Source organism: Streptomyces sp. NPDC047002, from assembly GCF_040704505.1.
Classification (GTDB): Bacteria; Actinomycetota; Actinomycetes; order Streptomycetales; family Streptomycetaceae; genus Streptomyces.
This window is the reverse complement of the sequence record NZ_JBEYWC010000013.1, coordinates 114,580-171,575: the sequence shown is the minus strand read 5'-3', so window position 1 is coordinate 171,575 and position 56,996 is coordinate 114,580. Positions and strand designations below refer to the sequence as shown.

Sequence of the window (56,996 nt, the reverse complement as noted above, 5' to 3'; positions counted from 1 at the left end):
CAACAACACCCAGGGCATCACGTCGGACGACCTGTCCAAGGGCGGGTACGAGATCTACACGACCTTCGACAAGAAGAAGGTCAAGCAGCTCAGCGACGCCGTCGAGAAGGTCCGCAAGGAGAACATCGACCCGAAGAAGCGGCCGGGGCAGGACAAGTACGTCCAGTTCGGCGGCGCGTCCGTGGACCCGCAGAGCGGGAAGATCGTCGCGATCTACGGCGGTGAGGACGCGACCCAGCACTTCACCGACAACGCCGACTTCACCGGTGCCCAGGTCGGTTCGACCTTCAAGCCGTTCGTCCTGGCCGCGGCGATGGAGCACGGCAGGCGCGACCCCACGCTCGGCCCCGACCAGCCCGACTCCGAGCGCACCCCGGTCAACCCGGACAAGAGCCGCTACCCGGGCAAGAACCTGCTCAAGATCAAGGACTACACGGGTCAGGTCTGGGCCGACAAGGACGGCAAGGAGTGGCTCCAGGCGAACGACGAGGGCTACAGCCAGCCCTCGATCAGCCTGCGCGAGGCCATGCGCGAGTCGGTGAACTCGGCGTTCGTCCAGCTCGGCATGGACGTCGGCATCCCCACCATCCGTGACGAGGCCGTCAAGGCGGGCCTCTCCCCCGACCAGCTGAGCAAGTCGGACGTGCCGTCGTTCTCCATCGGCATCTCCGACCCGAGCGCGATCCGCATGGCGGGCGCGTACGGGACCTTCGCCCAGCACGGCAAGCAGCGCGACCCGTACTCGGTGGAGAAGGTCCTCAAGAACGGCCGGCAGATCTACCGCCACCAGGACAAGCCCACCCAGGCCATGCCGGCGCAGGTCGCGGACAACGTGACCGACGTCCTGCGCACGGTCGTCGACAAGGGCACGGGCACGAACGCCCAGGTCACCGGGCGGGAGATCGCGGGCAAGACCGGTACGACCGACGAGAACAAGTCCGCCTGGTTCGTCGGCTACACCCCGCAGCTCTCGACCGCCATCGACATGTACCGGATGGACGACAACGCGAGCAGCAAGGACCGCAAGTTCCTGTCGATGTACGGCACCGGCGGCCAGAAGACCATCCACGGTGCCTCGTTCCCCTCGGCGATCTTCAAGGACTACATGACGGCCGCGCTCGACGGCGCGCCCGTTCTGAAGTTCCCGAAGCCGGAGCCGATCGGCGACGCGGTCTACGGCGGCGGCCTGCACTCCCCGCCGCCCTCGCCGTCGATCTCGCCCTCCGACACCCCGTCGTCGTCCCCGTCCGACTCGCCGAGCCCGACGGACTCCCAGCCGGCTCCCCCCTCGCCCTCCGACTCGTGCTCGTCGTTCTTCGGCTGCTCCGACGACGGCGGCCAGAACGGCGGGGCCGACGGTGGCACGGACGGCGGCGGCGACGGCGGCACGGGCGGCCAGTCGCCGCCCGCCTCGCCCCCGGGCGGTACCGACGGCGGCACGGGCAACGGCGGCACGGACGGCGGTACCGACGACGGCGGCGGCCTGTTCGGCGGGCCGGACTCCTAGCCCGCCCCGCACGGGGCAGGCCGTCCCACGGGGGCCGCCGCTCCGGTTCCGTACCCACGTACGGGCCGGATGCGGCGGCCCCCGCCGCGTTGCCAGGTCTGTACGGCAGGATGGGCGCCATGCCGAGCGCAGAAGACACCTCCGTGCCCCCCGGTACGTCCCTCGCGCCCCAGGAGCCGCCGGACGTCGCGCCGACCCGACGCGACCGGATCGCCGCGGCCGGCAGCGAGCTGATCGGCGGCCCGTTCGGCCGCTGGGCCGTGCCGGGGGGCGGCTGGTGGACCCCGGTGCGGGTCATCGCCCTGGTGGCGATCGGGATGTTCGCGCTCGGCATGGCCCAGAAGCTGCCCTGCTACGACTGGGCGTGGTTCCGCGGCGCGAGCTCGCAGTACACCCGCGCCTGCTACTCGGACATCCCGCACCTCTTCCAGGCACGCGGGTTCTCCGACGGCCTCGTGCCGTACTTCGACCGCCTCAACGGCGACATGGACTACCTGGAGTACCCCGTACTCACCGGCCTGTTCATGGAGGTCGCCTCCTGGATCACCTCGCTGTTCACCTCGGGCGACGGCGACCTGGTGGGGCGCGAGCAGGCGTACTGGATGGCCAACGCGGCGATGCTGCTGGTCTGCGCGGTGATCATCGCGGTGTGCACGGCCCGCACCCACCGGCGCCGCCCCTGGGACGCGCTGCTCGTGGCGCTCGCCCCCGCCTTCGCCCTGACCGCCACCATCAACTGGGACCTGCTCGCGGTCGCCCTGACCGCCGCGGCGATGCTGATGTGGACGCGGGGGCGCACGGTCGCGTTCGGCATCCTCATCGGCCTCGCCACCGCGGCCAAGCTCTACCCCGTGCTGATCCTCGGGCCGCTGCTCGTGCTGTGCTGGCGGGCCGGCAGGTTCCGCGCGTTCGGGACGGCGCTGCTCGGCGCGGCCGGCGCCTGGCTCGTGGTGAACCTGCCGGTGATGCTGCCGGCCCCCGAGGGGTGGAAGAAGTTCTACACGTTCAGCCAGTCGCGGCCGGTGGACTTCGGCTCGTTCTGGCTGATCATCAGCCAGCGCACCGGCGCGTTCAACGGCGACGTGCACCCGGTCAACACGTACTCGATCGTGCTGATGGTGCTGGCCTGCGCGGGCATCGCCGCGCTCGCGCTCGCGGCGCCGCGCAGGCCGCGCCTCGCGCAGCTCGCGTTCCTGGTCGTCGCCGCGTTCATCCTGACCAACAAGGTCTACTCGCCGCAGTACGTGCTGTGGCTCGTGCCGCTCGCCGCGCTCGCGCGGCCGCGCTGGCGCGACTTCCTCGTCTGGCAGGCGTGCGAGGTCATGTACTTCCTCGGCATCTGGATGTACCTCGCGTACACGACCAGCGGTGACGCCCACAAGGGACTGCCCGCGGCGGGCTACCAGCTGGCCATCGCGCTCCACCTGGCGGGCACGCTGTACCTGTGCGCCCTGGTCGTACGCGACGCGCTGCTCCCCGAGCGCGACCCCGTACGGGCCGACGGGTCCGACGACCCCTCGGGCGGCGTGCTCGACGGGGCGCCCGACGTGTTCGTCGTCGGCGAGGCGGCCCGCGGCCGGCGCACGGCCGCCGGGCCCGTCCCCCGGACCGGCGGCGCCGACGAGGCGGCCGTGCGGGACGCCGTCCCCGAGCGGTGAGGCCCTGAACCGCGGGCTCCGGGGCGCCGCCGGGCCTCGGGGCCCCGCGCGGCGGGAGTCCTGTCGAGCGGTCGCCTCAGCGGTCGACGATCCGGTCGAACTGCGTGGTCGTGTGCCGCAGGATCGCCACCAGCTCGTCCCCGACCTGCGGCTCCTCCGCCTCCGACGGCACGAACAGGATCGACACCTGCATGTGCGGCGGCTCGGCGAACCACCGCTGCTTGCCCGCCCAGACGAACGGCGACAGGTTGCGGTTCACCGTCGCGAGCCCGGCCCGCGCCACGCCCTTCGCCCGCGACGTCATGCTGTGCAGTGCCTTCGGGGCCTCCAGGCCGACGCCGTGCGACGTGCCGCCCGCGACGACGACGAGCCAGCCGTCCGAGGCGGCGCGCTGCTGCCGGTAGCCGAACCGGTCGCCCTTGACCACGGGCGTGACGTCGAGGACGGCGCCCCGGTACTCCGTCGCGTCGTGGTCGCCGAGCCACAGGTGGGTGCCGATGCGCGCCCTGAACCGGGTCTGCGGGAACTGCTGCCGGAGCCGCGCGAGCTCGTCGGCCTTGAGATGGCTCACGAACATCGTGTGCAGCGGCAGCCTGGCCGCCCTCAGGCGGTCCATCCAGGCGATGACCTCCTCCACGGCGTCCGAGCCGTCCGTGCGGTCGAGCGGCAGGTGGAGCGCGAAGCCCTCGAGCCGCACGTCCTCGATCGCCGCGTGCAGCTGGCCGAGTTCCTCCTCCTTGACGCCGTGGCGCTTCATGGAGCTCATGCACTCGATGACGACACGGGCGCCGACCAGCGCGTACACGCCGTCGACCGACGAGACGGAGCGGATCACCCGGTCCGGCAGCGGCACCGGCTCCTCACCGCGCCGGAACGGCGTGAGGACCAGCAGGTCGCCGCCGAACCAGTCCTTGATGCTGGCCGCCTCGTAGATCGTGCCGACGGCGAGCATGTCCGAGCCGAACCGGGTCGTCTCCTCGGCGAGCCGCTCGTGCCCGAAGCCGTACCCGTTGCCCTTGCAGACCGGGACGATGCCGGGGAACTGGTCGATGACCGACTTCTGGTGCGCCCGCCAGCGCGCGGTGTCGACGTAGAGGGAGAGCGCCATGCCGGTCCTGAACCTTTCTCGCGGCTGCCGTTGCCGTCAGCTGGTCTCGATGAAGCAGATGAAGCCATGGGGAGAGGGGCCGGTGCGGGGCCGTACGGAACGGCCCCGGCCCGGTCAGCGCCGCGACATATACATGTCGAGCGCCTTGTGGAGCAGCTTGTTCAGCGGGAAGTCCCACTCGCCGATGTACTCGACGGCCTCGCCGCCCGTGCCGACCTTGAACTGGATCAGGCCGAAGAGGTGATCGGTCTCGTCCAGGGAGTCGGAGATGCCCCGCAGGTCGTAGACGGTCGCGCCCATCGCGTAGGCGTCCCGCAGCATGCGCCACTGCATCGCGTTCGACGGGCGGACCTCGCGCTTGTGGTTCGCGGACGCGCCGTACGAGTACCAGACGTGGCCGCCCACGATCAGCATCGTCGCCGCGGCGACGTTCTCGCCCTCGTGCCGCGCGAAGTAGAGCCGCATGCGGTTGGGGTCCTCGGTGTTCAGGACCGTCCACATGCGCTCGAAGTACGACTGGGGGCGCGGCCTGAAGTGGTCGCGCTCCGCGGTGATCTCGTACAGCCGCTGCCACTCGGCCAGGTCGTTGTAGCCGCCCTGGACGACCTCGACGCCGGCCTTCTCGGCCTTCTTGATGTTGCGGCGCCACAGCTGGTTGAAGCCCTTGAGCACCTCGTCGAGCGAACGGTTCGCCAGCGGCACCTGGAAGACATAGCGCGGCTGCACGTCGCCGAAGCCGGCGCCGCCGTCCTCGCCCTGCTGCCAGCCCATCTTGCGCAGCCGGTCCGAGACCTCGAAGGCGCGCGGCTCGATCTCCGTGGCCTCGACGTCCCGCAGGCGCTTGACGTCGGGGTCCTGGATGCCGGACTTGATCGCGGCCGCGTCCCAGCGGCGGATGACGACCGGCGGGCCCATCTTCACGGAGAAGGCGCCCTGCTGCTTGAGGTGGGCGAGCATCGGCTGGAGCCACTCGTCCAGGTTGGGCGCGTGCCAGTTGATGACCGGGCCCTCGGGCAGGTACGCGAGGTACCGCTTGATCTTCGGCAGCTGCCGGTACAGCACGAGCCCCGCGCCGACCAGCTGGCCGGAGGCGTCGAACCAGCCGAGGTTCTCCGAGCGCCACTCCGTCTTCACGTCGGCCCATGCCGGGACCTGGCAGTGGCTGGCGGACGGCAGGCTCTGGATGTACGCCAGATGCTGCTCGCGGCTGATGGTCCGAAGGACCAGGCTCTTGCTCTGGGGCAGACTCATGCGGGGGCGCTCCTCGGCGGATGTGTCCCCAGCGGGTATGTGGGGCTCCGGGTCACGCGCCGAAGCCTACTGCGCCCGGGGCGCGCCCTCACTGGGCGCTGCCACGTCCGGTGGGAGCCGAGGGGTGCGTGCGCCGTCGCGCCGTGCGGTCCTTCCGTGCGGCGGACGGGTCAGGGGGCCGCGGTGCCTGCCGCGCACGGGGAGCGGGAGCGTTGCGCCGTACGGGCCGCGCGGCCACCGCGGCGCCGTGGGCCGGTCGCCGGGGGACGCGCGGGTCCCGCAGGTCAGGCGGCCGGAGCCCTCGCGCGTCTCAGGGCGGTGGGGCGCGTCGGACCGCCGAGGCCTCTCAGAGCACGAAGAGTCCGCCGTGGGCCATGCCGAGAAAGAAGCCGATCGCTGCGGCGCCGAGGCCGAGGATGGTGAGGAAGCGCTCGCGCGTGGTCACGGAGACGTACTGCGCGTACGCGCCGACGAGGATGCCGACCAGGCCGACCCACGAGGTCAGCAGGCTGAGGCTGTGGAACCAGCAGGTGACGAAGGCGACGAGGCCCAGGATCAGGGTCGCGGCCATCAGGCCGTCCTGGAGCGGGTGGGGCCGTCCGTCGCTGGCGAAGAGAGAGCCGCCGGACGCCTTCGGATGCGTGACCTGTGCCATGAGGGACCTCCTGGCTCACCTGCGGCGCACCGTCGCGCCGCGCGGACCCGATGTACTCAGAGTGTGCCCGGGAACGAGCGGATTTCAACCGGACGCCCCTCTCCGGGTAGCCTGTACGGTCTGCGGCGGTGTCTGCCCAGGTCTGCCCGAGCCGGTCCCCGGCCGATTGTCAGCGGCGGCCGATACCGTTGCGCACGCATCACGACCCTCCTGCCACGGAACGACCGTGGCCGCCGAGTCCAAAGGAGGTGGGTTCCACATGCGTCACTACGAGGTGATGGTCATCCTCGACCCCGATCTCGAGGAGCGAGCTGTCTCCCCGCTGATCGAGAGCTTCCTTTCCGTTGTCCGTGAGGCCAACGGAAAGGTCGAGAAGGTCGACACCTGGGGCCGTCGTCGTCTCTCCTACGAGATCAACAAGAAGCCCGAGGGCATCTACTCGGTCATCGACCTGCAGGCCGAGCCTGCGGTCGTCAAGGAGCTCGACCGGCAGATGAAGCTCAACGAGTCGGTCCTCCGGACCAAGGTCCTCCGCCCCGAGACCCACTGAGCCACGGCTCAGCAGGACGGGCCCGCTGATCCCGGCATCCGGCCGGGCCAGGCAGGTCCGCGGGAGCGAGCAGTACACGAGTAGCAGCAGCAGAGCCAAGCAAACCCGCGCCGAGAGGTTCATCCATGGCAGGCGAGACCGTCATCACGGTAGTCGGCAACCTTGTCGACGACCCCGAGCTGCGTTTCACGCCGTCGGGTGCCGCGGTCGCGAAGTTCCGCGTCGCGTCGACTCCCCGCATGTTCGACCGCCAGACCAATGAGTGGAAGGACGGCGAGAGCCTGTTCCTGACCTGCTCGGTGTGGCGGCAGGCCGCGGAGAACGTCGCCGAGTCGCTCCAGCGCGGCATGCGCGTCGTCGTGCAGGGCCGCCTCAAGCAGCGGTCGTACGAGGACCGCGAGGGAGTCAAGCGCACCGTCTTCGAGCTGGATGTCGAGGAAGTCGGCCCCAGCCTGAAGAACGCCACGGCCAAGGTCACCAAGACCACGGGCCGCGGCGGCCAGGGCGGTTACGGCGGTGGCGGCGGCCAGCAGGGCGGCGGTGGCGGCGGCTGGGGCGGTGGCTCCGGCGGTTCCGGCGGCGGTGCTCAGGCCGACGACCCCTGGGCGACCAGCGCCCCGGCCGGCGGCGGTCAGCAGCAGGGCGGCGGAGGCGGCGGCTGGGGCGGCAGCTCCGGTGGCTCCGGCGGCGGCTACTCGGACGAGCCCCCCTTCTAGGAGGCTCCCCCGCTGAGGGGCCTCCAAGGAGTGGGCTCGCACTCACACTTCTTGATCACACAGGAGAAACACCATGGCGAAGCCGCCTGTGCGCAAGCCTAAGAAGAAGGTCTGCGCATTCTGCAAGGACAAGACCCAGTACGTGGACTACAAGGACACGAACATGCTGCGGAAGTTCATCTCCGACCGCGGCAAGATCCGTGCCCGCCGGGTCACCGGCAACTGCACCCAGCACCAGCGCGATGTCGCCACGGCCGTCAAGAACAGCCGTGAGATGGCGCTGCTGCCCTACACGTCCACCGCGCGATAAGGGAAGGGTGACCGCATCATGAAGATCATCCTCACCCACGAGGTCAGTGGCCTCGGTGCCGCGGGCGACGTCGTCGATGTCAAGGACGGCTACGCCCGCAACTACCTCGTCCCCCGCGGGTTCGCGATCCGCTGGACCAAGGGCGGCGAGAAGGACGTGGCGCAGATCCGCCGCGCCCGCAAGATCCACGAGATCGCCACGATCGAGCAGGCCAACGAGATCAAGGCCCGCCTCGAAGGCGTGAAGGTGCGTCTGGCCGTCCGCTCCGGCGACGCCGGCCGCCTCTTCGGCTCCGTGACCCCTGCCGACCTCGCCTCGGCGATCAAGTCGGCCGGCGGTCCCGAGGTCGACAAGCGCCGCATCGAGCTCGGCGCGCCGATCAAGAGCCTGGGCTCGCACCAGGTCTCGGTCCGGCTGCACCCCGAGGTCGCCGCGAAGCTCGGTGTCGAGGTCGTCTCCGCCTGATCCGGCGGTGACACCCCGGCGCCCTGGCTGGTGTCGTACGGGAAAGGGCCGCGCCCCCTCGGGGGCGCGGCCCTTTCACCTGTCCGCTGCGGGGCGCCTGCGCGCTGCGGAGGCGGCTTCCTGCTGCGGGGCCCGCCTCCCGCTGTGCGCATGAGGCGATGTTTCACGTGAAACGGCGGGCTCGGGGCCGGGCGCGGTACCGGGATCCGCTCAGCGGGTGGCGCCGGTGACCAGCCAGCGTCCCGAGCGCATCCGCAGGGAGAGCGTCAGCAGGCGCACCAGCATCATCAGGCCCATCGCCCACCACAGGCCGGTGAGCCCTCCCCCGAGAGAGGGGACCGCCAGTGCCACGGGCGCGAAGACCGCCAGGGTCACCACCATGGCCCCTGCCAGGTACACGCCGTCCCCTGCGCCCATCAGCACCCCGTCCTGGATGAACACGATCCCGGCCACGGGCTGGACCAGGGCGACCACCAGGAGGGCGGGCAGCATCGCGTCGCGCACGGTCGGATCGCCGGTGAACAGCGGGATGAAGAGGGGGCGGGCCACCACGATGAGGGCGCCGATCGCCACGCCCGCGAGCAACCCCCAGAGGATCATCCTGCGGCACACCTGCCGGGCGCCCGCGGTGTCGTCCGCCCCGAGGTAGCGGCCGATGATGGCCTGACCCGCGATGGCGATGGCGTCCAGTGCGAAGGACGTGAGGCTCCACAGGGAGAGCACCACCTGGTGCGCGGCGATGTCCACGTCGCTGAGGCGGGCCGCCACCGCGGTGGCGATGAGGAGGACCGCCCGGAGCGAGAGGGTGCGGACCAGCAGGGGGAGGCCGGCGCGGGCGCTGGCGCGCACGCCCGCCGCGTCGGGCCTGAGGGAGGCGCCGTGCCTGCGGGCGCCGCGCACGACGACCACGACATAGACGGCGGCCATGGCCCACTGGGCGATCACCGTGCCCCAGGCGGAGCCGGCTATGCCGAGGCCCGCGCCGTAGACCAGGGAGGCGTTGAGCCCGGCGTTGGCGGCGAAACCGCCGACGGCGACATAGAGCGGGGTCCTGGTGTCCTGGAGGCCGCGCAGGACGCCGGTCGCGGCGAGCACCATCAGCATCGCGGGGATGCCGAGGCTGGAGATGCGGAGATAGGTGGTGGCGTAGGGGGCCGCGGTGTCGGAGGCACCGAAGACGGTGACCAGCCAGGGGGCGGCGGGCAGGGCGAAGGCGATCACGGCAGCGCCGAGCAGGATCGCGAGCCAGATGCCGTCCATGCCCTGCTGGATGGCTGCCTTCAGGTCCCCGGCGCCGACCCGCCGCGCGACAGCCGCCGTGGTGGCGTAGGCGAGGAAGACGAAGATGCTCACCGCAGTGGTCAGAAGGGCCGCTGCGATGCCGAGACCCGCCAGCTCCCGGGTGCCCAGGTGGCCCACGATCGCGCTGTCCACCATCACGAAGAGGGGCTCGGCGACGAGTGCGCCGAAGGCCGGGACGGCGAGGGCGACGATCTCCCGGTCGTGGCGCCGGCGGTCGGGGCGCAGGGGTGTCCCGGGCGTGGCGGGTGCCTGTGTCATGCGGCCAATCTAGTCTTCCACAGGTAAGAGGTGCAATGCCGTTGCAGCTCTTACGTCGGTTCGGCGCCCGCGCCCCTGGCGGCCGTCCGGGCGCCGATCTTGGTCCGTCTGGAGAAGTTTTTCTCCCCCACAGCCGGTGGATGGCAAAAGTGCAGCTCAGATGAGGTGTGTTCCAGGAAGCCCGTTCTTGTCCACAGAGCTGTCCCCCGCTTCGTGCACAGGAACCGCGCGGTTCTCCACAGCATTGGATCGGTCATCCACATGGCCTGTGGATAACCAGATTGGCTGACGGTGCCGACGGGCCTACCGTGGACCGGCGTCCGACGCGCCGAGACCGGAGCCTGCCCTCTCGTTTTGTCAGTGTCGTGCCGTAGAAAGAGTGGCACGGCGAGGTCCGCGGAGCGGATGTGAGGAGGTGGCCGGTGAGCATTCCCGAGCCATTGGACAACCCCTGGACCGACGCCGGGCCCGACGAGCGGCCCCCGATGTCGCGGCAGCGCCGGGGTGACGACCGCGGCGAGCGGCACGACAGGGGGGACGACCGGGGCTGGGACAGCGGCCCCGGGTTCGAGCGGGTGCCGCCGCAGGACCTCGACGCGGAGCAGTCCGTGCTCGGCGGCATGCTGCTGTCGAAGGACGCGATCGCCGACGTCGTGGAGATCCTCAAGGGGAACGACTTCTACCGGCCCGCGCACGAGACGGTCTACACGGCCATCCTCGACCTGTACGCGAAGGGCGAGCCCGCGGACCCGATCACGGTCGCGGCCGAGTTGGTCAAGCGCGGCGAGATCACCCGCGTCGGCGGGGCCTCGTATCTGCACACGCTGGTGCAGTCCGTGCCGACCGCGGCGAACGCCTCGTACTACGCGGAGATCGTCCACGAACGGGCGGTGCTGCGGCGCCTGGTGGAGGCCGGCACCAAGATCACGCAGATGGGGTACGCGGCGGACGGCGACGTCGACGAGATCGTGAACTCCGCGCAGGCCGAGATCTACGCCGTCACCGAGCAGCGGACCAGCGAGGACTACCTGCCGCTCGGCGACATCATGGAGGGTGCGCTCGACGAGATCGAGGCGATCGGCTCGCGCAGCGGCGAGATGACGGGTGTGCCCACCGGGTTCACCGACTTCGACTCGCTCACCAACGGCCTGCACCCCGGTCAGATGATCGTCATCGCCGCACGTCCCGCGATGGGCAAGTCGACGCTGGCCCTGGACTTCGCACGGGCCGCGTCCATCAAGAACAACCTGCCCAGCGTCATCTTCTCGCTGGAGATGGGGCGCAACGAGATCGCGATGCGCCTGCTGTCGGCCGAGGCGCGCGTCGCCCTGCACCACATGCGCTCGGGCACCATGACCGACGAGGACTGGACCAGGCTGGCCCGCCGAATGCCCGACGTGACGCAGGCGCCGCTGTACATCGACGACTCGCCGAACCTGTCGATGATGGAGATCCGCGCCAAGTGCCGCCGCCTGAAGCAGCGCAACGACCTGCGCCTAGTCGTCATCGACTACCTCCAGCTGATGCAGTCCGGCGGCTCGAAGCGGGTCGAGAGCCGCCAGCAGGAGGTCTCCGACATGAGCCGTAACCTCAAGCTCCTCGCGAAGGAGCTGGAGATCCCGGTCATCGCGCTCTCGCAGCTGAACCGAGGCCCCGAGCAGCGCACCGACAAGAAACCCATGGTCTCCGACCTGCGTGAGTCCGGTTCTATCGAGCAGGACGCGGACATGGTGATCCTCCTGCACCGCGAGGACGCCTACGAGAAGGAGTCGCCGCGCGCCGGCGAGGCCGACCTGATCGTCGCCAAGCACCGCAACGGCCCCACCGCCACCATCACCGTCGCCTTCCAGGGCCACTACTCCCGCTTCGTGGACATGGCCCAGACCTGACGGCGAGGTCCTCGACCGGGTGTCGGTCCGGTGGGTTTCGGGGTGGGCGGGGGGCGTGTCCGACATAGTGCGGGGCATGGATGGTTCCTCCTTTTCTGGGCGGTTCTCCGGTGGATCGGGTCTGCCGCCGGAAGGTGTGCTGGAGACGCCCCGGCTGGTGCTGCGTCAGGCGCGGACGGACGACGTCGACGTGTATACGCGGCTGTGGACCGACCCGGAGGTCAGGCGCTTCCTCGGCGGGCCGGTGGACGAGGGGCGGCTGCGGCTGCGGCAGCAGCGGTTCGCCGGCCGGCCACGGGTGTTCAGCGTCACGCGGGGGCGGGACGGCTCCGTCATCGGGACCGTGGCCCTGGAGAGGGCAGGTCGGCACGGCGGCCGCTGGGAGATGTCGTACTCCTTCCTGACCGAGTGCTGGGGGCGCGGGTACGGGAAGGAGGCCGTGGGCGCCGTCGTCGGCTGGGTGCTGGACGCGGCGCCCGCGCCCGACGCCTCGCTGATCGCCGTCACCCAGGAGGCGAACGTCCGCTCCCGTCGGCTGCTCGACACGGTCGGGCTGTGCGTCAGGGAGCGCTTCGTGGAGTCCGGCGCACCCCAGGTTCTGTACGGGGCCGGGTGTACGGGGCTCGCGGCGGGGCCGGGATGAGCCGGCCGCGCGGGGAAATGCCCTGGCCCGGCCGCGGGCGGCGGGGTAGATGTGGGGCATGACGCCACCTGCTGAGACCGGTGCCCCCGCGGACGGTCTGCTCCCCTCCACCCGCCGCTCGCTGCTGCACCGTGTCGCCGTCGGCCAGTCCCAGGGCCGGGCCCCCTCGCTCGTCGGCGCGGTGGCGCGGGACGGCCGTCTGCTCTGGTCGGGGGCGCGCGGGACCGTGGAGGGGAGCGCGCCCGACGCCCACACCCAGTACCGGATCGGCTCGATCACCAAGACGTTCACCGCGGTCCTCGTGCTGCGGCTGCGGGACGAGGGGCTGGTCGACCTCGCCGACCCGCTGGAGAAACACCTGCCCGGTACGTCCGTGGGGGAGATGACGCTCGCTCAGCTGCTCGCCCACAGCGCCGGACTGCGGGCTGAGCCGCCCGGCGACTGGTGGGAACGTACGCCGGGCACGCTGCGCCCCGGCCTCTCCGACCTGCTCGGCGACGGGGCGGCCCTGCACCCCGCGGGGCGGCGGCACCACTACTCCAACCCCGGCTTCGCGCTCCTCGGTGCCGTCGTGGAGCGGTTGCGCGGCGCGCCCTGGCGCGAGGTGCTGCACCGCGAGGTCCTCGCGCCGCTCTCCCTCGACCGCACCGGCTACGACCCGGTCGCCCCGTACGCCGGCGGCTGGGCGGTCCACCCCTGGGCCGACGCGGTGCTGCCCGAGCCGCTCCACGACCTCGGGGCGATGGCCCCCGCAGGTCAGCTCTGGTCGACGGCGGCGGACCTCTGCCGGTTCGGCGCGTTCCTCCTGCACGGCGACGACCGTGTGCTGAGCGCGGATTCCGTACGGGAGATGCGGACGCCGTCCGCACCGCCCGAGCCGGGCGACTGGGCGGGCGGCTACGGGCTGGGGACACAGCTCGCCCGGCACGGCCGGCGCACCCTGGTGGGCCACTCGGGCTCGCTCCCCGGCTTCGTCGCCTGCCTGTGGACGCACGAGGAGGAGGGGCTCGTCGCGGTCGCCCTGGCGAACGCCACCTCAGGCCCCGCGACGGTTGCGATCGCCGCGGACCTGGTGACGGCGGTGGCGGACGCCGAACCCAGGCTGCCGGAGCCCTGGCGGCCCATGGAGCGCTTCGACAGGGGGCTGCTGGAGCTCACCGGCCCCTGGTACTGGGGGACCAACGCGTTTGGGCTGAAGCTGGTGAAGGACGGCGGAGTGGAGCTGTACCCGCTCAAGGGCGCCGGGCGGGGGTCGCGCTTCGTTCCCGTCCCGGACGGCGCGGACGGGACGCACGCCGTGGACGGGACGGAGAGCTGGCGGGGGCTCGACGGCTACTACGCGGGGGAGACGCTGCGGGTGGTGCGGCGCCCCGACGGCTCGGTCAGCCATCTCGACCTGGGCACCTTCGCGCTCACCCGCGGGCCGTACGAGCCGGCCGACGCGGTCCCCGGCGGAGTGGACCCCGAGGGCTGGCGCTGACCCTCAGAGCGCCAGCTTGAACCCGACGTGCGAGGCGGTGAAGCCCAGCCGTTCGTAGAAGCGGTGGGCGTCCTTGCGGCTCGCGTCCGACGTCAGCTGGACCAACTGGCAGCCCTGGCGCCGGGACTCGTCGACGGCCCAGGTGATGAAGCGGGTCCCGAGGCCGCTGCCGCGCTCGTCTGCGTGCACCCGCACGCCCTCGATGATCGAGCGGGTCGCGCCCTGCCGGGAGAGTCCCGGCAGGATGGAGAGCTGGAGCGTGCCGACGACGCGGCCTCCGCGTACGGCCACCATCAGGTGCTGGTGGGGGTCGCCGGCAAGGCGCGCGAAGGCGGCCCTGTAGGGGGCGAGGTTCTCCGTGTCCTCGCGCCGGGCGCCGAGCTCGTCGTCGGCGAGCATCGCCACGATCGCGGAGAGGTCGCCCTCGGTGGCGGGCCGTATCGTCAGGTCGTCGTCGGTCATGGCGCCACCCTAGGCGGTGCGTTCCGGGGGCCGCGGCCGGCGGAGCGCACCCCGCCGCGGCGGAAGGCGCCTCCGGCCGGACGCGGGGGCGGCCCGTTTCAGCAGGTGGCCATCGACAGCGGGGCGAAGCGGCGGCCCGGGTCCCCGGGCAGCCCGGCGGTGTTGAGGACCATCACGGGGCTGCCGAGGACCGTGTCGAGGCCCTGCTCCTTCAACCAGCGGAGAAGGTCCTCGTGGCGCGCGTCGATGTCCGTACGCAGCGGCCGCCGCGTGGCGGCGCCGAGCGAGGCGATGAGGGCCTTCGCCGTGTCGGTGTCGCGGGCGACCAGGGGGCCGATCACATCGGCGGAGGCGGCGGCCCAGGCGGCCCCGTAGCCGATCACCTCGGAGCCGTCGAGGGCGATCCGCAGCTGCTCGGCGAAGGCCGGGAGCCGGGTGATCATCAGCGTGCGGTCGACCCCGAAGGCCGACTCGTCCAGCCGGATCAGGGCGGGCAGGTCGTCGGCGGTGGCCGTCCGTACGGTGATGCCCCCGGCGGGCCCGGACGGGGGCCCGGGCGCGTGCAGCCGTCCCGTCACGGTCAGGTTCTGGGCGACCGTGGTGAACCCCAGGCGTTCGTAGAGGGGCTGGCCGAAGCGGGTGGCGTAGAGGGCCAGCGGCGCGCCGTCCACCTCGCGGAGTATGTGCCGCATGAGCAGCCCGCCGAGGCCCTGGCGCTCGTGCCGGGCGGCGACCAGCAGCATGCCGACGGCGCAGAGCTCGCCGGGGTGCCCCGCCCCGGGGGTGCCGTACCGGGTGAGGACGACCACGCCGGCCAGTCCCGTACCGCTCGGGTCGTCGATGCCGTATCCGTTCCCCGCGGTGAGCAGAAGCCGCCACTTGTGCTCGTCGGGCGGCCACCCCCGGTCTGCCGTGATCGCGACGCAGGAGGCCAGATCGCGCAAGGTCAGAGGCCGGATCGAAGGCTCGGCGAGCGGTGTCGGCATGGGCCCAGGCTGACGGAGCCAGTGATCGTTCGTCCACCGCTTTAGGCAAAGTGGCGACAAATCCTGGGAGTCGTTTCACGTGAAACACGACACAGGACGCGCCGGGACCCGTGCGTACTACTGTCCCCGTATGGCGACCGCGCGCAGACTGCACCTCTTCGATGTCGACGGCACGCTGATCAGGGGATCCGCGGCGGCCGTGGAGATATCCCGGCAGCTCGGGGTGACCGCGGAGATCGCGGAGCTGGAGCGGGAGTTCGTCACGCTCGGGCTGCCGCCGGGAGAGTTCGCCGTACGGGCCAGGGAGCTGTGGGCTGAGCTGACGGAGGACCATGTGGCGGCTGCCTTCGCGCAGGCCCCGTGGCTGGCGGGGATCCGCGAGGTCTGGGCCGACATCCGCGCGCGGGGAGACTACTGCGCGGTGATCTCGCTCGGCCCCGACTTCTTCGTGCGGCGGCTGCTGGACTGGGGAGCGCACGCTGCGCACGCCTCGGTCTGGCCACCCGTGCCGTTCGCCGCGCCCGTCGAGCGCTCCGGCATCCTCAGCCCCGCCGCCAAGGTGCACACGGCGGAGCGGCTCTGCGCCGAGCTGGGGGTCGCCCTCGACCACTGCGTGGCGTACGGGGACTCGCTGTCGGACACCGAGCTGTTCCAGGCGGTGGGCAGCGCCGTCGCCGTCAACGGCGACCACCATGTCGCGGCCCTCGCCACGCACGCCTATGGCGGCGGCGACCTGCGGGAGGCGTACGCGCTTGTCGGCGTCTGACCTGCGGGCGCGGTCAGCCCAGGTCGGGCGAGTGCAGGGCCCGCACGCCCTCGATGTTGCCGTCGAGGTAGTGCCGCAGCGACAGCGGCACGAGATGGACCGCGGCGATGCCGACCCGGCTGAACGGGATCCTGACGACCTCGTACTCACCGCGCGGGGCCTCCACCTCGGGGCCGTGCCGCAGCGACAGGTCCATGGAGGCGAGGCGGCAGACGAAGAAGTGCTGAACCTTGACGCCGGAGACGTCCGACGCGCCCTCGGCGATGTGCTCCACGGTGTCCACGAAGCACGGCACCACGTCCGTGATCTTCGCACCCAGCTCCTCGTCGACCTCGCGGTGCAGTGCGTCGACCACTGACGCGTCCGTCTCCTCCACACCCCCGCCGGGCGTGACCCAGTACGGGTCGACCCCCGGCCTGGTGCGTTTGATGAGCACGAGGTCGTCGCCGTCGAGCAGGATGGCGCGTGCGGTGCGCTTGACCACGGGCCGTTCGGTCATGGCAAGAGGCTGGCCCGTGAGGCGGCCGGCGAAACGCGTGCCGCCCCGGCGGTCACAGGCCCAGGCCGCGCGGCGGCCCGACAGGACGGTGTCCGTTCTGTGACTGGACACTGACTCACGGTCAACTAGCCTTGTCCGAAGGTTCCGGGGCCCCGCCGCTTCCGGAACCCGGGGGCGGTCCGAGCCACGAGGGGGGAGGCTCGGACCGCCTGTCAGCGGGCCGCCCACGGGAGCCATGGGCGCCGACCGCGCCCGCGGCCCGGGCGCCGGGCTCAGCCCGTGGCGTCGTTTCCCGTGAAACCGAGTGCGTCCAGCGAGCGCAGCACGTCGGCCACCAGGTCCTCCGGGTCCTCCGCGCCCACCGAGAACCGCACGAACCCCTCGGGGACCGCGTCGCCGCCCCAGCGCCCGCGCCGCTCCGCCGTGGACCGCACCCCGCCGAAGCTGGTCGCGTCGTCCACCAGCCGCAGGCCGTCGAGGAAGCGCTCCGCGTGCTCGCGGTCGGGCAGCGTGAAGGACACCACCGACCCGTACCTGCGCATCTGGCGCGACGCGACGGCGTGCGAGGGGTCGTCCGGCAGGCCCGGGTAGCGCACGCCGCCGACCTCGGGGCGCTCGCGCAGCGCGTGGGCGAGCGTGAGGGCGGTGGCGCACTGCCGGTCGTGCCGCAGCTGGAGCGTGGCGAGGGAGCGGTGGGCCAGCCACGCCTCCATCGGGCCCGGGATGGCCCCGACGACCTTCCGCCAGCGGCGCACGGCGGCGGCGAGCGCCGGGTCCGCGGTGGAGACATGGCCGAGGAGCACATCGCCGTGGCCGGTCATGCCCTTGGTGTCGCTGGCGACGGAGAAGTCCGCGCCCAGGTCGAGCGGGCGCTGGCCGAGTGGGGTGGCGAGGGTGTTGTCGACGGCGACGAGCGCCCCGCCGCTGTGCGCCTCCCGCACCAGAGCGCGGATGTCGCAGACGTCGAGCCCCGGGTTCGACGGGGTCTCGATCCACAGGAGCTTCGCGCCCGCGAGGACCTTGCGCTGGGCGTCGCCGCCGGTCGGCGCTGTCCGCACCTCCACGCCGTACGCGGTGAGCTGTTCGTGCAGCAGCGGCAGCGCCTGGTAACCGTCGTCGGGGAAGACGACGGCGTCGCCCGCGCGCAGCTGCGAGAGGGCGACGGCGGAGATCGCGGCCATGCCCGAGGCGAAGACCACGGTCTGCGCCGGGTCCCCGGGGGACTCCAGCTCGCCGATGGCCCGCTCCAGGTGCGTCCATGTCGGGTTCTCGTCGCGGCCGTACGTGTACGGCCCCGTCGGGTCGCCCGGCAGGTGGTAGTGGGCGGCGAAGACCGGGCCCGGCAGGGTCGGCTCGTACTTCAGCGGCTCCGGAAGGCCGGCCCGCACGGCCCGCGTCCCCTCCCCCGCGGACGGCGCCGCGGCCTTCGGGCGCCCGCCGTCCGCGGCGGCCGCATCGTGGCCGGTCACGGCTTCGCCTCACAGTCGGCGATCTTCTTGACTGCTGAAATCTTCATGGTCTGATCGTGGCATGAAGGCATTCCGACTTGACGAGCTGGAGGCGGAGCGCGCCGCGAACGACGGCGCGTACCTCCAGTTCCTGCGTGCGCGGACCATGTCCCTGGGTCTCTATGCGCTCGACGCGGGCGAGCAGGACCGGCAGCAGCCGCACCGGCAGGACGAGGTGTACCTCGTCGTGAGCGGCCGCGCGTCGATCACGGTGGGGACGGAGACGACCCGGGTCGCCAGGGGCAGTGTCGTCTTCGTGCCGGCCGGGACCCCGCACAAGTTCCACCACATCACGGAGGACCTGCGGGTCATGGTGGTCTTCTCTCCGCCGGAGAGCTGAGGATCACCCCGAGCCGGGACTCAGGGTCGGATCAGGGGAGAGCGGGGGACGAGAGGCCCCCGTTGCGCCCCGCGGCCTTCTAGCATCGAAAGCGTCAACCGGACGCGGCGGCGGATGTCCGAGGCGCCGGGAGCGGAACCGGAGAGGTCCGGAGGAGTGAGGTAGAGGCGATGGCAAGGCAGGGGATTTTCGCGGGACTGCCCTGGTGGGTGAAGTGGGTCGCCATACCCTTGATCGTCCTCGTCGTGTTCGGCGGGCTGATCACCACCGTCGTGGGCTTCGTGATCGGACTGCTGTTCAAGGCGCTGATCCTGGTGGCCCTGGTCGGCGGACTCATCTTCCTCGTACGCAAGTTCATGTCATCGTCCTCGCGGGGAGACTGGTAGCCGCGGGGCCGCCGAGCGGCCAGGATGGCCGGTTAGCCCGCGCGGGGGAAAGCCGTACGGGAAACCATCCTTGGCCCTGGTGTGCCTTTAGAGTGACTGGTCTCTGCCGTACCCCTGTTGGTTTCCCGCGGGGCCGCGGCGGGTGCGCGGGGGCGGCCCCCGCGGGCGGGCTGCTGCCCGTCAGCACCCCTGGGGGGACGACCCATGGCCACAACACGATTTCCCGTCGTGAACGCCCCGGCTGCCGCGCGCGCCGGGGCGCCGACGCTGATCGGCTCCGTGCAGCGAGCCCTGCGCCTGCTGGAGGCGGTGGGCTCCCACCGTGGCGGCGCCTCGGCCAAACAGCTCGCCCGCGAGGCCGGGCTCCCCCTCGCCACCACGTACCACCTGCTGCGCACCCTCGCCCATGAGGGATACCTCCACCGGGAGAACGGCGTGTTCCGGCTGGGGGCCTCCGTGCCTCTCCTGGCCAGGGACGAGGCATTGCAGAATCGTCGCAGCAAGATCGTCGAGACGCTCCGGTCGCTCTGCGACCGCCTGGGCGCCCCGGTCTACTTCGCGGTCTACCGCGACGGCGAGATCGAACTCGTCTCGGTCGCCGACAGCCCGCAGACGCCGGCCGTCGAGGAATGGGTCGACTTCCGGACCACCGGCCACGCGCACGCGATCGGGCAGTGCCTGCTGAGCCAGCTCGACGCCGCCGCGCGCCGCGACCACCTGGACCGCCACCCCGTCTTCGCACTCACCGCGCACTCCGTGCGCAGCGAGGGGGCCCTGCTCACCCGCCTCGCGGCGCTCGACCGCACCGCCCGCGATCCGCTGCGGCCGGTGATCGAGCGTCAGGAGTACGTCCTCGGCACGGTCTGCGCCGCGCTGCCGATAACGGTCGGCGCCACCCCCGCCGCCATGGCCATTTCTGTGCCTCACGACAAGGAAGAACGGCTGCTGCCGACCGTCGAGCGGTTACGCAGAGAGATCAGCACGCTGCTGACCTCGGGAACCTTCTCTATCAGTATTTGAAAAATTACTCCTTGTAATCTGTTAGCGCTTCGAGGACGATTGCGTCAAGGGGGGCAAGGGGATCATTCCTAGCCGTATCTACTCCGGAGTGGTGCATGATGCGCGAATCGGTACAGGCCGAGGTCCAGATGAGCTTCCTCGTCTCCGAGGAGCTTGCCTTCCGGATTCCGGTGGAGCTCCATTACGAAACCGAGGATCCCTACGCGGTGCGCATGACGTTCCACCTGCCCGGGGACGCGCCCGTCACCTGGACCTTCGGCCGTGAGCTGCTGCTCGACGGAATCAACGTCCCGAGCGGGGACGGGGACGTGCACATCGCCCCGATCTCGCCCGAGGATCTCTCCGACGTTCACATCCGGCTCCAGGTCGGCGAGGACCACGCGCTGTTCCGAGTGAGCGCCGCGCCCCTCGTCGCCTTCCTGGACCGCACGGACAGACTCGTACCGCTCGGTCAGGAGCAGGCAGCCGAGGGGGCGCTGGAGAAGGAGCTCGGGCGGATCCTGGCCGAGGAGAACGCGGGCTGAGGCGCCGTCCGGGACGCGGTCGGCGCCGGACCACACGCCCGGGCGCCCGGCCTGCGCACCCCTCCGTGCCGGCCGGTGGTGCGCCGGTCAGTGCTTGCGGCGGTGGCCCGCGGGACGCTGGGGCGCCGGGAGGGCGCCGCTCTGCCGGGGCACGCCGCCCGGACCTGCCGCGGGCAGGGAAGGGTCCGAGCGGTCGGCGGCGACCACCAGCGCGGCCAGCACCGTGGTCACCGGCACGGACGCCACCAGGCCGATGGAGCCCACCAGCGTCCTGACGATCTCCTCCGCGACCAACTCGCTGTTGGCCACCGTTCCCATCCCCGAGTCCGCGATCGAGAACAGCAGCAGGAGCGGCAGCGCGGCGCCCGCGTACGCCAGGACCAGGGTGTTCACCACGGACGCGATATGGTCCCGGCCGATCCGGATGCCCGCCCGGTACAGGGCGCGCGCCCCCATCGACGGGTCGGCCTGGTGGAGTTCCCACACGGCGGACGTCTGGGTGACCGTCACATCGTCCAGAACCCCGAGCGATCCGATGATCACGCCCGCCAGCAGCAGGCCGCTCATGTCGATCCCCGGATACAGGCCGTGGATCAGCCCGGTGCTCTCGTCGGTGTTCCCCGTCAGGCTCGTCCAGCGGATGAACACCAGCCCCAGCGCGCCCGTGACCAGGAGCGAGACCAGCGTGCCCAGCACCGCGACGGAGGTCCTTGCGGTCAGCCCGTGGCACAGGTAGAGCGCGATCAGCATGATCGCTCCGGCCCCGATCACCGCCACCAGCAGCGGGTTCGCCCCCTGGAGTACGGCAGGCAGGACGAACAGCGTCAACACGCCGAAGGACACCGCGAGCGCCACCAGCGCCGTGACGCCCCGCATCCGGCCCACGACGACCACCGCCAGCGCGAAGATCCCGGCGAGCAGGTAGAGCGGGAACGTGCGGTCCACGTCCGTGACGGAGTACTGGAGGTCGTGCGGGGCCTTGGGCGCGTACGCCAGCACCACCCGTTGTTTCACGTGAAACTGCCGGGGCGCGTCCGGCTGGACCACCTCGTCGAACTGCCGGCCCTTGTCCTTGCCGGTCTCCACCACCACGGTCGCCTTCTTGCAGCCGCCGCCGGCCGACTGCCCGGAGGGCGCCGACGGCGCCGAACTCCCCGCTCCCGCACCGGCGGACGAGCGGTCGCCCGACGAGGGGAGCTGCGCGGCGTGCACGTCCGCGCAGTCCATCGCCGCGATCCGGGTCACCAGGCCCTGCTGGGTCTGCTGGTCGAAGCCCACCCCTGACCTGTGGTGGGCGGGCGCGCCGCCCGGCCACAGGACGGCGAGCCCCACCACGACCGCCGCGGCGAACGGGATCAGCACCGCGGCGATCACCGTGCGCAGATGCCGGGAGACCGGCGCGGCCGGGCCGTGGTGGTGGGTGTGTCCGCCGCCGGGCCCGGGGCCTTCGCCGCCGGGCCGCGCGGACGGGTGCTCGGGCGGCTGCTGAGGTCGGGTCACAGGGCAGATCATGCCAACAGCGGGCCGAGGCCCTCTGGTCTTCGCGCGGGACGAGGCGTTAGCGTGGTCGCGCATTTGCACACGCGGGAGCTCGGAGCACCGGGCTGAGAGGGCGCTGACGTGCGGTGACGTGGGGAGAACCCCCGCACCCCTGCGCTGCGCCGACCGCTGAACCTGTTACCGGGTAATGCCGGCGTAGGGAGTTTGGTCTCATGACCGTTCAGGAAACAGACACGTCTGCCATCGGCTGGCACAAGGGGTACCTCCAGGGCTCGCGCCCCGACCTCCGGGTGCCGGTGCGGCGGGTGCACCTCACCAACGGGCAGGACGTGACGCTGTACGACACGTCGGGTCCGTACACCGATTCCGGGATCGAGACGGACGTGCGGCGCGGTCTCGCGCCGCTCAGGGAGAACTGGATCATCGCGCGCGGCGACACCGAGGAGTACGCGGGGCGGCCCGTGCGCCCCGAGGACGACGGCCTCAAGCACACCGCGCCGCGCGGCGGGCTGCGCAACCTCGACGCGGTCTTCCCCGGCCGCCCGCGGCAGCCGCGGCGCGGCAGGCCGGGACACGCGATCACGCAGCTCGCGTACGCGCGGCGCGGCGACATCACCCCGGAGATGGAGTACGTGGCCCTCCGGGAGAACGTCTCACCCGAGACGGTCCGCGAGGAGATCGCGGCGGGCCGGGCGGTGCTGCCGGCCAACGTCAACCACCCGGAGACCGAGCCGATGATCATCGGTAAGAAGTTCCTGGTGAAGGTCAACGCGAACATCGGCAACTCGGCCGTCACCTCCTCCATCGAGGAGGAGGTGGACAAGATGACCTGGGCGACCCGGTGGGGCGCCGACACGGTCATGGACCTCTCGACCGGCCGCAACATTCACACCACCCGCGAGTGGGTGCTGCGCAACTCCCCCGTACCGATCGGCACCGTGCCGCTCTACCAGGCGCTGGAGAAGGTCGACGGCAGGGCGGAGGAGCTGAGCTGGGAGATCTACCGGGACACCGTCGTCGAACAGGCCGAGCAGGGCGTCGACTACATGACCGTCCACGCCGGTGTGCTGCTGCGGTACGTGCCGCTGACCGCCCGCCGCAAGACGGGCATCGTCTCGCGCGGCGGCTCGATCATGGCGGCCTGGTGCCTGGCGCACCACCGGGAGTCGTTCCTGTACGAGCACTTCGAGGAGCTGTGCGAGATCCTCGCCGCGTACGACGTGACGTACTCGCTGGGCGACGGGCTGCGGCCCGGCTCCATCGCGGACGCCAACGACGAGGCGCAGTTCGCCGAGTTGCGCACCCTCGGCGAGCTCAACACCATCGCCAAGCGGCACGGCGTGCAGACGATGATCGAGGGCCCGGGCCATGTGCCCATGCACAAGATCAAGGAGAACATCGACCTCCAGCAGGAGGTCTGCGAGGAGGCGCCGTTCTACACGCTCGGCCCGCTGACCACGGACGTCGCCCCCGCGTACGACCACATCACCTCGGGCATCGGCGCCGCGATGATCGCGTGGTGGGGCACGGCGATGCTCTGCTACGTCACGCCGAAGGAGCACCTGGGCCTGCCGGACCGCGACGACGTGAAGACCGGCGTCATCACGTACAAGATCGCGGCCCACGCGGCCGACCTGGCCAAGGGCCATCCGGGGGCGCAGGAGTGGGACGACGCACTGTCGGACGCGCGGTTCGAGTTCCGCTGGGAGGACCAGTTCAACCTGGCGATGGACCCGGACACGGCACGCGCGTTCCATGACGAGACGCTGCCCGCCGAACCGGCGAAGACGGCCCACTTCTGCTCGATGTGCGGGCCGAAGTTCTGCTCGATGAAGATCTCCCAGGACATCAGGCGCCAACACGGCGGCGAGCTGGGGGCGTCGGAGATCGAGGAGGGCATGGCGGAGAAGTCCCGCGAGTTCGCGGCCGCCGGCAACCGGGTCTACCTGCCGCTGGCCGACTGACCTGCCCTGTCCCGGCGCGCTCCCCGGCCCCGCGCGGGCCGGGGAGCGCGCCGCTCCCGCGCGGGGATGTCCCCGCTCACTGCGCCATGAGCTTCTCCGACTCCTCCCACAGCTCCCCGGCCGCCGTCGGGTCGACGGCGTACGCCGCGACACCGGGCGCGTCCATCCACGCGGGTGCGGCCTCGGGGTCGTGCACCGCGGCCTCCTGGCAGTTCTCGAAGGAGCGGCCGCCGACGCCCTCGACGAGCGGGGATCCTGCCAGCAGAGTTGGCCGTGATGCCGTCGGCCGCCCAGCGGCGGGACGCCTCGACCGCGAACAGCACGTTCGCCGTCTTCGACTGCCCGTACGCCACCCATGCGTCGTAAGGGCGGCGCCGGAAGTGCAGGTCGTCGACGACGGGCGAGCGCAGGTGCCCGCTCGAGCTGACGGAGACGATCCGGGCGCCGCCGTCGCCCCCCCCCGCGGCGGCGAGCGCACCGTGCAGGTGGCCAGGCGGAAGTGCCCCAGGTGGCTGGTGGCGAAAGCGGCTCGACCCGGGCGGTTTCCCTGCCAGTGGTCCTCGCGATGTCCGCGGCGGTGCGCCGGCCCGCCTTTGGATCCCGGACGGCGAGGGGCACCTCGGCGCCGGCCGCCGCCAGGGCGCGGGCCGTCTCCACGCCCATGGCGGAGGCACCGCCCGTGACGACGGCACGGCGGCCGGACAGGTCCACCCCGGCGAGGACGTCCGCGGCGGTCGCCTCGCGGGTGAAGGGGGTGGTCATGCGCAGCGAGGAAGTCCGCTCCCTGTGGGCGCGGCACGACGTGCGCCCGCGCACCAGCGGCACGGCCCTGCTGCACCATCCGCAGGTCGGCGACCTGCACCTGCGCTACGAGAAGCTCGCCGTGACCGGGGCCGAAGGGCAGCTGCTCGTGGTCTTCCACGCGGAGCCGGGAAGCCCCTCGGCCGACGCGCTGACCCTCCTGGCGCAGCTCGCCCGGGCTGAGCCGCGGGCACCCCTGCGCGTCCGCGTGGGGCACGCGCCTCGGCCCTTACTCCGGCTGGTGCTCGGGGCCTCCGTAGTCCGGGCTGCTGAAGTCGGGGCTGGCGTACCGGGGGCGGCTGCCGCCGGCCGTGCCGTCGCCGGGGCTGGAGAAGTCCGGCCTGCTGTAGCCGATCTTCGGCAGTTGGTGGTCCCGCGTCGGCGCTGACGGCCGCTCCCGGGCCGCGCGGTCCTGCGCTGAGCCGTACTGCGGCCCGCCGTCGCGGGTCTCGGCCTCCTCGGCCTGCCGCAGCGTCCGCCGGAGGTACGGCACGATCCCGCGCTCCAGCAGGGCCTCGCGCCACTCCTCCCGCGCCTGCGCCACCTCGTCGAGCGCGCCCGCGCCGGTGGAGCGGATCTGCGTCGAGCCGTTGCGCAGCGCCGTCACCAGCAGGCCGACGCCCGCCGCCAGCATGCCGAGCGCCATGACGGAGGCGAAGAACCAGCCGAAGGCGATCAGCGCGTCGGCCAGGGGCCTGGTGGCGCCGACCGCCCTGAGCAGGTAGCCGGCGAGCAGGAAGATGACCGCGGCGATCGCGGCGAGCACCGGGACGAGCACGGCGGCGATCGCGGCGACGCCCGCGCCCGTCGCCGCCGGATCGCCGAGCACGGACGTGCCGGGCAGGCGCGGCACCGGCGCGGAGGACGGCGGCGCGGGGACGGGGGAGGCCGCACGCGGGGCGCGCCGCTCGGCGCGCAGCTCCCGGTAGCGCTCGTACTCGGGCGCGGCGGCCTGCGCGATCAGCGACTGGGCATCCAGCGCCATCCCGCGCAGCTGGCGCGCCGTCAGGTGCCGTCCCACAGCGGCGAGATCGGGCCGGTCCCGCGCGGCGCGCAGCGCCTCGTCAAGGGTCCGCTCGAAGTCCGCGCGGTCCTCGCCCAACAGATGCGGAGCGCTGTTCATGGTGCATCCCCCGATGCTCCGTAGGGCCGGTCCACCCGGCTGAGAGCGGGCGGTGGGCAGAAACGGAGGAGAGTCTGCTACGGATACGCCGATGGTAGAGCGGTTCAGGCCCCCTGTGACAGGGACTTTCGCGAAATCGCCCGCCCGTCGGCCGATTCGGCGGCACCACCGACGCAGGACGGATGTCGCTCCTGCGCCCGGCCGCGGGCCGCCCGGCACCGCGGCGCGCCGGGCGCTCCTCTCCGTTCAGTCGTGCAGCGGGAGCTGGACGACCAGCAGCTTTCCGGCCATCGTGACGCCGCCGTCCATCGCGACGGCCAGCCCGTCCGCGTAGACGTGCGGGCCCTCCACTACGGGTCCCGAGCGCCCGCCCTCGTCGTCGGGGTCCTCGGTCCCGACCTCGCCGAGCAGGTAGGGGATGGGGCTGTGGCCGTGCACGATGCGGCTGCCGCCGTACGAGGAGAGCAGTTCGCGCACGGCGTCGGGGCCGTCGTCGCGGAAGGCGAACCGCCTGGTCAGCTTGCGGAAGAGGTCCCAGCACTCGTCGGCGTCGTTGCGGGTGAGGATCTGGTGGACGGTGTCGTTGACGTCGTCGATCGTCGTCCCGTAGTCCAGGTACGCCGTGGTGTCGGAGTGCATGAGCAGGTGCCCGTCCTCCTCGGCCACCGCGTCGAGGCGGGACATCCACTGGAGGTGGACGTCCTGGAGGCGCTCCATGTCGGACTGCTGCCCGCCGTTGAGCAGCCAGGCGGCGTGGAACGTCGCCGTGCCCGCACCGGAGTTGATGGGCGTGGGGCCGAACCGCTTGGCGCCGAGCAGCAGCAGCTCGTGGTTGCCCATGAGCGCCTTGCAGTAACCGCCGGCGGCCGCGGCTTCGGCGGACAGCCGCATCACCAGGTCGATCACGCCGACGCCGTCGGGGCCCCGGTCGGTGAAGTCGCCGAGGAACCACAGGCGTGCGGTGCCCGCCGACCAGTGGCCCTCGCCGTCCACGAGCCCCTGCTCGGCGAGCGCGGCGAGCAGCTCGTCCAGATAGCCGTGGACGTCGCCGACCACGTAGAGCGGGCCGAGCGCCGGCTCGGCCGCCCGGTCCTCGGCGACCTGCATGCGGACGGTGGGCGCGGGCGCCTCGTCGTCGCCGAGTACCGGCAGGTCGCGCTCGGTCGGCGTGTAGTCGTCCGGCAGCTCGGTGTCGGGGACCGCGTTGCCCGGGTGCGCGGGCGCGACCGGCTGTCCGTTCTCCAGACGCGGCTGCGCCGCCTGGGGCGGGACCTGTGGCGCGGCCGGCGCCTCGCCCTGCACGGGAACCTGCTGTGCGTAGGGCGGCACGCGGAAGTCGCGCAACGTCGCCGTACGCACCACGGGTTCCTCGTCGGCCCCCTGTGTCATCGACCCCTCCACCACCGTCGCGCCGCCGTACACCGCCGGGTCCTGACCTGCCGGACGGGGATCTGCCCACCTGAGAGAGGGAGGGACCCGCGGTGTCGTGCGCCCATCATAGGAATGCAGCTCCTCCTGTGTGACGCACCAGGGGTGGTGAATCCGAACCTGATGCCCGCCGACCGGCTCTTTTCGCGCTGATCGCCCCGAAAGAGGTGGTCTGGACCTGTGCTCAGGGGCGGGGAGGAGCGGCCCCTGGCTCAGGACCGCGGCACGGAAGCCCGGCCTCCGCGCCGCCCGGCCGTCCGTGCGCGGGCGCGGCGGCCGGGCGCGTCGGCGCGCGGGTCAGGGGCGGTCGCTCGACGGGGAGCGGGGCGCGCTGACCGTCCTGCGCGGCGGGCGCCGCTGCGACGACGTCCGCACGATCAGCTCGGTCGGTATCACCCGTTCGAGGGGCCCGTCCGCCGCGACGCCCTCGATGGCGTCGATCAGGAGCTGTACGACCGCGGTGCCGATGCGGCGCGGCTTGAGCGAGAGCGTGGTGATCGGCGGCTCGGTCGCCGCGTACACGGTCGACTCGCTGCAGCAGACGAGGAGCAGGTCCTCGGGCACGCGCAGGCCGTAGCGGCGGGCGGCGGCGAGCAGGTCGGTGCCGTTGGGGTCGAACAGGCCGTAGACGGCGTCGGGGCGGTCAGGGCGCGCCAGCAGCCGGTCCGCCGCGACGGCGCCGGCGCAGGGGTCGTGCGCGGGGTACGCCTCGTAGACCGGGTCCTGGCCGACGCGTTCGCACCAGCGCAGGTAGGCGCTGGTGGACAGGCGTGTGTAGGTGTCCGTGGTGGTGCCGGTGAGCAGTCCGATGCGGCGCGCGCCCGCCTCGGCCATGTGGTCGAGCAGGTCGAGTACGGCGGCCTCGTGGTCGTTGTCCACCCAGGCGGTGACCGGCAGCGTGCCCGCGGGCCGGCCGTCGGAGACGACGGGCAGCCCCTGGCGCACCAGCTCCGTGACGACGGGGTCGTGGTCGGAAGGGTCGACGACGACGGTGCCGTCGAGGGCGACGTTGGACCAGACGTCGTGCTGGGAGGTGGCGGGCAGGATCACCAGGGCGTAGCCGCGGGCGAGCGCGGCCGAGGTCGCGGCACGCGCCATCTCGGCGAAGTACGCGAACTCGGTGAAGGTGAAAGGTTCATCCCCGTACGTGGTGACCGTGAGCCCGATCAGCCCGGACTTGCCGGTGCGGAGGGTTCTGGCGGCCGCCGACGGGCGGTAGCCGAGGCGCTCCGCGACCTCGCGGACATGGCGTCGCGTGGCATCGGGTAACCGCCCCTTGCCGTTGAGCGCGTCGGAGACGGTCGTGATGGAGACACCGGCCGCGGCGGCTACGTCACGGATACCGGCCCTACCGCCTTGCCGGCCTCCCCTGCGCGTTGTGTCCGTCCGGCTCACCTGGTGTTTCCCTGCTGCTGTCATGGCGAGCCGATAGTAGGGCGCGGGCAGGTGGTTGGGCGTGTCGCAAATGCACCACTTGGCAGGCACGTTTCTGCATGATCATTTAGCTCTAATGCCTTGATAAGTAAAGGGAGTTACGGGATCGTGTCGTGATCTTCCATGTTGTGGGCGGCTTATGCCTGGGGCGGGGGCCATGTTTCGAAGAGGTCTCAACTCACCACTACGGGGGACGCGCGCCACGGCGCGAGCCACCAGCGCGCGCCAGACAGGAGTGCGCCCCCGGCCATACGGGCCCGGCGAGGCCGCCGGGTGGGGCGCGCGGGGCCGGAGGTTCGCGGGGCCTGGACGGGAGAGCGCCGGCGGGCGCGGGCCCGGCCGCCCCGTTCGCGCGGGGGCCGTCTGCTCGTAGGGTGAGATCACCCGTGCGGCGGAGCTGCCGGTGCGGGCGGGAACGGCGAGGAGGAGCAGTGGTGAGCGAGACGGGTCCCCGGCTGCGGGCGCAGTTGGACGGCATCCCCACCTACAAGCCGGGCAGGCCGGCGCCCGCGGGCGCCGCCGCGTACAAGCTGTCCTCCAACGAGAACCCCTATCCGCCGCTGCCCGGCGTGATGGAGCAGGTCGCCGCTTCGGCGGAGCGGCTGCACCGCTACCCGGACCTGGCGTGCACCGAGCTCACCGCGGAGCTGGCCGGCCACTTCGGGGTGCCGGCGGCGCACGTCGCGACCGGCACCGGGTCTGTGGGGGTGGCGCAGCAGCTCGTTCAGGCGACCTCGGGCCCCGGCGACGAGGTCCTGTACGCGTGGCGCTCCTTCGAGGCGTACCCGATCATCGTGCAGATCTCGGGGGCGGCCTCCGTGCAGGTGCCGCTGACCCCGGGCGAGGGCCACGACCTGGACGCGATGGCGGCCGCGATCACCGAGAGGACGCGGCTGATCTTCGTCTGCAACCCCAACAACCCGACGGGCACCGTGGTGCGCAGGGCGGAGCTGGAGCGGTTCCTCGACAAGGTGCCGTCCGACGTGCTGGTCGTCCTGGACGAGGCCTACCGCGAGTTCAACCGCGACGCGGAGGTGCCCGACGGCGTGGAGATCTACCGCGACCGGCCGAACATGGCCGTGCTGCGCACCTTCTCCAAGGCGTACGGGCTCGCGGGGCTGCGGGTCGGCTTCGCGATCGCCCACGAGCCCGTGGCCGACGCGCTGCGCAAGACGGCCGTGCCGTTCGGCGTCAGCCAGATCGCGCAGGACGCGGCCGTCGCCTCGCTGCGGTCGGAGGAGCAGCTGCTCCTGCGGGTCGACGCGCTGGTCAAGGAGCGTGACCGGGTCGTCGGCGGGCTGCGCGCGCAGGGCTGGACGGTGCCGGAGACGCACGCCAACTTCGTCTGGCTCCGGCTCGGCGAGCGGACGCTGGACTTCGCCGCGCGGTGCGAGCGCGCCGGGGTGGTGGTGCGGCCGTTCGCCGGTGAGGGCGTGCGGGTGACGGTCGGGGAGCCCGAGGCGAACGACCTGTTCCTGGGCGCGGCGGAGGAGTTCCGCACGGTGCTGTAGCCGCCATTGCCGCATGCGTACGGGCCGCCCGGGACTTTGCGTCCTCGGCGGCCCTTCGCGTCGTGGACGGCACCGGCTCCACCGTCCCTGCCGCGGTGGCCACTTGCGTCTTTTGCGGGCCTATGTCCCAGCCACTCGGCCGACATTCCCGGCATAAGGTGCGACGTCGATGTGACACGCATCAGATGTGATTCAGGCGACGTACCCCCGCCTGCCGATCCGGTGGAGGGCTGCGCCATACTGGTCTTGTGAATGTGAACGCATTCACAAGCCCGCCTGGTTCGTTGTTGTTTGCGGGGCTATGGCACCGCAGTGGGCCGGGTGGGGCGCGTGACCACGGCGAAGTAAGGAGAGACGACGTGGACCTCGCTTTGGCGCCGGACACCCTGGCCCGCTGGCAGTTCGGCATCACCACCGTCTACCACTTCCTCTTCGTGCCGCTCACGATCTCCCTCGCCGCCATCACGGCCGGGCTGGAGACCGCATGGGTCCGTACCGAGAACCCGAAGTACCTCACGGCCACGAAGTTCTGGGGAAAGCTGTTCCTGATCAACATCGCGATGGGGGTCGTCACCGGCATCGTGCAGGAGTTCCAGTTCGGCATGAACTGGTCGGACTACTCGCGGTTCGTCGGCGACGTCTTCGGAGCCCCGCTCGCCTTCGAGGCGCTCATCGCCTTCTTCTTCGAGTCCACCTTCGTGGGCCTGTGGATATTCGGCTGGGACAAGCTGCCGAAGAAGATCCACCTGGCCTGCATCTGGATCGTCTCGATCGGCACGGTCCTGTCCGCGTACTTCATCCTCGCGGCCAACTCCTGGATGCAGCACCCGACCGGGTTCCGCATCGACAAGAAGACCCACAGGGCCGAACTCACCGACTTCTGGTCGGTCCTGACCCAGAACACCGCGCTCACCCAGTTCGCGCACACGCTCACCGCCTCGTTCCTGGTGGGCGGCGCGTTCGTGGTCGGCATCGCCGGCTACCACCTCGCGCGGAAGAAGCACGTCCCGGTGATGCGGACCTCGCTGCGGCTCGGCCTGGTCACCGTGGTGGTCGCGGGCCTGCTCACCGCCCTCAGCGGCGACCAGCTCGGCAAGGTGATGTTCAAGCAGCAGCCCATGAAGATGGCGGCGGCCGAGGCCCTCTGGAACGGCGAGTCCCCCGCGCCCTTCTCCGTCTTCGCCTACGGGGACGTCGCCAAGGGCCACAACAGCGTCGAGCTGGAGATCCCCGGGTTGCTCTCCTTCCTCGCCGACGACGACTTCTCCTCCCACGTCCCCGGCATCAACGACGTCAACAAGGCGGAACAGCAGAAGTTCGGGCCCGGCGACTACCGGCCCAACATCCCGGTCGCCTACTGGGGCTTCCGCTGGATGATCGGCTTCGGCATGGCCTCCTTCGGCCTCGGGCTGCTCGGTCTGTGGCTCACCCGGAAGAAGTTCCTGCTCCCCGCGCACCTGCGGACCGGGCCCGACGAGGTGCCGCACCTCGTCCTCTTCCGCAGTACGGCGCTCCCCCCGAGGCTCGCCCGCTGGTACTGGACCGCCGCCCTCGCCACGACGACCTTCCCGATGATCGCCATGTCCTGGGGCTGGATCTTCACCGAGAACGGGCGGCAGCCCTGGGTCGTCTACGGCGTGCTGCGCACCTCCGACGCGGTCTCCCCCGGCGTCTCGACCGCCGAGGTCCTGACCTCGCTGATCGTCTTCACCCTGCTCTACGGGATCCTCGCGGTCGTCGAGGTCAAGCTGATGGTGAAGTACGTCAAGGCCGGGCCGCCCGAGCTCACCGAGTCCGATCTCCACCCGCCCACCCGGATCGGAGGCGACCGCGCAGCCGCGGACGCCGACCGGCCGATGGCCTTCTCGTACTGAGGAGCCGGTCCGCCATGCAACTCCACGACATCTGGTTCGTCCTCATCGCCGTCCTGTGGGCCGGCTACTTCTTCCTCGAAGGCTTCGACTTCGGCATCGGGGTGCTGACCAAACTCCTCGCCAGGGACCGGGCCGAGCGGCGCGTCCTCATCAACACCATCGGGCCCGTCTGGGACGGGAACGAGGTCTGGCTGATCAGCGCGGCGGGCGCGACCTTCGCGGCCTTCCCCGACTGGTACGCCACCCTGTTCTCCGGCTTCTACCTGCCGCTGCTGCTCATCCTGGTCTGCCTGATCGTGCGCGGCGTCGCCTTCGAGTACCGGGCCAAGCGGCCCGAGGAGCGCTGGCAGCGCAACTGGGAGCACGCGATCTTCTGGTCGTCGCTGCTGCCGGCCGTCGTCTGGGGCGTCTTCTTCGCCAACATCGCGCACGGGCTGCGGATCGACGCGCACGGCGACTACGTCGGCGGGCTCGGGGACCTGCTCAACCAGTACGCGCTGCTCGGCGGCGCGGTGACGCTGCTCCTCTTCACCTTCCACGGCGCGGTGTTCGCGGCGCTGAAGACGGTCGGGGGCATCCGGGTGCGGGCCCGGCGGCTGGCCACCGGGCTCGGGGCGGCGACGGCCGTCGCGGTGGGCGGCTTCCTCGCCTGGACGCAGATCGACAGCGGTGACGTGGAGTCCCTGTTCGCCGTGGTCGGCACCGTGGTGGCGCTGGTCCTCGCGGTGGTCGCGGCCGGACGCGGGCGCGAGGGCTGGTCGTTCGCCCTGTCGGGGCTCGCGGTGGTCGGCGTCGTCACCACGCTGTTCCTGACCCTCTTCCCCGACGTGCTCCCCTCGACGCTCGACCCCCGGTGGAGTCTGACGGTCTCCAACGCGTCGTCGACCCCGTACACGCTGACGATCATGACGTGGTGCGCCGGGTGTGCGACGCCGCTCGTCCTGCTCTACCAGGGCTGGACCTACTGGGTGTTCCGCAAGCGGATCGGCACCCAGCACATCGCCGGGGCGGGCGGGGCCGGCGTGACCGTCCCCGCGGCCCGCACCCACTGACCGGGAGCCGGTGTTTCACGTGAAACCAATCGATCCCCGACTGCTCAGGTACGCCCGCGCGACCCGCTTCTTCCTCGCCGCGACGGTGGTGCTCGGCGCGGTGGGAGCGGGGCTGGTCATCGCGCAGGCCATGCTGATCGCCGAGATCGTGGTGGGGGCGTTCCACCACGGCCGGGGGGTGGGCTCGCTGCTGACGCCGCTGGTCCTGCTCGGGGCGGTCGCCGCGGGCCGGGCGCTGGTGGCCTGGCTGACCGAGCTGGCCGCCCACCGCACCAGCGCCTCGGTCAAGTCCGAACTGCGCGGTAGGCTGCTGGCCAGGGCCGCGGCGCTCGGCCCCGGCCGCCTCAGCGGGCAGCGCACCGGCGCGCTGGTCACGCTCGCCACCCGCGGAGTCGACGCGCTGGACGACTACTTCGCCCGCTACCTGCCGCAGCTGGGCCTCGCCGTCGTGGTGCCGGTGGCGGTGCTCGCCCGCATCGTCACCGAGGACTGGATCTCCGCGGCGATCATCGTGGTGACCCTGCCGCTGATCCCGGTCTTCATGGCGCTCATCGGCTGGGTCACCCAGGCGCGAACCGACCGGCAGTGGCGGCTGCTGACCCGGCTCTCCGGGCACTTCCTCGACGTGGTCGAGGGGCTGCCGACCCTCAAGGTCTTCGGCCGGGCCAAGGCGCAGGCCGAGTCGATCCGCCGGATCACCGACGAGTACCGGCAGGCGACCCTGCGCACGCTGCGGATCGCGTTCCTCTCGTCCTTCGCGCTGGAGCTCCTGTCGACGCTGTCGGTGGCGCTGGTCGCCGTCGGGGTCGGCCTGCGGCTCGTCCACGGCGACCTGGACCTCACCACCGGCCTTGTCATCCTGGTGCTCGCGCCCGAGGCGTATCTGCCGATCCGGCAGGTCGGCACGCAGTACCACGCGGCGGCCGAGGGGCTCTCCGCGGCGGAGGAGATCTTCGCCGTCCTGGAGGACGAGGCGCCGCGCAGCGGGGCAGTGGTGCCCGGGTCCGTCCGCCTCGAACTGCGGGACGTGGCGGTGCGCCACGAGGGCCGCGCCGCCGCGTCGCCCGCCGGGGCGACGCTCGACGTCCTGCCGGGCGAGACGGTCGCGCTGGCCGGGCCGAGCGGGGTCGGGAAGTCCACCCTGCTCGACGTCGTGCTCGGCTTCACCCGGCCCGACTCGGGGACGGTACGTCTCGGCGGCGTCGACCTCGCGGACGTGGACCTGGCGGGCTGGCGCGAGCAGATCGCCTGGGTCCCGCAGAACCCGTATCTCTTCGCGGGCACCGTCGCGGAGAACGTGCGCCTCGCCCGGCCGGACGCGGACGACGCCGCGGTGTGGGCGGCCTTGCGGGACGCGGGCGCGTACGCGTTCGTCGCGGCGCTCCCGGACGGCGCGCAGACCGCGCTCGGCGAGGACGGCGCCGGGCTCTCCGCGGGGCAGCGGCAACGGCTCGCGCTGGCCCGCGCGTTCCTCGCCGACCGGCCGCTGCTGCTCCTCGACGAGCCGACCGCCGCGCTCGACGGCGCGACGGAGGCCGCGATCGTGGACGCGGTACGCCGCCTCGCGGCCGGCCGCACCGTCCTGCTGGTCGCCCACAGGCCCGCGCTGCTCGCGGCGGCGGACCGGGTGGTGACCCTGAACGCGCCCGAGGCCGCCGCGGCGCCCGCCGCCCGGCGGGGCGCGCCCGCGGCTGCCGCGGGCGCGCGATCCGCGCGGGCGGAGGTGCCCACGGGGCGGGCGGGGGCGTCCGCCGGGTCGGCGGGCGTACGGCCGGCTGGGTCTGATGCGCCCGCGGGGCGGGCGGCCTCGGGTGTGGAGTCGGCTGGGGCGTCCGTCGGGGCGGCGGGTCCGCTGTCGGTGGGGGTGGGGTCGGGGTCGGGGCGGTCCGGATCGGTTGTGGGGCGGGAGGCGTCCGGCGCGGAGCGCGGCGGGTTGGACTTCGCGCGGGGTCCGCGTACCGGGGTGGTCGTGGGGCGCAGGGCGATGCGGGGGCGGTTGCTGCTCGCGCTGGTGCTCGGGAGCCTCGCGCTGGGCTCGGCCGTCGGGCTGCTCGGGGTGTCGGGCTGGCTGATTTCCCGGGCGTCGCAGCACCCGCCCGTCCTCTATCTGATGGTCGCGGTCACCGCGACGCGCACCTTCGGCATCGGCCGCGCCGTGTTCCGGTACGCGGAGCGCCTGGTGTCGCACGACGCCGTGCTCCGGCTGCTCGCCGGGGTGCGCGTCGCCGTCTACCGGCGCCTCGAACGCGTCGCGCCCGCGGGGCTGCGCACCACCCGCAGGGGCGACCTGCTGACGCGGCTCGTCGCCGACGTGGACCAGCTCCAGGACTACTGGCTGCGGTGGCTGCTGCCCGTCGGGGCCTCCGCGCTGGTGTCCGCGGCGACCGCCGCCTTCACCGCGTGGCTGCTGCCGGCGGCGGGCCTGGTGCTCGCGGCCGGGCTGCTCGTAGCGGGGGTTGCCGTGCCCGCGCTCAGCGGCGCGCTCGCCCGCCGCGCCGAGCGGCGGCTCGCGCCCGCGCGCGGCGCGCTCGCCGTCCAGGTCGCGGAACTCCTGCGCGGGGTCGGCGAGATCACCGTCGCCGGTGCCCTGCCGCGCCGGCTGCGCGCCGCCCGTGCCGCGGACGGCGAGCTGACCTCGCTCGCGTCACGCGGCGCCGCCGCCACCGCGCTCGGGGCCGGGCTCTCGGCGCTGGTGTGCGGACTGACCGTGGCCGCCGCCGCGGTGGCAGGGGTCGGGGCAGTCGCCTCGGGACGGCTGCCAGGCGTGGACCTCGCGGTCGTCGTCCTGTTCCCGCTCGCGGCGTTCGAGGCGGTCGCGGGGCTGCCGCTCGCGGTCCGGTTCCGTACCCGCGCTCGGCGCAGCGCCGAGCGGGTGCGGGACGTGCTCGACGCGCCCGTACCCGTGGCGGAGCCGGAGCACCCCGCGGCGCCGCCCGCCACGCCGTTCCCGCTGCGCCTCGACGGTGTGACCGCGCGCCACCCCGGCGCCGCGCGCGACGCGCTCACCGGGTTCGACCTGACGCTGACCGCGGGCCGCAGGGTCGCCGTCGTCGGACCCTCGGGGTCGGGCAAGACGACCCTGGCCCAGGTGCTGCTGCGGTTCCTCGACCCCCGCGAGGGCCGCTGGCAGCTCGGCGGCACCGACGCGAGCGCCCTCGACGGCGACGCGGTGCGCCGGTTCGTCGGGCTCTGCGCCCAGGACGCGCACCTCTTCGACAGCTCCGTACGGGAGAACCTGCGCCTCGCCCGTACGGACGCCACCGAGGACGAACTGCGGGACGCCCTGCGGGCCGCGCGGCTCCTCGACTGGGCCGACGGGCTGCCGCACGGCCTCGACACCCTCGTCGGGGAGCACGGCGCGCGGCTCTCCGGCGGCCAGCGCCAACGTCTCGCGCTGGCTCGCGCGCTCCTCGCGGACTTCCCCGTCCTCGTCCTCGACGAGCCCGCGGAACACCTCGACACCGCGACGGGCGACGCCCTGACGGCGGATCTGCTGGCCGCGACCGAGGGCCGTACGACCCTGCTCATCACGCACCGGCTGCACGGGCTCGAAGCCGTGGACGAGGTGGTCGTCCTCGACGCCGGGCGCGTCGTGCAGCGCGGCCCGTACGCACGGCTCGCTGCGGAGGAGGGGCCGCTGCGGCGGATGGCCGAGCGGGAGCGCGCGGGGGACCTGGCGGGTGGCGCGCTGCTCGCGGGCCGGGCCGCGTGACGCAGCCGCCCCGCGCGGGGTGACGGCGGACCGTGCGCGCCGTGCCCGGGCGTCTCGTGTGCCGGTCGGCGGCGGAGCGCGCCGTGCGCGGGGGATTCGTCCTGATTAGTCTCTGACCATGACGTCCGAGCCGCCCGCCGCGGAACCAGCGGCCGCCGAGTTCAGTGCCGGTGTGCCGGGGCTCCTTGAGGCCATGCGGGCGATCGGCACGGATCTCGAACTGCGCTCCACCCTCGACCGCATCTGCCTCATCGCGGCGGAGCTCTCCGGCGCCCGGTACACGGCGATCGGCGTGATGGACGAGGCGGGCGACGACTACCGCGAGTTCGTCACCTACGGCAGGGCGGAGGACCTGCTGGAGCGCATCGGCGTACCGATCCGCGTCCGTGGCCGGATCTTCGGCCACCTGTACCTCGCGGACCGGCGGGACGGCACCGAGTTCAGCAGCCAGGACCTGCACATGATGCGCGTCCTCGCGACGGCCGCCGGCATGGCGATCGGCAACGCGCGGCTCTACGAGGCGGCCCGCCAGCGCGAGCGGTGGATCGACGGGTCGGTCGCCGTCACCACCGCGCTGCTCTCGCGCGGCGAGGCGGGCGACGCCGCCGACCCGCTCACGGTCGTCGCCGAGCAGGCACGGCGCCTCGCGGAGGCCGACGCGGGGATCGTGCTGCTGCCGGCGGAGGGCGGCGGCCTGGAGATCGTCGCCGTCTGCGCCGACACCCCGGGCAGCAGGCTCGGTGCGGTCTTCCCCGAGGACAGCCCGATCGTCGCGGCGCTGCTCGACGGCGAGTCGGTCTTCCTCGACGACGCGGCGACCGAGTCGAGCAGGACCGACCTGGCCGACTCGTACGGCCCGGTGATGCTGCTGCCACTGGAGAGCGGCGGCCGGGTCCTGGGCGCGCTCGCGACGCCGCGGGCGCGCGGGGCGCGGCGGTTCACCGAGACCGAGCGCATCCTCGCCGCGCAGTTCGCCTCGCAGGCGGCGCTCGCGCTGATGATGGCCGAGGCCCAGCGCGACCGGGAGCGGCTCGCCGTGCTCGAGGACCGCGACCGGATCGCCCGCGACCTCCACGACGTGGTCATCCAGCGGCTGTTCGCGACCGGCATGATGCTGGAGGGCGGCCGGAAGGACGGGGACTCGGCCGAGGTCCGTACGGGCATCGGACGGGCCATCGACGAACTGGACGTGACGATCCAGGAGATCCGCACGGCCGTCTTCGCGCTCCAGCAGGACACGTCGGACGAGCCCGCGGGGCTGCGGACGCGCGTCCTGCGGGAGATCAAGACGGCCGCCGTGCCGCTGGGGTTCGTGCCTGTGGCGCGGTTCGTCGGGGACGTCGACTCCGCGGTGGGCGAGCCGGCAGGCCGGAACCTGATCGCCGCGCTGCGGGAGGCGCTGTCCAACGCGTTCCGGCACGCGCACGCCGGCCGTATCGAGGTCATCGTGGACGCCACGGCCGCGCTGCCCGACGGCACGCCCGCGGTCCGGCTGACCGTGGCGGACGACGGGGTCGGCGTGCCGGAGGGCGGCAGGCGCAGCGGCCTGCGGAACCTGACCAGGCGCGCGGAGGCGCTCGGCGGTTCGAGCCGCGTGGAGACCGGCGCGGACGGCGCGGGCACGACGGTGCTCTGGCAGGCGCCGCTCGGCACGGAAGCGGACTGACTCCGCCGCGCCGGGCCTCGCGTCCCGGCGGGCGCCGCCGCGCCGGGCCCGCGCGTCTCGGCGGGCCCGGCCGTCTCGGGCCCCGGGTCTCGGCGGGCCCCGTGCCGGGTCCGCGCGGCCTGCGGGTCACCCCCTGCCGGGCCCCCGCGTCGCGTGGGCTCAGCCGTGGCGGGTGAGGATCTCCTCGATGACGGCGGCCACGCCGTCCTCCTCGTTGGTGGTCGTGCGGTCGCTCGCGGCGGCGAGTACGTCCGGGTGGGCGTTGCCCATGGCGTAGGAGGTGCCCGCCCAGGTCAGCATCTCCAGGTCGTTCGGCATGTCCCCGAACGCGACGACCTCGTCGGCCGAGATGCCGCGCTCCGCGCAGCACAGCGCCAGCGTGCTCGCCTTGCTGACGCCGTAGCCGCTCACCTCGATCAGGGCGGACGGGCTCGACCGGGTGAAGGAGGCCCGGTCGCCTGCGACGGTCCTGCCGAGGGTGAGGAAGCCGTCGGGGGTCAGGTCGTGGTGGTGGGCGAGGAGCTTCACGACCGGCGCGGGCTCGCCGCCGTCCCGCACGCCCTCGTCGAGGAGCTTCTCGGCGGGCGCGACGAGGGTCCCCGGGTCGAGCGCGAAGCGCGGGTACGCGGGCTCGTAGGTGATGCCGTCCGTGAACTCCACGGCGAACGAGGTGCCGGGCGCCGCGGCGCGCAGCTCCCGTACGACGTCCAGCGCGACGGGGTGCGGCAGCGGCCTGACCTGCGTGGGGACGCCGGTGTGCAGATCCACCACGACGGCGCCGTTGCCGCAGATGGCGAGCCCGTGGCCGTGGACGTGGTCGCGCACGACGTCCATCCAGCGCGGCGGCCTGCCGGTCACGAACAGCACGGTGAGGCCCGCGGCCTCGGCGGCGGCGAGCGCGGCGACCGTGCGGTCCGACACGGACTTGTCGTCGCGCAGCAGCGTGCCGTCCAGGTCGGTGGCTATCAGACGGGGGCGGGCGGGCAGCGGCGACTCGGTCGCCTCGGCGGAGGGCACGGGGTCGGAGATCACCCGGTCATTCTCCCGTACGGGGCGTCCGGGCGGCCCCGCGCGTGTCCGGGCTCACTCCGCGCGGCCGGTCCCGCGCGGGCCGTACCCGCCAGGCCGCGCACGGCCCGCCCGGCACGTGCGGGACGGTGGGGCGCGCCGGCCTCAGCGCACGGGGCTGCGGTCGCCCGTCACGGAGAGCAGGCGCAGCTTCTCGTGGCTCTCCGAGCCCGGCGTCGCGGTGAAGACCAGCAGCACCTGCGACTGGGTGTCGTCGTGCAGCACCTGGCAGTGCACTTCGAGGAGGCCCAGGTCCGGGTGGGTGATCCGCTTCTGCGAGGTGTGGACCATGCCGATCTCGTGCGCGGCCCACACCGTGCGGAACTCCTCGCTCTGCGCCAGCAGCGCGTCGACGATCTCCCCGGCCCTGGAGTCCGCGCCCTGCTTGGAGTAGACGGCGCGCAGCTGCGAGGCGAAGACGCGGCTGTGCCGCGGGTGGTCCGCCTCCGGGTAGACCCGGCGCGCGTACGGGTCGGTGAACCACCGGTGGTAAATGCTCCGGTCGAGCCCCGTGTACCGGGTCTCGTCGCCGAACAGCGCGACATTGAGCCGGGTCTGCCTGAGCGTCTCCCCGAGCGCGTTCACGATCTGCGCGGGGGTGTCGGCCAGGCGGTCGAGGATGCGCATGATCCCCGGGTTCACATGGTCTCCGACCAGCTCGCGCCTGGGGGTGTTGTGCCCCGCGAGCCGGAAGAGGTGGTCGCGCTCCTCGAGCGAGAGATGGAGGCCGCGTGCGATGGCCGCGAGCATGGGCTCCGAAGGCTGGGGCCCGCGCTGCTGCTCGATCCGGGTGTAGTAGTCCGTGGACATCCCGCTCAGGGCGGCCACCTCCTCGCGCCGCAGGCCGCGGGTGCGGCGGCGGGCGCCGCGCGGCAGGCCCACGTCCTCCGGCTGCAGCGCCTCGCGGCGCGTGCGCAGGAAGTCCGCAAGCTGTGCTCGGTCCATGGTGTCAGTCTCCTCCTTCTCCGCGCTCTCGGTGCCGCCGTACCGGTCAGAGCAGGTGGCCGCCTGACGCCTCGACGCGCTGGCCGTTGATCCAGCGGGTGCGCGGGTCGAGGAGGGCCGCGACCACGCCGCCGATGTCCTCGGCGACGCCCACGCGGCCGAGCGCGGTCAGCTTGTCGAGCGCGGACCGGGTGGCCTCGTCGTCCCGTACGGAGCCGCCCGCGAAGTCCGTGGCGATCGGTCCGGGCGCGACGGCGTTGGCGGTGATGCCGCGGTCGCCGAGCTCCTTGGCCAGGTAGCGTGTGAGGACCTCGACGCCGCCCTTCATGGACGCGTAGGCGGACATGCCGGGGAGGGTGAAGCGGGCGAGACCGGTCGACAGGTTGATGATCCGGCCGCCGTCCGCCATCAGCGGCAGGAGGGTCTGCGTCAGGAAGAACACGCCCTTGAGGTGCACGTTCATCATCTGGTCGAAGCCCTCTTCGGTGATCTCGGTGAAGGGGGCCATCACGACGGATCCCGCGTTGTTGACCAGGAAGTCGAAGTCGTCCCTCGCCCAGTGTTCCTTGAGCAGGCCGCGTACGGTGTCGGCGAACGCGGCGAAGCCTGAGACGTCCGCGGTGTCGAGGCGCACCGCGTGGGCGGTGCGGCCGAACGCGGCGACCTCGGCCACGACGGAGGCCGCCTCGTCCTCGTGCGAGCGGTAGGTAAGGATCAGATCGGTGCCGGCCTCGGCGAGCCGCAGCGCGGTGTCGCGGCCGAGACCGCGGTTGGCGCCGGTGACGATCGCGATCGTCCCGGTGCCGGCGTGGGTGGTGGACGCAGTGGTCATGAGGGGCTCTCCCAGCGGGTGCGGAAGGCCGGTCGCGTGCCGGTCACGCGTCCCGTACGGCCTCCGTGCACACCACTCTCGGCGGGCTCCCGCACCGGATGAAGGCCTCACTTGTCCAGGGACTCCCGATCCCCCTTTGCCCTCTTGCTGCCTCCTCCCTGCCCTCTTCCGCGCAGCTCAGAGCGGTATTCGCCGCCCGACGCACGGACCGCCCCGGCTCAGCCGCCCAGCTGCGCGGGCGCCTCGGCGGCGATCCGCTCGAAGACCGCGGGATCGGTGTCGAAGTCGGAGTCGGGCACCGGGGCGTGCACGACGATCTCGGTGACGCCGAGCTCGGCGTGGCGCCCGGCGAAGTCCACGAAGGCGTCCACCGACGACATGGGCAGGGCGCGCTCCGGGGTGAAGCCGGTGAGCAGCACCTTGTCCAGCTCGTCCGGGTTCCTGCCGATGTTCTCGCAGGCGGCGCCGAGCCGCTCGATCTGGCCGCGGACGGCTGCCAGCGACTGCTCAGGCGTGCCGGTCTCGAACAGCCTGGGATCGCCGGTGGTCACCCAGGCCTGTCCGTACCCGGCGGCGAGCCCGAGACCGCGCGGCCCGGTGGCGGCGACGGCGAACGGGAGCCGGGGCCGCTGCACGCAGCCGGGGATGTTGCGTGCTTCGCCGGCCGAGTAGTACGTGCCCCGGTGCGTCACGGCGGGCTCGGTCAGCAGCCGGTCGAGCAGCGCCACGAACTCGGCGAGCCGGTCGGCGCGTTCGCGCGGCGACCAGGGCTCCTGCCCGAGCGCGGTGGCGTCGAAGCCGGTCGTCCCCGCCCCGACGCCGAGGGTGACGCGCCCGCCGGAGATGTCGTCGAGGGTCATCAGGTCCTTGGCGAGGGTGACCGGGTGGCGGAAGTTGGGGGAGGTGACGAGGGTGCCGAGGCGGAGGGTCGTGGTGGCGGTGGCCGCCGCGGTCAGGGTGGGGACGGCGCCGAACCAGGTTCTGTCGCGGAAGGAGCGCCAGGAGAGGTGGTCGTAGGTGTAGGCGGTGTGGAAGCCGAGTTCCTCGGCGTGCCGCCACGCCTTTCGGCCCTCGGACCAGCGGTGGATCGGCAGGATCACGGTGCTCAGACGCATGCGGCCGACGATACGGGGGCGCTCGCGCGGGCCGGGCGTCAGGACGGTCGCGGGGGCGGGGGGTCCAGGAGGGCCTGCATGGCGGCGGCGGCGCGGACCGCCGCGTCGCCGCAGCAGTTGTTGAAAAGGACGTGGACCTCGCGTGCCTGCGCGGCGGCCGCCCGGACGCGGGGGAGCCACTCGGCGAGCTCGCCCGGTGTGTAGGCGTGGCGGAACCTGTCCTCCTTGGTGCCGGTCCCCCAGGCCTCGCTGCGGCCGTGGAAGCGCACCGCGGCGAGGCGCGGCGAGGTGACCGGCAGGGTGGGCGGTACGGAGGAGTCCAGCGTCTGCGCCATGTCGACGGCCACGGCCGCCATGTCGCCGTCCGCGAGCAGCGCGGCCGTCTCCGCCGCGCGCTCCGGCCGCCACCAGCCGGGGTGCCGGAACTCCACGGCCATGGGCCAGCCCGCGGCCCGCTCCCTGCACCGGCGTACGAAGGCGGTGGCAGCGGGGCCGGGGGCGAGCCGCCGGGGGAACTGGAACAGCAGTGTCCCCAGCCGCCCCGCCGTGCGCAGCGGTGCGAGCGCGCCGCTGAAGCGGTCCCACACGTCGTCGAGCAGACCGGGGTCGACGCCGTCGGGGCCGTGCCGCGCCGGCAGCGCGGAGCGCAGGTCGGCGGGGAGCGAGGACTGCCGGGTCGGGTGGCCGGTGAGCAGCGAGAACGCCTTCACGTCGAAGCGGAAGTCCGCGGGGGTGCGCTCGGCCCACAGCAGGCTGTTGCGGGTGCTCGGCAGGCCGTAGTACGTGGCGTCCACCTCGACCACGGGGAAGGCGGCGGCGTAGTGGCGCAGCCTGCCCGCGGCGTCCCGGCTGCCCGGCGGGTACCAGCCCCCGGCCACCAGCTCCCTGTCCGTCCACGAGCACGTGCCCACCCTGATCCTTCCCATGCCGTCCGCGTGCCCCGCGCGGCGGCCGCGTCCACGTGGTCCTTTCGCACCGGAGCCAGAGCCAGAGCCGGAGCCGGAGCCAGAGCCAGAGCCGGAGCCGGAGCCGGAGCCAGAGCCGGAGCCGGAGCCAGAGCCGGAGCCGCACCGGAGCCGGGTCCGGGTCCGCGCGGGTCGCCCGTGCCGGGCCGTATCCGTGCCGGGGCCGTACCCGCGCCGTACTGGTTGCGCGGGCGGCGGGTGCGGGGGAGGGTGGAAGTGCGGTGCGCGACGCGGTGTGCCGCGGTCTCGACCGGGGGCGGATATCCCGCTTGGAGGCGGCAGATGCCTGAAGTCACCGACCCCTACCAGCCGGGCACCCCGTGCTGGATCGACCTCATGGTGCCCGACCAGCAGGCGGCGCTCGACTTCTACCGCGACCTGTTCGGCTGGCAGGGCGAGGTGGGTCCCGAGGAGTACGGCGGATACTCGGTGTGCACCCAGCGCGGCAGGCCGGTCGCCGGGATCATGCGGGCCATGTCCGCGGGCGGCGCGCCGCCCCCGCCGCCGACCTGGACGACCTACTTCGCGAGCGCCGACATCGGCAGTACGGAGAGCCGGGTCGTGGACGAGGGCGGAGCGCTCCTGGTGCCGCCGATGCAGGTGGGCGAGCTGGGCTGGATGATGGTCGGCGCGGACCCGCAGGGCGCGGTGTTCGGCCTGTGGCAGGCCGAGGGGTTCCCCGGTGCGGGCATCGCCAACGAGCACGGCGCGCTGCTCTGGAACCAGCTCATCACCACGGACATCCAGGGCGCGGGCGAGTTCTACCGGGCGCTCGGGCTCGACTGCGAGCCGATGCCCGGGATGCCGGGCTTCACGGGGTTCCAGGTCAAGGGCCGCGTGATCGGCGGGGTCCAGGACATGCACAACATGCCGGAGGGCACGCCTCCGCACTGGCTCGTGCACTTCGCGGTGGACGACGTCGACAGCACGGTCGACGCGGCGGTGCGCGCGGGCGGCACGCTGCGGGTGCCGGCGCTCGACCTGGACAAGGTCGGCAGGCTCGCCGTGCTTGAGGACCCGCAGCACGCGCTGTTCGCCCTGGTGGCGCCGGTGGGGCAGACGGCCTGAGGCCGCCGGGCCGCCGGGGGCGCGGTGGAGGACGTGCCCCGCGGCGTGCGGGGCGCCCGCGCCGGAAGCCCTCGGCGCGGATGGCGGGGAGGTGGGCGGCCACCGTCCCGTGCGTACGGGTACGCGGGCGGCTCGGCGGCCGAAAGGCCGCCATTGCTTTTCCGGTGTTCATAAAAGTGTTGGTGGGCAAGAGGTTTGATCCACAGTCAAAGCGGGTTATCCACAGGGCTGTTGGAATGCCTGTGGATAACCAGTCGCGGTGTCGCAGGATTTGAGAAACTGGGGTGGTACGGAACCGGCTTGGGGATTCGGGGGACAAGGGCCATGCAGGAGAAGTGCGTTCGCCAACGGGTCTTTGCTACGCCTCGGGTGAAGGGGCGTCAGGGGGCTGCCTGTGCAGGGGGGTACGGGAGAGGTAGCGCAGTGCCGCCACTGTCGAGCCTTCCCGGGAGGGGTGGTACGAGCGGCGGAAGTACCGCGGCACCGCGGCCCCGAGGAGCCGCCACGACGGCAGCAGTCCCTTCCCTATCGCCCTGTTGTGGCCGGGAAGGGAGTAGGCCGAGCGGCCTTCGGGGAGTTCGGGGTCGCCGTCGAGCAGATGGGCCGTACCGCGGATCCAGAACCACAGCAGTACGGGCACGGTGACGCACATGGTGCCCGCCCTGCGCACATATCGGAGGGGCTCGCCGCCCCCGCAGTGCTCGTACATGTCGAAGGCCACGGAGCGGTGTTCGACCTCCTCGGCGCCGTGCCAGCGGAGCAGGTCGAGCATGACCGGGTCGGCACCCGCGCGGTCGAGGCCGTCGGCCGCGAGCACCCAGTCGCCGAGCACGGCGGTGAACTGCTCTATGGCCGCGACGAACGCCAACCGGTACAGGATCCAGCGGCTCTTGGGCAGCGGCACCCACCACGGCGGGGCCTCGCCGAGCAGCCGCTCGAAGAGTCCTTCGACCCGCGAGGTGAAGGCGGAGGTGTCCAGGTGCCGCGCGCCCAAGTGGTCGAGTACGTGGGCGTGCTGGACGCTGTGGGTGGCCTCCTGTCCCATGAAGCCCTTCACCCGGGCCAGCAGCTCCGGGTCGCGCACGCGGGGCAGCGCCTCCCTGAAGACCTGCACGAACCAGCGTTCGCCCGCGGGCAGCAGCAGATGGAGGACGTTGACCACATGGGAGGCCAGGGGCTCGCCGGGTATCCAGTGCGGTGGCGTGCCGCGCCAGTCGAAGGCGACCTTCCGCGGGGCGAGGGGGCGGCGGTCGGATCCTGCGCCCCCGGCAGGTGCGCCGCACGTCACAGGGGCGGCTCCGTCCGCGCGATCGCGGCCCGCGCGCCGCGGGACAGCCGGGCGAGCGCGCGCAGTCCGTGCGCCTCCGGGGTGACGGGCACGACGGCCTCGTTCCGCACGACCGCGCGCAGGACCGCATCGGCGACGCGCTCCGGCGGATAGCCGCGCAGGCCGTAGAGCCGGGTGGCCCGGCGCCTGCGGCGCTCCTCCTCCTCTGCGCTCACCCCGGTGAAGCGCGCGGAGGCGGTGATGCCGGTGCTGACGAACCCCGGGCAGACGGCGGTCACGCCGATCCCCCGCCCGGCGAGCTCGGCCCGCAGGCACTCGCTGAGCATCAGCACGGCCGCCTTGGACGCGCTGTACGCGGGCAGGGCACGTGAGGGCTGGAAGGCAGCGGCGGACGCGGTGTTGACGATGTGGCCGCCCTGCCCGCGGTCGGCCATCAGCCGCCCGAAGAGCCGGCAGCCGTGGATCACGCCCCACAGGTTGGCGTCGAGGACCGTGCGCCAGTCCTCGGCCGTGGTGTCGAGAAAGGAGCCGGACAGGCCGACACCCGCGTTGTTGACGAGCACGTCGGGCACGCCGCGGTCGCCCGCGACCCGGGCGGCGAGCCGCTCCATGGCCTGCTCGTCGCCGACGTCGACCGCCTCGGACCATGCTTCGCGGGCGCCCGCGAGGCGGGCCTCACGGACGGTGCGTGCGGCGCCGTCGCCGTCGATGTCGACGGCGAGCACGCGGGCGCCGGCGCGGGCGAAGGCCAGCGCGGTGGCCCGCCCGATGCCGCTCGCCGCGCCGGTCACGAGGACGAGCCGGCCGCCGAAGTGGGCAGCGGCTGCCGCCTCCCGCGCGGCGGACCGCCGGCCCGCGCGCCCACCACCCGGGCCCGGGGCCTCCGGGGCGGCGTCCGGGTCCGCGGCGTCCGGGGCAGGGCCGTCTGCGGCCTGACGGGTCTGACGGGTCTGACGGGTCTGACGGTGCGCGGCGCCGTCGGCGTCCTGTGGGGGCGTGGGCTCCCCGGTGGGCGCGTGTGCGGGGCCCGAGCGGTCGGGCGGCTCGTGGTCCGTGACGAAGTCGGCGATCCAGGTGGCGAGTTGGTCGGGGCGGGTGCGGGGGAGCCAGTGCCCGGCCCGTACGGTCCTGCGGGTCAGGCGGGGGACCCAGCGGTCCAGGTCGTCGTAGAGCGCGGGCGAGAGGTACGGATCGCCGGTGGGCACGACGAGCTGCACGGGGACGTGGGCGTGGGCGTCGGGGCGCGGGTGGCGCACGCGGGCACGGACGTTGTCGCGGTAGAGCCAGGCGCCGTTGGCGGCGTCGTCGGGCAGGGTCGGCGCCGGATACGTCCCGTCGTCGCCGTCGGTGCCGCGCGCGGGCAGGTGCTCGGCGCGGGCCAGCAGGGCGGGCCAGCGGCGGCCGAGGGGGCCGCGCCAGGCGAGTTCGGGGAGGGCGGGAGTGTGCAGCGCGTAGACGTACCAGGACCTGAAGCCCTGGGCGAGGAGGCGGGCCGCGGCCCTGGGCGTGCGTTCCGCGGCCCGGTCCCGCAGCCAGTGCCCGAGGTGGTCGAGGCTGGGGCCCGAGAGGGAGGTGAAGGAGGCGACGCGGCCCCGGGTCCGCCCGCTGGTGGCGAACTCCCAGCCCTGCACCGACCCCCAGTCGTGGCCCACGAGGTGCACGGGCCGCTCCGGGCTGACCGCGTCGGCCACGGCGAGGAAGTCGTCGGTGAGGCGGTCGAGGGTGAAGCCGCCGCGCAGCGGGTGCGGCGCCGTGGAGCGGCCGTGTCCGCGCACGTCGTAGAGGACGACGTGGATGCGGGACGCGAGGCGCCTGGCCACCGGCGTCCACACCTCCTTGCTGTCGGGGTAGCCGTGGACGAGGAGGACGGTGGGGCGGCCGGGGCCCGGCGTGCCGTACTCCGCCACGTCGAGGGTGAGCCGGCCGGTGGCGACCGTCCGCCGGGTGGGCCGCGGGCTGCTGGTGGTCATGGGGTGGCGTTCGCCTCCAGGGTTGCGCTACGCGCAGGTAGCCTCACGCGGCAGCCCGGGAGCGTCAAGACCGGGACCGGGCCCGATCGCCGGAGCGCCCCGCATCCGGCTCCCGAGCGCCGGAGCGCTCCGCATCCGGCGCCCTCGCGGAGGGCGCCCCGCATCCCGCGCCCGCTCCCCCGGACCGCTTATGTCCCCCTTATGGGTCGGGTGCGGCCCTGCGTGTACGACCCGAGGCTGATGCCGGGACAGGCGTCAGGGCTGACGACCGGGGCGCGGTGCCCCCATAGCGTCTGTGAGGTGACTGCTGTGATTGCGACCGAAGGTCTGAGCAAACGGTTCCCGCGGGTGACCGCGCTCGACCGGCTCACCCTGGACATCGGGGCCGGGGTGACCGGGCTCGTCGGCGCCAACGGCGCCGGCAAGTCCACGATGATCAAGATCCTCCTCGGCCTCTCGCCCGCGACGGAGGGCCGTGCGGCCGTGCTCGGCCTCGACGTGGCGACCAGCGGGGCCGCCATCCGCGAGCGGGTCGGCTACATGCCGGAGCACGACTGCCTGCCGCCCGACGTGTCGGCGACCGAGTTCGTCGTCCACATGGCGCGGATGTCGGGGCTGCCGCCCACCGCCGCGCGCGAGCGCACGGCGGACACGCTGCGCCACGTCGGCCTGTACGAGGAGCGCTACCGCCCCATGGGCGGCTACTCGACGGGCATGAAGCAGCGCGTCAAGCTCGCGCAGGCCCTGGTGCACGACCCGCAGCTCGTGCTGCTCGACGAGCCGACGAACGGCCTCGACCCCGTCGGCAGGGACGACATGCTCGGGCTGATCCGCCGTGTCCACACGGAGTTCGGGATCTCCGTGCTCGTCACCTCGCACCTGCTGGGCGAGTTGGAGCGCACCTGCGACCACGTCGTCGTCATCGACGGCGGCAAGCTGCTGCGCTCCAGCTCCACCAGCGACTTCACCCAGACCACCACGACGCTCGCGGTCGAGGTCACCGACTCCGACGCGCACCCCGACGGCACCGGCGCCCTGCGCGACGCGCTGGCGGCCGCCGGCGTGACGCTGCTCGCCGCGGGCGAGCCGGGGCTGCCGGGCGCCGGGCACATCCTGCTCGTCGAGGCGGCAGGGCCCGACACCCACGACATCGTGCGGGACACGGTCGCCGACCTCGGTCTCGGCCTCGTCCGCATGGAGCAGCGGCGCCACCACATCGCCGAGGTCTTCCGGCAGCAGAAGGAGGAGGGAGTCACCGCATGACCACCCCAAGCGGCACGGTCCCGCCGCCCGGCGGCCCCGGCCAGGACGCGACCCGCATCCACAACATCGGCTACCGGAAGTACGACGGCGCGCGCCTCGGCCGCTCGTACGCCCGCAGGTCCCTCTACACGCAGTCGTTGCGCGGCGCGTTCGGCCTCGGCAGGTCGGGCAAGTCGAAGGTGCTGCCGATGATCCTGTTCGCCGTGATGTGCCTGCCGGCGGCGCTGATCGTCGCGGTCGCCGTGGTGACGCACGCCAAGAGCCTGCCGGTCGCCTACACCCGCTACGCGATCCTGCTCCAGGCCGTCATCGGGCTGTTCCTCGCCGCGCAGGCGCCCCAGTCGGTCTCGCGCGACCTGCGCTTCCGCACGGTCCCGCTGTACTTCTCGCGCCCCATCGAGCGCCGGGACTACGTGCTCGCGAAGTTCGGCGCGATGAGCAGCGCCCTGTTCGTGCTGACCGGCGCGCCCGTCGTGATCCTCTACATCGGCGCGCTGCTCGCGAAGCTGGACTTCGCCGACCAGACCAAGGGGTTCGGCCAGGGCCTCGTCTCGGTGGCCCTGCTGTCGCTGCTGTTCGGCGGCATCGGTCTCGTGCTGGCCGCGCTCACCCCGCGGCGCGGGTTCGGCGTCGCCGCGGTGATCGCGACGCTCGTCATCTCGTACGGCGCGGTCTCCACGCTGCAGGCCATCCTCTGGACGGGGCAGGGCAGTTCGGCCGTCGACTGGATCGGTCTCTTCTCGCCCGTCACCCTCATCGACGGCCTCCAGACCGCGTTCCTCGGCGCGCACACGTCCTTCCCCGGCGGCTCAGGACCGGGCGGCGGGCTCGGCGTGGTCTATCTGCTCGTCGTCCTCGGCCTCGTCGCCGGTTCCTACGGAGTCCTCATGCGCCGCTACGGGAAGGTCGGGCTGTGACCACGATCGAGATCGACCACGCCTCCCGCTGGTTCGGGAACGTCGTCGCCGTCAACGACGTCACGATGACGATCGGCCCCGGCGTCACCGGGCTCCTCGGCCCCAACGGCGCGGGCAAGTCCACTCTGATCAACATGATGGGCGGCTTCCTCGCCCCCTCGACCGGCGCCGTCACCCTGGACGGCCGGCCGATCTGGCGCGACGAGGAGGCGTACCGGCAGCTCGGCATCGTGCCCGAGCGCGAGGCCATGTACGACTTCCTCACCGGGCTCGAATTCGTCGTCGCCAACGCGGAGCTGCACGGCCTCGGCAGGCGCGAGGCGCGCGCCGCGCTGGCCACGGTCGAGATGGAGTACGCGCAGGACCGCGCCATCTCCACGTACAGCAAGGGCATGCGGCAGCGGGTGAAGATGGCGTCCGCGCTGGTGCACGAGCCCTCGGTGCTGCTGCTCGACGAGCCGTTCAACGGCATGGACCCGCGCCAGCGCATGCAGCTCATGGAGCTGCTGCGGCAGATGGGGCAGCAGGGCCGCACGGTGCTGTTCTCCTCGCACATCCTCGAAGAGGTCGAGCAGCTCGCCTCGCACATCGAGGTGATCGTGGCGGGGCGGCACGCGGCCAGCGGCGACTTCCGCCGCATCAGGCGGCTGATGACGGACCGGCCGCACCGCTACCTGGTGCGCTCCAGCGACGACAGGGCGCTCGCCGCCGCGCTGATCGCCGACCCGTCGACCGCGGGGATCGAGGTGGACCTCGCCGAGGGCGCGCTGCGCGTGCAGGCCGTCGACTTCGGGCGGTTCACCGCGCTGCTCCCGCAGGTCGCACGCGCGCACTCCATCCGGCTGCTGACGGTGTCGCCGTCCGACGAGTCGCTGGAATCCGTCTTCTCGTACCTCGTCACCGCCTGAAGGAGCGTGCACGCCACCATGTACAACCCCACCGTCGCGCGGCTCACCTACCGCGCCCTGCTGGGCAGGCGCCGGGCGGCGATCCTCTTCCTGCTGCCCGCCCTGCTGATCGTCATCTCGCTGGCCGTGCGGCTGGTGCGCGGCGCCGACGACGGGACCGCGTCCGACCTGCTCGGCGGCTTCGCCATCGCCACGATGGTGCCGCTGATCGGCGTCATCGCGGGCACCGGCGCGATCGGCCCGGAGATCGACGACGGCTCGATCGTCTACCTGCTGTCGAAGCCGGTGAAGCGGCCCACGATCATCCTCACGAAGCTGACCGTCGCGATCGCCGTGACGATGGCGTTCTCCGCGATCCCGACGCTGATCGCCGGGTTCGTCCTCAACGGCAACGGCGGGCAGATCGCCGTCGCCTACACCGTCGCGGCGCTGGTCGCCTCGATCGCGTACAGCGCGCTGTTCCTGCTGCTCGGCACGGTCAGCAGGCACGCGGTCGTCATCGGCCTGGTGTACGCGCTGGTGTGGGAGGCGCTGTTCGGCAGCCTGGTGCCGGGCGCGCGGACGCTCAGCGTGCAGCAGTGGGCGCTGGCGCTCGCGCAGCGGGTCGCGGGCGAGGACGCCGTCTCGTCGGACGTGGGCCTGCCTGCCGCGGTCGTGCTGCTCGTCGTGATCACCTGCCTCGCCACCTGGTACGCAGGGCGCAGGCTGCGGTCGCTGACGCCGACGGGCGAGGAGTAGGCCGGCCGGGGCGGGCCGGCCCTCCCGCGGGGCCGGACTACCGCTGGGCGGCCAGCGCCTCCTTCACGAACCAGCCCCTGCCCGCGTCGGCGGTGCGGTGGCCGGTCTCGGTGAGCAGCAGGTTGTTGGTCTCGGGCGCCCACATCAGCGAGGTCACGCCGCCGATCAGCGACACCACCCCCATGAACACCATCGACCAGCTCAGACCCAGGTGGTCGAGGGAGAGCGGCAGCAGGAACGTGCCCATGGCCGCGCCGATCCGGCTCGCCGCGGAGGAGAGGCCGACGCCCGAGGTGCGGATCGACGTGGGGAACAGCTCGTCCGGGTAGATGCCCGGCAGGATGCTCATGATCCCGTAGCTGAACAGGTAGCCGAAGAAGCAGACGGTCGCGAGCCACACCGGCAGCAGCGTGTCGAGCGCCACGACGAACAGCATCAGCGCGCAGCCGAACATCGGCCACACCAGGATCGTCCGCCGCCCGACGCGGTCCACGAGCCACCAGCCGGTCGCCGCGCCGACCAGCGCGACGACCGTGCCGAGCAGGGCGCCCGCGAGCGCGGAGCCGCCGAGTCCGATCGCCTTCAGCACGGTCGGCTGGAAGAACGTGAGCGCGAAGTACGGCAGGACGATGCAGATCCAGAAGACGCAGGTGAAGACCGTGCGGCGCAGGTAGTCGGGGGAGAACAGCTCGCGGTAGCGGGTCTCCTCCAAGACCTCGGCGCGCCAGTCCTCGGTGTCCATGGAGACCCCGAGGTCCTCCTCGACGATCCGCGCGGCCTCCCGCGAGCGGCCCTTGGAGATCAGCCAGCGCGGCGACTCGGGCAGGCCGTGCCGCACCAGCAGGCAGATCACGGCGGGCACCGCGCTCGCGGCGAGCGTGTAGTGCCAGGCGCCCGGCCAGTTGGTGTTGACCAGGTAGCCGAGGAGGTACGCGACGACGTAGCCGACGTTCCAGAGGATCTCCAGGATCCCGAGGTAGTTGCCGCGCTTGCGCGCCGGCGCGAACTCGGCGAGCAGCGGCGAGCCGATCGAGTAGTCGGCGCCGACGGCGAGGCCCATCACCAGGCCGAGTGCGAAGACCTGCCAGGGCGCGGTCACGAAGAACATCAGGACGGCGCACGCAAGGAAGACCGAGAGGTCGATGGTGAACATCGGGCGGCGGCCGAGCCGGTCCGTCACATAGCCGAGGAGGAGCCCGCCGAAGAACGTGCCGATCAGCGTCGAGGACGAGATCAGCGAGTTCCAGGTCGACGTGACACCGATGTCACGCGCCATGGCGGTGCCGGCGAGCGCCGCCGCCACGGAGGCGAAGACGAAGCCGTCGATGAACATGCCGCCGCCGGTGGCGACGGTCAGGCGCCGCAGAAAGCGGCGCGTCCCCGGTGCCGGCTGCGCCGCTTCTCGGTGGTCCTGTGCGGTTGTCGTCATCTGGTGGCCTCTCCGGACATGTTTGCTCCTGCACCTCTCCAGAACCGACCCGAACATTCCTATGAATATCGTGCACGCCGGGCCTGACCGTGACGAAGACTCCGCGGCGCCGGGGCAGCGCACCGGCGCCAGGGGCGCGCAGCGGAGTGGTCGGGGCCGCCGCTGGGCCGTGGCGCACTTCCCCGCCGGGCCCGTTCTCGGCACGATCGGAGCGGGGCCCGCGCCGGGCCCGCAGGGCACCACGACCGACATCAGGAGGGCCCGGTGGCTTCCACCGTCCTTGGGGCGCCGCGTGCCGAGCACCATCCGGGGGACCGGATCGGGACCGGGGAGCCGCGGCCCCGGCTGTCGTGGACCGTCCTCGACGCGCCGTACGGGTGGCGGCAGGGCGCGTACGAGGTGCGCGTCGACCCGGAGGGGCCCGCCGCGCAGGGCGGCGCTCCCGCGGTGTGGCTGAGCGGCCGGACCGAGGGCGCCGACTCGGTGCTCGTGCCCTGGCCCGCGCCGCCGCTCGCCTCCCGGGACCGGCGCGCCGTGCGGGTGCGGGTGTGGGGCGCCGACGGGCCGGACGAAGGGCCCTCGCCGTGGAGCCCGCCGCTGACCGTGGAGGCCGGGCTGCTCTCCCCCGCCGACTGGACGGCCCGCATGGTGGGCCCCGACGGCGGCCGCGACCCGGCGGCCCCGGAGCGCACGGCGCTGCTGCGCGGCGCGTTCGAGCTGCCCGCGCCGCCCGCGTACGCCCGGCTCTACGCGACGGCGCGCGGCCTGTACGAGCTGGAGCTGAACGGCGCCCGCGTCGGCGACGACGTGCTCGCGCCCGGCTGGACCAGCTACCGCAGGCGGCTGAGGTACCAGACGTACGACGTCACCGACCTGCTGCGGGCCGGGCCCAATCTGCTCGGCGCGCGCCTCGCCGACGGCTGGTTCCGCGGCCGGATCGGCTACGGCGGCGGCACCCGCGACGTGTACGGCGACCGCACCGGCCTGCTCGCCCAGCTCGAAGCGGTCTGCTCCGACGGCACCGCGGTCCGCTTCTGCACCGGAGGGGACTGGCGGTGGGCGCCGGGCCCCGAGCCGCGGGCGAGTCTGTACGACGGGGAGCACCACGACGCCCGCCTGGAACCGCCCGGCTGGTCGCTGCCGCAGGACGGGGCCTTGCCCTGCGGGCCGCGGGACGCCGGGATCTGGCGGGCCGTGCGGTCCGCCGCGGACTTCGACCCGCGGACGCTGCGCGCGCCCACCGGGCCCGCCGTGCGGCACACGCAGGACGTCGCGCCCGTCGCCGTCACCGTCTCCCCCTCGGGCCGCACGGTCCTCGACTTCGGGCAGAACCTCGTGGGCCGGCTCAGGCTGCGGCTGCGCGGCGGCCGCGCGGCGCGCGGCACCGCGGTCACGGTGCGGCACGCCGAGGTGCTCCAGGGCGGCGAGCTGTGCACCAGGCCGCTGCGGCAGGCCGAGGCCACCGACCGGTATGTGCTCGCGGGCCGGCCCGAGGAGGTCTGGGAGCCCCGGTTCACCTTCCACGGCTTCCGGTACGCCGAGGTCGACGGCTGGCCCGGCCCGCTCGACCCGGCGGACGTGACGGCCCGGGTGATCGGCAGCGACCTGCGGCGCACCGGCTGGTTCGGCTGCTCGGACGAGGACGTGAACCGGCTCCACGAGAACGTGGTGTGGAGCATGCGCGGCAACTTCGTCGACGTGCCGACCGACTGCCCGCAGCGCGACGAGCGGCTCGGCTGGACCGGCGACATCCAGGTGTTCACGCCCACGGCCGCGTTCCTGTACGACTGCTCGGGGATGCTCGCCTCGTGGCTGGCCGACCTGGCGGCCGACCAGTATGCGGACGGCACCGTGCCGCTGATCGTCCCCGAGATCCCCACGCCCGAGTGGCTGCCCGCCTGGCCGATGGCCGTGTGGGGCGACGCGGCGGTGCTGATGCCGTGGGAGCTGTACCGGGCGTACGGCGACGAGGGCCTGCTGCGCGACCGGTACGCGAGCGCGCGCGCCTGGGTCGACCGGGTGCTGGCCGGCGGCACCGACGGCTCCACCGGGCGTCAGCTCGGCGACTGGCTCGACCCGGCCGCGCCGCCCGACGACCCGTGGGCGGCCCGCACCGACGCGGGGCTGGTCGCGGCGGCGTACGCGGCGCGCTCCGCGCAGGTGCTCGCGGACACCGCCGGGGTCCTCGGGGAGCGCGCCGACGCGGAGCGCTACCGCGCCGCGGCCGCGGGGGCGCGCGGGCGCTTCACCGAGCGGTACACCACCGGCGACGGGCGGCTGACCAGCGACAGTCAGACCGCGTACGCGCTCGCCCTCGTCTTCGGCCTGCTGCCAGAGGACCGCGCGGAGCGCGCGGGCCGCCGCCTCGCCGAACTGGTCGCCGCGGACGGTCACCACATCGCGACCGGCTTCGCGGGCACCCCGGTGATCTGCGAGGCGCTGACGCGCGCCGGCGCGCTCGACGACGCCTACCGGCTGCTGCGGCAGCGCGAGTGCCCGTCCTGGCTCTACCCGGTGACCCGGGGCGCCACCACCGTCTGGGAGCGGTGGGACAGTCTGCTGCCCGACGGCACGGTCAACCCCGGCGAGATGACGTCGTTCAACCACTACGCGCTCGGCGCCGTCGCCGACTGGCTGCACACCCGGGTCGCCGGGCTGTCGCCCGCGGCCCCCGGCTGGCGCCGCATCCTGGTGGCACCGCGCCCCGGCGGGGGCCTGACCTGGGCGCGCGCCCGCCATGAGACGCCGTACGGCACGGCGGACATCCGGTGGCGGCTGTCCGGCGGACGCCGCCTCGACGTCGAGTTCACCGTCCCGCACGGCACCACGGCCGAGGTCCGCCTCCCGGGCCTCGCCCCCTACGAGGTCGTGCCGGGCACCCACCGCGCGGGGGTGGACCTGCCGCAGTGAGCGGGCGCATCGGCGGCCTGCGGGAGCCGTCCGCCCAGGCGCGCGGCCCGCGGGGCTCATTCGTCCAGGTCGAACGCCGAGAGGTCGGGTTCCGCGCCGTCCGCGCCCTCGCGCAGCTCGAACCAGATCATCTTGCCGTCGCCGCGCGGGTCGACGCCCCACTCGTCCGCGAGCACCTCCATCAGTACCAGGCCGCGGCCGCTCGACGCCATCTCGCCGGGGCTGCGGCGGTGCGGCAGCTCGTCGCTGGTGTCGGCGACCTCCACCCGCAGGGTGCGCCCGTCCGAACCGCCCGCGGTCTCCGCCGAGACCAGCGCGTCCCCGTCGGTGTGCACCAGCACGTTCGTGACCATCTCCGAGACCATCAGGACCGCGGAGTCGACCTGGTCCTCGTCGGGCCAGTCGTGCAGCAGCGCCCGCAGCTGGTGGCGGGCGTCCGCGATGCGCTCCGGGTCAGCCTGCGCGACGGTGAGGGCGGCGCGGCGCGGCGCGAGGAAGCCGCTGCCGACCGGGGACGGGTCGCGGGAGAGCAGCACGAGCGCGATGTCGTCCTCCCTGCGCTCGGCGAGCGGGCCCGTCGTGTAGTGGGAGATCGGCCCGTGGACGGACTGGATCAGCGCGTCCGCCAGCTTCTCCAGGCCCTCCTTGTCGAGCGCGCTCTCCGTGTGCTGCTCGATGATCGGCCGCAGCCGGTCCCAGCCGGTGAACATGTCGTGCCCGCCGGTCTCGATGAGTCCGTCGGTGCAGAGCATGATCACCTCGCCGTGGCCGAGCGTGAGCCGCGTCGTCGGGTAGTCGGAGTCGCTGTCGATGCCGAGCGGCAGGCCGCCCTGCGTCGGGCGGATGATCGCCGTGCCGTCGGCCATCCTGACCACCGGGTCGGGGTGGCCGGCGCGGGCGATGTCGAGGGTGCCGGCGAGCGGGTCCACCTCCAGGTAGAGGCAGGTCGCGAAGCGTGGCCCCGCCTCCTCGTCCTCCTCCTCGTACGGCAGTCCGTCGCTGCCCACGATCGGGTGCTGCTGGAGCCCGGAGAGGAAGCGGGAGGCCCGCGACAGGACGGCGTCGGGCCTGTGCCCCTCGGCCGCGTACGCGCGCAGCGCGATCCGCAGCTGCCCCATCAGGCTCGCCGCGCGCACGTCATGGCCCTGCACGTCCCCGATGACCAGCGCGAACCGCCCCTCGCTCGCCGCGCCGGGCAGCGGGATCATGTCGTACCAGTCGCCGCCGATGAC

47 protein-coding genes, 2 pseudogenes and 1 riboswitch (2 of these 50 only partly in view) are annotated in these 56,996 nt (G+C 73.0%); of the genes and pseudogenes, 27 read left to right on the top strand and 22 right to left on the bottom strand.

Annotated elements, in window-relative coordinates; translation table 11 throughout:
- On the top strand, positions 1-1,507 hold the 3' portion of the coding sequence (locus AB0910_RS15375; RefSeq protein ID WP_366745077.1) for a transglycosylase domain-containing protein. 1,187 nt of this gene lie to the left of the window's left edge; the window shows 1,507 of its 2,694 coding nt (coding positions 1,188-2,694); its start codon lies off the left edge, out of view; its stop codon occupies positions 1,505-1,507.
- 119 nt (positions 1,508-1,626) lie between these two features.
- Positions 1,627-3,165 (top strand): glycosyltransferase 87 family protein, encoded by a 1,539-nt coding sequence (locus AB0910_RS15370; protein WP_366745076.1) that lies wholly within the window; start codon positions 1,627-1,629, stop codon positions 3,163-3,165.
- A 76-nt stretch (positions 3,166-3,241) separates the two neighbouring features.
- Here the strand turns inward: AB0910_RS15370 and AB0910_RS15365 are convergent, their stop codons facing one another.
- From AB0910_RS15365 to AB0910_RS15355, 3 genes are all read right to left on the bottom strand, one after another.
- Positions 3,242-4,273, bottom strand: coding sequence for an alanine racemase (locus tag AB0910_RS15365; RefSeq protein WP_366745075.1), 1,032 nt, complete (start codon positions 4,271-4,273; stop codon positions 3,242-3,244).
- A gap of 114 nt (positions 4,274-4,387) precedes the next feature.
- The gene (locus AB0910_RS15360; protein WP_366745074.1) at positions 4,388-5,524 is read right to left on the bottom strand and encodes a peptidoglycan bridge formation glycyltransferase FemA/FemB family protein; all 1,137 of its coding nucleotides are present in this window, start codon (positions 5,522-5,524) and stop codon (positions 4,388-4,390) included.
- Positions 5,525-5,870: 346 nt separating this feature from the next.
- Entirely contained in the window at positions 5,871-6,179 is a 309-nt protein-coding gene (locus AB0910_RS15355) for a hypothetical protein (RefSeq protein WP_366745073.1), read from the bottom strand.
- A 259-nt stretch (positions 6,180-6,438) separates the two neighbouring features.
- On the opposite strand from AB0910_RS15355, the gene rpsF reads away from it, so the two are divergent.
- The 4 genes from rpsF (at position 6,439) to rplI (ending at position 8,220) form a co-directional block, all read left to right on the top strand.
- Positions 6,439-6,729 carry a 30S ribosomal protein S6 gene (gene rpsF / locus AB0910_RS15350; protein WP_345644442.1) on the top strand — a complete coding sequence of 97 codons (291 nt, stop codon included), beginning with the start codon at positions 6,439-6,441 and terminating at the stop codon, positions 6,727-6,729.
- Positions 6,730-6,854: 125 nt separating this feature from the next.
- Positions 6,855-7,445: a single-stranded DNA-binding protein gene (locus tag AB0910_RS15345; protein WP_366745072.1), complete on the top strand. Its 591-nt coding sequence runs from the start codon at positions 6,855-6,857 to the stop codon at positions 7,443-7,445.
- A 73-nt stretch (positions 7,446-7,518) separates the two neighbouring features.
- Positions 7,519-7,755, top strand: a complete 237-nt coding sequence (rpsR, locus tag AB0910_RS15340) for a 30S ribosomal protein S18 (RefSeq protein WP_003967857.1) — start codon at positions 7,519-7,521, stop codon at positions 7,753-7,755.
- A gap of 18 nt (positions 7,756-7,773) precedes the next feature.
- Positions 7,774-8,220 carry a 50S ribosomal protein L9 gene (gene rplI, locus AB0910_RS15335; protein WP_366745071.1) on the top strand — a complete coding sequence of 149 codons (447 nt, stop codon included), beginning with the start codon at positions 7,774-7,776 and terminating at the stop codon, positions 8,218-8,220.
- Between the two features lie 210 nt (positions 8,221-8,430).
- Here rplI and AB0910_RS15330 read toward each other — a convergent pair whose 3' ends face one another.
- A complete protein-coding gene (locus AB0910_RS15330) occupies positions 8,431-9,780 on the bottom strand; it encodes an MATE family efflux transporter (RefSeq protein ID WP_366745070.1) in 1,350 nt (449 codons plus the stop codon).
- A 440-nt stretch (positions 9,781-10,220) separates the two neighbouring features.
- Between AB0910_RS15330 and dnaB the strand changes: the two genes are divergently transcribed.
- The 3 genes from dnaB (at position 10,221) to AB0910_RS15315 (ending at position 13,792) form a co-directional block, all read left to right on the top strand.
- Positions 10,221-11,669, top strand: coding sequence for a replicative DNA helicase (gene dnaB, locus AB0910_RS15325; RefSeq protein ID WP_366745091.1), 1,449 nt, complete (start codon positions 10,221-10,223; stop codon positions 11,667-11,669).
- 76 nt (positions 11,670-11,745) lie between these two features.
- Complete coding sequence (locus tag AB0910_RS15320) at positions 11,746-12,312, top strand: GNAT family N-acetyltransferase (protein WP_366745069.1); 567 nt, start codon at positions 11,746-11,748, stop codon at positions 12,310-12,312.
- A gap of 58 nt (positions 12,313-12,370) precedes the next feature.
- Positions 12,371-13,792, top strand: coding sequence for a serine hydrolase domain-containing protein (locus tag AB0910_RS15315; protein WP_366745068.1), 1,422 nt, complete (start codon positions 12,371-12,373; stop codon positions 13,790-13,792).
- Positions 13,793-13,795: 3 nt separating this feature from the next.
- On the opposite strand, the gene AB0910_RS15310 is transcribed toward AB0910_RS15315, so the two are convergent.
- Complete coding sequence (locus tag AB0910_RS15310) at positions 13,796-14,254, bottom strand: GNAT family N-acetyltransferase (RefSeq protein ID WP_366745067.1); 459 nt, start codon at positions 14,252-14,254, stop codon at positions 13,796-13,798.
- Positions 14,255-14,352: 98 nt separating this feature from the next.
- On the bottom strand, positions 14,353-15,240 hold the full coding sequence (locus AB0910_RS15305; RefSeq protein WP_366745066.1) for a GNAT family N-acetyltransferase: 888 nt from the start codon (positions 15,238-15,240) through the stop codon (positions 14,353-14,355).
- Positions 15,241-15,370: 130 nt separating this feature from the next.
- Between AB0910_RS15305 and AB0910_RS15300 the strand changes: the two genes are divergently transcribed.
- Positions 15,371-16,006 carry an HAD-IB family phosphatase gene (locus tag AB0910_RS15300; protein WP_366745065.1) on the top strand — a complete coding sequence of 212 codons (636 nt, stop codon included), beginning with the start codon at positions 15,371-15,373 and terminating at the stop codon, positions 16,004-16,006.
- Between the two features lie 13 nt (positions 16,007-16,019).
- Here the strand turns inward: AB0910_RS15300 and AB0910_RS15295 are convergent, their stop codons facing one another.
- Both AB0910_RS15295 and AB0910_RS15290 read right to left on the bottom strand, forming a co-directional pair.
- Positions 16,020-16,505, bottom strand: a complete 486-nt coding sequence (locus tag AB0910_RS15295; RefSeq protein ID WP_366745064.1) for an NUDIX hydrolase — start codon at positions 16,503-16,505, stop codon at positions 16,020-16,022.
- Positions 16,506-16,777: 272 nt separating this feature from the next.
- The gene (locus AB0910_RS15290; protein ID WP_366745063.1) at positions 16,778-17,974 is read right to left on the bottom strand and encodes a cystathionine gamma-lyase; all 1,197 of its coding nucleotides are present in this window, start codon (positions 17,972-17,974) and stop codon (positions 16,778-16,780) included.
- A 61-nt stretch (positions 17,975-18,035) separates the two neighbouring features.
- On the opposite strand from AB0910_RS15290, the gene AB0910_RS15285 reads away from it, so the two are divergent.
- From AB0910_RS15285 to AB0910_RS15270, 4 genes are all read left to right on the top strand, one after another.
- Positions 18,036-18,353, top strand: coding sequence for a cupin domain-containing protein (locus AB0910_RS15285; RefSeq protein ID WP_366745062.1), 318 nt, complete (start codon positions 18,036-18,038; stop codon positions 18,351-18,353).
- A 170-nt stretch (positions 18,354-18,523) separates the two neighbouring features.
- Positions 18,524-18,739, top strand: coding sequence for a DUF5326 family protein (locus AB0910_RS15280; protein ID WP_366745061.1), 216 nt, complete (start codon positions 18,524-18,526; stop codon positions 18,737-18,739).
- A 228-nt stretch (positions 18,740-18,967) separates the two neighbouring features.
- Positions 18,968-19,759, top strand: coding sequence for a helix-turn-helix domain-containing protein (locus AB0910_RS15275; protein ID WP_366745060.1), 792 nt, complete (start codon positions 18,968-18,970; stop codon positions 19,757-19,759).
- A gap of 98 nt (positions 19,760-19,857) precedes the next feature.
- Positions 19,858-20,283, top strand: a complete 426-nt coding sequence (locus AB0910_RS15270; RefSeq protein WP_345644591.1) for an SsgA family sporulation/cell division regulator — start codon at positions 19,858-19,860, stop codon at positions 20,281-20,283.
- A gap of 87 nt (positions 20,284-20,370) precedes the next feature.
- Here AB0910_RS15270 and AB0910_RS15265 read toward each other — a convergent pair whose 3' ends face one another.
- Positions 20,371-21,783, bottom strand: a complete 1,413-nt coding sequence (locus AB0910_RS15265) for a YibE/F family protein (protein ID WP_366745059.1) — start codon at positions 21,781-21,783, stop codon at positions 20,371-20,373.
- 73 nt (positions 21,784-21,856) lie between these two features.
- A riboswitch (TPP riboswitch) is annotated at positions 21,857-22,002 on the top strand.
- Here AB0910_RS15265 and thiC point away from each other — a divergent pair.
- Complete coding sequence (thiC, locus tag AB0910_RS15260; RefSeq protein ID WP_366745058.1) at positions 21,996-23,747, top strand: phosphomethylpyrimidine synthase ThiC; 1,752 nt, start codon at positions 21,996-21,998, stop codon at positions 23,745-23,747. It overlaps the preceding riboswitch by 7 nt.
- Before the next feature lie 76 nt (positions 23,748-23,823).
- Here thiC and AB0910_RS15255 read toward each other — a convergent pair.
- Positions 23,824-24,509, bottom strand: a pseudogene (locus tag AB0910_RS15255) (oxidoreductase).
- Here AB0910_RS15255 and AB0910_RS15250 point away from each other — a divergent pair.
- Positions 24,409-24,651, top strand: a pseudogene (locus AB0910_RS15250) (hypothetical protein); the annotation flags it as partial. The pseudogenes AB0910_RS15255 and AB0910_RS15250 overlap by 101 nt on opposite strands.
- Positions 24,652-24,777: 126 nt before the next feature.
- Here the strand turns inward: AB0910_RS15250 and AB0910_RS15245 are convergent.
- The 3 genes from AB0910_RS15245 to AB0910_RS15235 form a co-directional block, all read right to left on the bottom strand.
- Complete coding sequence (locus AB0910_RS15245; RefSeq protein ID WP_366745057.1) at positions 24,778-25,671, bottom strand: hypothetical protein; 894 nt, start codon at positions 25,669-25,671, stop codon at positions 24,778-24,780.
- 246 nt (positions 25,672-25,917) lie between these two features.
- On the bottom strand, positions 25,918-27,060 hold the full coding sequence (locus tag AB0910_RS15240) for a metallophosphoesterase (RefSeq protein ID WP_366745056.1): 1,143 nt from the start codon (positions 27,058-27,060) through the stop codon (positions 25,918-25,920).
- A gap of 336 nt (positions 27,061-27,396) precedes the next feature.
- Complete coding sequence (locus AB0910_RS15235; protein WP_345644490.1) at positions 27,397-28,518, bottom strand: LacI family DNA-binding transcriptional regulator; 1,122 nt, start codon at positions 28,516-28,518, stop codon at positions 27,397-27,399.
- Positions 28,519-28,967: 449 nt separating this feature from the next.
- Here AB0910_RS15235 and hisC point away from each other — a divergent pair, with 449 nt between their 5' ends.
- The 5 genes from hisC (at position 28,968) to AB0910_RS15210 (ending at position 38,348) form a co-directional block, all read left to right on the top strand.
- Complete coding sequence (gene hisC, locus AB0910_RS15230; RefSeq protein WP_366745055.1) at positions 28,968-30,044, top strand: histidinol-phosphate transaminase; 1,077 nt, start codon at positions 28,968-28,970, stop codon at positions 30,042-30,044.
- A gap of 359 nt (positions 30,045-30,403) precedes the next feature.
- On the top strand, positions 30,404-31,918 hold the full coding sequence (locus AB0910_RS15225; RefSeq protein WP_366745054.1) for a cytochrome ubiquinol oxidase subunit I: 1,515 nt from the start codon (positions 30,404-30,406) through the stop codon (positions 31,916-31,918).
- Between the two features lie 14 nt (positions 31,919-31,932).
- Positions 31,933-32,970, top strand: coding sequence for a cytochrome d ubiquinol oxidase subunit II (gene cydB, locus AB0910_RS15220; protein ID WP_366745053.1), 1,038 nt, complete (start codon positions 31,933-31,935; stop codon positions 32,968-32,970).
- Between the two features lie 19 nt (positions 32,971-32,989).
- Entirely contained in the window at positions 32,990-36,682 is a 3,693-nt protein-coding gene (cydD, locus tag AB0910_RS15215; protein WP_366745052.1) for a thiol reductant ABC exporter subunit CydD, read from the top strand.
- A 118-nt stretch (positions 36,683-36,800) separates the two neighbouring features.
- Positions 36,801-38,348 (top strand): GAF domain-containing protein, encoded by a 1,548-nt coding sequence (locus AB0910_RS15210; protein WP_366745051.1) that lies wholly within the window; start codon positions 36,801-36,803, stop codon positions 38,346-38,348.
- Between the two features lie 159 nt (positions 38,349-38,507).
- Here the strand turns inward: AB0910_RS15210 and AB0910_RS15205 are convergent, their stop codons facing one another.
- The 5 genes from AB0910_RS15205 to AB0910_RS15185 all read right to left on the bottom strand — a co-directional run bounded on the left by AB0910_RS15205 (position 38,508) and on the right by AB0910_RS15185 (position 43,234).
- Positions 38,508-39,377, bottom strand: coding sequence for a Cof-type HAD-IIB family hydrolase (locus tag AB0910_RS15205; protein WP_366745090.1), 870 nt, complete (start codon positions 39,375-39,377; stop codon positions 38,508-38,510).
- Between the two features lie 144 nt (positions 39,378-39,521).
- Positions 39,522-40,361 (bottom strand): helix-turn-helix transcriptional regulator, encoded by an 840-nt coding sequence (locus tag AB0910_RS15200; protein ID WP_366745050.1) that lies wholly within the window; start codon positions 40,359-40,361, stop codon positions 39,522-39,524.
- Positions 40,362-40,407: 46 nt separating this feature from the next.
- The gene (locus AB0910_RS15195) at positions 40,408-41,193 is read right to left on the bottom strand and encodes an SDR family oxidoreductase (protein ID WP_366745049.1); all 786 of its coding nucleotides are present in this window, start codon (positions 41,191-41,193) and stop codon (positions 40,408-40,410) included.
- A gap of 218 nt (positions 41,194-41,411) precedes the next feature.
- Positions 41,412-42,308, bottom strand: coding sequence for an LLM class flavin-dependent oxidoreductase (locus tag AB0910_RS15190; RefSeq protein ID WP_366745048.1), 897 nt, complete (start codon positions 42,306-42,308; stop codon positions 41,412-41,414).
- 38 nt (positions 42,309-42,346) lie between these two features.
- A complete protein-coding gene (locus AB0910_RS15185; RefSeq protein WP_366745047.1) occupies positions 42,347-43,234 on the bottom strand; it encodes a DUF72 domain-containing protein in 888 nt (295 codons plus the stop codon).
- Between the two features lie 321 nt (positions 43,235-43,555).
- On the opposite strand from AB0910_RS15185, the gene AB0910_RS15180 reads away from it, so the two are divergent.
- The gene (locus AB0910_RS15180) at positions 43,556-44,341 is read left to right on the top strand and encodes a VOC family protein (protein ID WP_366745046.1); all 786 of its coding nucleotides are present in this window, start codon (positions 43,556-43,558) and stop codon (positions 44,339-44,341) included.
- A 358-nt stretch (positions 44,342-44,699) separates the two neighbouring features.
- Here the strand turns inward: AB0910_RS15180 and AB0910_RS15175 are convergent, their stop codons facing one another.
- Positions 44,700-45,629 (bottom strand): metal-dependent hydrolase, encoded by a 930-nt coding sequence (locus AB0910_RS15175; protein WP_366745045.1) that lies wholly within the window; start codon positions 45,627-45,629, stop codon positions 44,700-44,702.
- Positions 45,626-47,599, bottom strand: coding sequence for an SDR family oxidoreductase (locus AB0910_RS15170; RefSeq protein ID WP_366745044.1), 1,974 nt, complete (start codon positions 47,597-47,599; stop codon positions 45,626-45,628). The genes AB0910_RS15175 and AB0910_RS15170 overlap by 4 nt, the downstream gene beginning before the upstream one ends.
- 309 nt (positions 47,600-47,908) lie before the next feature.
- On the opposite strand from AB0910_RS15170, the gene AB0910_RS15165 reads away from it, so the two are divergent.
- The 4 genes from AB0910_RS15165 to AB0910_RS15150 are packed head-to-tail and all read left to right on the top strand — an operon-like array spanning position 47,909 to position 51,425.
- Entirely contained in the window at positions 47,909-48,862 is a 954-nt protein-coding gene (locus AB0910_RS15165) for an ABC transporter ATP-binding protein (RefSeq protein WP_366745089.1), read from the top strand.
- Entirely contained in the window at positions 48,859-49,779 is a 921-nt protein-coding gene (locus AB0910_RS15160) for an ABC transporter permease (RefSeq protein WP_366745043.1), read from the top strand. Before AB0910_RS15165 ends, AB0910_RS15160 begins: the two co-directional genes overlap by 4 nt.
- Positions 49,776-50,687, top strand: coding sequence for an ABC transporter ATP-binding protein (locus AB0910_RS15155; protein WP_366745042.1), 912 nt, complete (start codon positions 49,776-49,778; stop codon positions 50,685-50,687). Before AB0910_RS15160 ends, AB0910_RS15155 begins: the two co-directional genes overlap by 4 nt.
- Before the next feature lie 18 nt (positions 50,688-50,705).
- Positions 50,706-51,425 carry an ABC transporter permease gene (locus AB0910_RS15150; RefSeq protein ID WP_366745041.1) on the top strand — a complete coding sequence of 240 codons (720 nt, stop codon included), beginning with the start codon at positions 50,706-50,708 and terminating at the stop codon, positions 51,423-51,425.
- 37 nt (positions 51,426-51,462) lie between these two features.
- On the opposite strand, the gene AB0910_RS15145 is transcribed toward AB0910_RS15150, so the two are convergent.
- Positions 51,463-52,854 (bottom strand): MFS transporter, encoded by a 1,392-nt coding sequence (locus tag AB0910_RS15145; protein ID WP_366745040.1) that lies wholly within the window; start codon positions 52,852-52,854, stop codon positions 51,463-51,465.
- 264 nt (positions 52,855-53,118) lie between these two features.
- Here AB0910_RS15145 and AB0910_RS15140 point away from each other — a divergent pair, with 264 nt between their 5' ends.
- Entirely contained in the window at positions 53,119-55,764 is a 2,646-nt protein-coding gene (locus tag AB0910_RS15140; RefSeq protein ID WP_366745039.1) for a family 78 glycoside hydrolase catalytic domain, read from the top strand.
- A gap of 56 nt (positions 55,765-55,820) precedes the next feature.
- On the opposite strand, the gene AB0910_RS15135 is transcribed toward AB0910_RS15140, so the two are convergent.
- On the bottom strand, positions 55,821-56,996 hold the 3' portion of the coding sequence (locus tag AB0910_RS15135) for a SpoIIE family protein phosphatase (protein WP_366745038.1). It continues 1,041 nt past the right edge of the window; only the last 1,176 of its 2,217 coding nucleotides appear in the window; its start codon lies beyond the right edge, outside the window — the gene reads right to left on this strand; the stop codon is at positions 55,821-55,823.

Coding starts and splice junctions, on each gene's coding strand:
- AB0910_RS15370 (WP_366745076.1), top strand. CDS start 1,627: ATGCCGAGCGCAGAAGACACCTCCGTGCCCCCCGGTACGTCCCTCGCG.
- AB0910_RS15365 (WP_366745075.1), bottom strand. CDS start 4,273: ATGGCGCTCTCCCTCTACGTCGACACCGCGCGCTGGCGGGCGCACCAG.
- AB0910_RS15360 (WP_366745074.1), bottom strand. CDS start 5,524: ATGAGTCTGCCCCAGAGCAAGAGCCTGGTCCTTCGGACCATCAGCCGC.
- AB0910_RS15355 (WP_366745073.1), bottom strand. CDS start 6,179: ATGGCACAGGTCACGCATCCGAAGGCGTCCGGCGGCTCTCTCTTCGCC.
- rpsF (WP_345644442.1), top strand. CDS start 6,439: ATGCGTCACTACGAGGTGATGGTCATCCTCGACCCCGATCTCGAGGAG.
- AB0910_RS15345 (WP_366745072.1), top strand. CDS start 6,855: ATGGCAGGCGAGACCGTCATCACGGTAGTCGGCAACCTTGTCGACGAC.
- rpsR (WP_003967857.1), top strand. CDS start 7,519: ATGGCGAAGCCGCCTGTGCGCAAGCCTAAGAAGAAGGTCTGCGCATTC.
- rplI (WP_366745071.1), top strand. CDS start 7,774: ATGAAGATCATCCTCACCCACGAGGTCAGTGGCCTCGGTGCCGCGGGC.
- AB0910_RS15330 (WP_366745070.1), bottom strand. CDS start 9,780: ATGACACAGGCACCCGCCACGCCCGGGACACCCCTGCGCCCCGACCGC.
- AB0910_RS15320 (WP_366745069.1), top strand. CDS start 11,746: ATGGATGGTTCCTCCTTTTCTGGGCGGTTCTCCGGTGGATCGGGTCTG.
- AB0910_RS15315 (WP_366745068.1), top strand. CDS start 12,371: ATGACGCCACCTGCTGAGACCGGTGCCCCCGCGGACGGTCTGCTCCCC.
- AB0910_RS15310 (WP_366745067.1), bottom strand. CDS start 14,254: ATGACCGACGACGACCTGACGATACGGCCCGCCACCGAGGGCGACCTC.
- AB0910_RS15305 (WP_366745066.1), bottom strand. CDS start 15,240: ATGCCGACACCGCTCGCCGAGCCTTCGATCCGGCCTCTGACCTTGCGC.
- AB0910_RS15300 (WP_366745065.1), top strand. CDS start 15,371: ATGGCGACCGCGCGCAGACTGCACCTCTTCGATGTCGACGGCACGCTG.
- AB0910_RS15295 (WP_366745064.1), bottom strand. CDS start 16,505: ATGACCGAACGGCCCGTGGTCAAGCGCACCGCACGCGCCATCCTGCTC.
- AB0910_RS15285 (WP_366745062.1), top strand. CDS start 18,036: ATGAAGGCATTCCGACTTGACGAGCTGGAGGCGGAGCGCGCCGCGAAC.
- AB0910_RS15280 (WP_366745061.1), top strand. CDS start 18,524: ATGGCAAGGCAGGGGATTTTCGCGGGACTGCCCTGGTGGGTGAAGTGG.
- AB0910_RS15270 (WP_345644591.1), top strand. CDS start 19,858: ATGCGCGAATCGGTACAGGCCGAGGTCCAGATGAGCTTCCTCGTCTCC.
- thiC (WP_366745058.1), top strand. CDS start 21,996: ATGACCGTTCAGGAAACAGACACGTCTGCCATCGGCTGGCACAAGGGG.
- AB0910_RS15245 (WP_366745057.1), bottom strand. CDS start 25,671: ATGAACAGCGCTCCGCATCTGTTGGGCGAGGACCGCGCGGACTTCGAG.
- AB0910_RS15240 (WP_366745056.1), bottom strand. CDS start 27,060: ATGACACAGGGGGCCGACGAGGAACCCGTGGTGCGTACGGCGACGTTG.
- AB0910_RS15235 (WP_345644490.1), bottom strand. CDS start 28,518: ATGACAGCAGCAGGGAAACACCAGGTGAGCCGGACGGACACAACGCGC.
- cydB (WP_366745053.1), top strand. CDS start 31,933: ATGCAACTCCACGACATCTGGTTCGTCCTCATCGCCGTCCTGTGGGCC.
- AB0910_RS15210 (WP_366745051.1), top strand. CDS start 36,801: ATGACGTCCGAGCCGCCCGCCGCGGAACCAGCGGCCGCCGAGTTCAGT.
- AB0910_RS15200 (WP_366745050.1), bottom strand. CDS start 40,361: ATGGACCGAGCACAGCTTGCGGACTTCCTGCGCACGCGCCGCGAGGCG.
- AB0910_RS15195 (WP_366745049.1), bottom strand. CDS start 41,193: ATGACCACTGCGTCCACCACCCACGCCGGCACCGGGACGATCGCGATC.
- AB0910_RS15190 (WP_366745048.1), bottom strand. CDS start 42,308: ATGCGTCTGAGCACCGTGATCCTGCCGATCCACCGCTGGTCCGAGGGC.
- AB0910_RS15185 (WP_366745047.1), bottom strand. CDS start 43,234: ATGGGAAGGATCAGGGTGGGCACGTGCTCGTGGACGGACAGGGAGCTG.
- AB0910_RS15180 (WP_366745046.1), top strand. CDS start 43,556: ATGCCTGAAGTCACCGACCCCTACCAGCCGGGCACCCCGTGCTGGATC.
- AB0910_RS15170 (WP_366745044.1), bottom strand. CDS start 47,599: ATGACCACCAGCAGCCCGCGGCCCACCCGGCGGACGGTCGCCACCGGC.
- AB0910_RS15160 (WP_366745043.1), top strand. CDS start 48,859: ATGACCACCCCAAGCGGCACGGTCCCGCCGCCCGGCGGCCCCGGCCAG.
- AB0910_RS15150 (WP_366745041.1), top strand. CDS start 50,706: ATGTACAACCCCACCGTCGCGCGGCTCACCTACCGCGCCCTGCTGGGC.
- AB0910_RS15145 (WP_366745040.1), bottom strand. CDS start 52,854: ATGACGACAACCGCACAGGACCACCGAGAAGCGGCGCAGCCGGCACCG.